The 57,671-nt window shown below is 62.3% G+C and carries 43 protein-coding genes, 3 tRNA genes and 1 riboswitch (1 of these 47 running past the window's edge); of the genes, 34 read left to right on the forward strand and 12 right to left on the reverse strand.

Features of this window, described 5'->3' with window-relative positions; all coding sequences use genetic code 11:
- On the forward strand, window positions 1-556 hold a 556-nt coding region (locus tag BUB29_RS10055), incomplete at its 5' end, for a hypothetical protein (RefSeq protein ID WP_234945677.1).
- A gap of 556 nt (window positions 557-1,112) precedes the next feature.
- Here BUB29_RS10055 and BUB29_RS02590 read toward each other — a convergent pair.
- The 3 genes from BUB29_RS02590 to BUB29_RS02600 form a co-directional block, all read right to left on the reverse strand.
- Window positions 1,113-1,188 (reverse strand) — tRNA-Gly (locus BUB29_RS02590).
- Window positions 1,189-1,221: 33 nt separating this feature from the next.
- A tRNA-Val gene (locus tag BUB29_RS02595) sits at window positions 1,222-1,294 on the reverse strand.
- 45 nt (window positions 1,295-1,339) lie between these two features.
- Window positions 1,340-1,411 (reverse strand) — tRNA-Val (locus tag BUB29_RS02600).
- 500 nt (window positions 1,412-1,911) lie between these two features.
- Here BUB29_RS02600 and BUB29_RS02605 point away from each other — a divergent pair.
- The 11 genes from BUB29_RS02605 (at window position 1,912) to fmt (ending at window position 17,355) form a co-directional block, all read left to right on the forward strand.
- The gene (locus BUB29_RS02605; RefSeq protein ID WP_033522154.1) at window positions 1,912-3,435 is read left to right on the forward strand and encodes a DUF3375 domain-containing protein; all 1,524 of its coding nucleotides are present in this window, start codon (window positions 1,912-1,914) and stop codon (window positions 3,433-3,435) included.
- Between the two features lie 137 nt (window positions 3,436-3,572).
- Window positions 3,573-4,610, forward strand: coding sequence for a DUF4194 domain-containing protein (locus BUB29_RS02610; RefSeq protein ID WP_073117573.1), 1,038 nt, complete (start codon window positions 3,573-3,575; stop codon window positions 4,608-4,610).
- Complete coding sequence (locus BUB29_RS02615; protein ID WP_033522152.1) at window positions 4,610-8,092, forward strand: ATP-binding protein; 3,483 nt, start codon at window positions 4,610-4,612, stop codon at window positions 8,090-8,092. Before BUB29_RS02610 ends, BUB29_RS02615 begins: the two co-directional genes overlap by 1 nt.
- Window positions 8,089-8,310, forward strand: coding sequence for a hypothetical protein (locus BUB29_RS02620; protein ID WP_033522150.1), 222 nt, complete (start codon window positions 8,089-8,091; stop codon window positions 8,308-8,310). The genes BUB29_RS02615 and BUB29_RS02620 overlap by 4 nt, the downstream gene beginning before the upstream one ends.
- A gap of 267 nt (window positions 8,311-8,577) precedes the next feature.
- Window positions 8,578-9,786, forward strand: a complete 1,209-nt coding sequence (locus tag BUB29_RS02625) for a DUF3322 and DUF2220 domain-containing protein (protein WP_051914822.1) — start codon at window positions 8,578-8,580, stop codon at window positions 9,784-9,786.
- Window positions 9,787-10,251: 465 nt separating this feature from the next.
- Complete coding sequence (locus BUB29_RS02630; RefSeq protein ID WP_033522021.1) at window positions 10,252-10,485, forward strand: hypothetical protein; 234 nt, start codon at window positions 10,252-10,254, stop codon at window positions 10,483-10,485.
- Window positions 10,486-10,621: 136 nt separating this feature from the next.
- On the forward strand, window positions 10,622-10,906 hold the full coding sequence (gene rpoZ, locus BUB29_RS02635; RefSeq protein WP_003825734.1) for a DNA-directed RNA polymerase subunit omega: 285 nt from the start codon (window positions 10,622-10,624) through the stop codon (window positions 10,904-10,906).
- Window positions 10,907-11,077: 171 nt separating this feature from the next.
- Window positions 11,078-11,136, forward strand: a riboswitch (SAM riboswitch).
- A complete protein-coding gene (gene metK, locus BUB29_RS02640) occupies window positions 11,132-12,349 on the forward strand; it encodes a methionine adenosyltransferase (protein WP_033522019.1) in 1,218 nt (405 codons plus the stop codon). Its footprint overlaps the riboswitch before it by 5 nt.
- Window positions 12,350-12,591: 242 nt before the next feature.
- Complete coding sequence (locus BUB29_RS02645; protein WP_033522017.1) at window positions 12,592-15,078, forward strand: primosomal protein N' family DNA-binding protein; 2,487 nt, start codon at window positions 12,592-12,594, stop codon at window positions 15,076-15,078.
- A gap of 133 nt (window positions 15,079-15,211) precedes the next feature.
- The gene (locus BUB29_RS02650; protein ID WP_033522015.1) at window positions 15,212-15,916 is read left to right on the forward strand and encodes an HAD family hydrolase; all 705 of its coding nucleotides are present in this window, start codon (window positions 15,212-15,214) and stop codon (window positions 15,914-15,916) included.
- Window positions 15,917-16,386: 470 nt separating this feature from the next.
- Window positions 16,387-17,355: a methionyl-tRNA formyltransferase gene (gene fmt, locus BUB29_RS02655; RefSeq protein ID WP_033522013.1), complete on the forward strand. Its 969-nt coding sequence runs from the start codon at window positions 16,387-16,389 to the stop codon at window positions 17,353-17,355.
- Between the two features lie 45 nt (window positions 17,356-17,400).
- On the opposite strand, the gene serB is transcribed toward fmt, so the two are convergent.
- On the reverse strand, window positions 17,401-18,081 hold the full coding sequence (serB, locus tag BUB29_RS02660; RefSeq protein ID WP_033522011.1) for a phosphoserine phosphatase SerB: 681 nt from the start codon (window positions 18,079-18,081) through the stop codon (window positions 17,401-17,403).
- A 159-nt stretch (window positions 18,082-18,240) separates the two neighbouring features.
- Between serB and arc the strand changes: the two genes are divergently transcribed.
- The 5 genes from arc to pafA all read left to right on the forward strand — a co-directional run bounded on the left by arc (window position 18,241) and on the right by pafA (window position 24,138).
- A complete protein-coding gene (gene arc / locus BUB29_RS02665) occupies window positions 18,241-19,827 on the forward strand; it encodes a proteasome ATPase (protein ID WP_033522009.1) in 1,587 nt (528 codons plus the stop codon).
- Window positions 19,828-19,863: 36 nt separating this feature from the next.
- The gene (gene dop, locus BUB29_RS02670; RefSeq protein ID WP_033522007.1) at window positions 19,864-21,507 is read left to right on the forward strand and encodes a depupylase/deamidase Dop; all 1,644 of its coding nucleotides are present in this window, start codon (window positions 19,864-19,866) and stop codon (window positions 21,505-21,507) included.
- Between the two features lie 10 nt (window positions 21,508-21,517).
- Window positions 21,518-22,363 carry an inositol monophosphatase family protein gene (locus BUB29_RS02675; protein WP_033522005.1) on the forward strand — a complete coding sequence of 282 codons (846 nt, stop codon included), beginning with the start codon at window positions 21,518-21,520 and terminating at the stop codon, window positions 22,361-22,363.
- 93 nt (window positions 22,364-22,456) lie between these two features.
- Window positions 22,457-22,651: a ubiquitin-like protein Pup gene (locus tag BUB29_RS02680; RefSeq protein ID WP_033522003.1), complete on the forward strand. Its 195-nt coding sequence runs from the start codon at window positions 22,457-22,459 to the stop codon at window positions 22,649-22,651.
- Window positions 22,651-24,138 (forward strand): Pup--protein ligase, encoded by a 1,488-nt coding sequence (gene pafA, locus BUB29_RS02685; protein ID WP_033522001.1) that lies wholly within the window; start codon window positions 22,651-22,653, stop codon window positions 24,136-24,138. Before BUB29_RS02680 ends, pafA begins: the two co-directional genes overlap by 1 nt.
- Before the next feature lie 78 nt (window positions 24,139-24,216).
- Here the strand turns inward: pafA and BUB29_RS02690 are convergent, their stop codons facing one another.
- From BUB29_RS02690 to purB, 3 genes are all read right to left on the reverse strand, one after another.
- Window positions 24,217-24,501: an HU family DNA-binding protein gene (locus BUB29_RS02690; RefSeq protein WP_003825746.1), complete on the reverse strand. Its 285-nt coding sequence runs from the start codon at window positions 24,499-24,501 to the stop codon at window positions 24,217-24,219.
- A 180-nt stretch (window positions 24,502-24,681) separates the two neighbouring features.
- Complete coding sequence (locus BUB29_RS02695) at window positions 24,682-27,084, reverse strand: lysylphosphatidylglycerol synthase transmembrane domain-containing protein (RefSeq protein WP_033521999.1); 2,403 nt, start codon at window positions 27,082-27,084, stop codon at window positions 24,682-24,684.
- Window positions 27,085-27,226: 142 nt separating this feature from the next.
- Window positions 27,227-28,663 (reverse strand): adenylosuccinate lyase, encoded by a 1,437-nt coding sequence (purB, locus tag BUB29_RS02700; protein WP_033521997.1) that lies wholly within the window; start codon window positions 28,661-28,663, stop codon window positions 27,227-27,229.
- Between the two features lie 101 nt (window positions 28,664-28,764).
- Between purB and BUB29_RS02705 the strand changes: the two genes are divergently transcribed.
- From BUB29_RS02705 to pepN, 7 genes are all read left to right on the forward strand, one after another.
- The gene (locus tag BUB29_RS02705; RefSeq protein WP_267895162.1) at window positions 28,765-29,322 is read left to right on the forward strand and encodes a very short patch repair endonuclease; all 558 of its coding nucleotides are present in this window, start codon (window positions 28,765-28,767) and stop codon (window positions 29,320-29,322) included.
- Between the two features lie 288 nt (window positions 29,323-29,610).
- A complete protein-coding gene (locus BUB29_RS02710) occupies window positions 29,611-30,315 on the forward strand; it encodes a GNAT family N-acetyltransferase (RefSeq protein WP_033521995.1) in 705 nt (234 codons plus the stop codon).
- A 137-nt stretch (window positions 30,316-30,452) separates the two neighbouring features.
- A complete protein-coding gene (locus BUB29_RS02715) occupies window positions 30,453-31,742 on the forward strand; it encodes an MFS transporter (protein ID WP_051914875.1) in 1,290 nt (429 codons plus the stop codon).
- 74 nt (window positions 31,743-31,816) lie between these two features.
- The gene (gene dapB / locus BUB29_RS02720; protein ID WP_033521993.1) at window positions 31,817-32,572 is read left to right on the forward strand and encodes a 4-hydroxy-tetrahydrodipicolinate reductase; all 756 of its coding nucleotides are present in this window, start codon (window positions 31,817-31,819) and stop codon (window positions 32,570-32,572) included.
- 371 nt (window positions 32,573-32,943) lie between these two features.
- A complete protein-coding gene (gene dapA / locus BUB29_RS02725) occupies window positions 32,944-33,849 on the forward strand; it encodes a 4-hydroxy-tetrahydrodipicolinate synthase (protein WP_033521991.1) in 906 nt (301 codons plus the stop codon).
- 100 nt (window positions 33,850-33,949) lie between these two features.
- Window positions 33,950-35,830: a ribonuclease J gene (locus BUB29_RS02730; RefSeq protein WP_033521989.1), complete on the forward strand. Its 1,881-nt coding sequence runs from the start codon at window positions 33,950-33,952 to the stop codon at window positions 35,828-35,830.
- 309 nt (window positions 35,831-36,139) lie between these two features.
- Window positions 36,140-38,749 (forward strand): aminopeptidase N, encoded by a 2,610-nt coding sequence (gene pepN / locus BUB29_RS02735; protein WP_033521987.1) that lies wholly within the window; start codon window positions 36,140-36,142, stop codon window positions 38,747-38,749.
- Window positions 38,750-39,232: 483 nt separating this feature from the next.
- Here pepN and BUB29_RS02740 read toward each other — a convergent pair whose 3' ends face one another.
- On the reverse strand, window positions 39,233-40,846 hold the full coding sequence (locus tag BUB29_RS02740; protein ID WP_033521985.1) for an alpha-amylase family glycosyl hydrolase: 1,614 nt from the start codon (window positions 40,844-40,846) through the stop codon (window positions 39,233-39,235).
- A 204-nt stretch (window positions 40,847-41,050) separates the two neighbouring features.
- On the opposite strand from BUB29_RS02740, the gene BUB29_RS02745 reads away from it, so the two are divergent.
- The 6 genes from BUB29_RS02745 (at window position 41,051) to BUB29_RS02770 (ending at window position 48,501) form a co-directional block, all read left to right on the forward strand.
- The gene (locus BUB29_RS02745; RefSeq protein ID WP_033521983.1) at window positions 41,051-42,301 is read left to right on the forward strand and encodes an extracellular solute-binding protein; all 1,251 of its coding nucleotides are present in this window, start codon (window positions 41,051-41,053) and stop codon (window positions 42,299-42,301) included.
- A gap of 291 nt (window positions 42,302-42,592) precedes the next feature.
- Complete coding sequence (locus tag BUB29_RS02750) at window positions 42,593-43,969, forward strand: carbohydrate ABC transporter permease (protein WP_107315062.1); 1,377 nt, start codon at window positions 42,593-42,595, stop codon at window positions 43,967-43,969.
- Complete coding sequence (locus BUB29_RS02755) at window positions 43,966-44,865, forward strand: sugar ABC transporter permease (RefSeq protein WP_033521981.1); 900 nt, start codon at window positions 43,966-43,968, stop codon at window positions 44,863-44,865. Before BUB29_RS02750 ends, BUB29_RS02755 begins: the two co-directional genes overlap by 4 nt.
- 6 nt (window positions 44,866-44,871) lie before the next feature.
- Window positions 44,872-46,914: a type I pullulanase gene (gene pulA / locus BUB29_RS02760; protein WP_073117574.1), complete on the forward strand. Its 2,043-nt coding sequence runs from the start codon at window positions 44,872-44,874 to the stop codon at window positions 46,912-46,914.
- A 2-nt stretch (window positions 46,915-46,916) separates the two neighbouring features.
- Complete coding sequence (locus BUB29_RS02765) at window positions 46,917-47,654, forward strand: HAD family hydrolase (RefSeq protein ID WP_033521977.1); 738 nt, start codon at window positions 46,917-46,919, stop codon at window positions 47,652-47,654.
- A 73-nt stretch (window positions 47,655-47,727) separates the two neighbouring features.
- Complete coding sequence (locus BUB29_RS02770; protein ID WP_033521970.1) at window positions 47,728-48,501, forward strand: TraX family protein; 774 nt, start codon at window positions 47,728-47,730, stop codon at window positions 48,499-48,501.
- A gap of 169 nt (window positions 48,502-48,670) precedes the next feature.
- Here BUB29_RS02770 and BUB29_RS02775 read toward each other — a convergent pair whose 3' ends face one another.
- The 3 genes from BUB29_RS02775 to BUB29_RS09640 form a co-directional block, all read right to left on the reverse strand.
- Window positions 48,671-50,098 carry a glutamate/gamma-aminobutyrate antiporter GadC gene (locus tag BUB29_RS02775; protein WP_033521968.1) on the reverse strand — a complete coding sequence of 476 codons (1,428 nt, stop codon included), beginning with the start codon at window positions 50,096-50,098 and terminating at the stop codon, window positions 48,671-48,673.
- A 331-nt stretch (window positions 50,099-50,429) separates the two neighbouring features.
- The gene (locus tag BUB29_RS02780; protein WP_033521966.1) at window positions 50,430-51,881 is read right to left on the reverse strand and encodes a glutamate decarboxylase; all 1,452 of its coding nucleotides are present in this window, start codon (window positions 51,879-51,881) and stop codon (window positions 50,430-50,432) included.
- A 137-nt stretch (window positions 51,882-52,018) separates the two neighbouring features.
- Window positions 52,019-52,204: a hypothetical protein gene (locus tag BUB29_RS09640; protein ID WP_143155131.1), complete on the reverse strand. Its 186-nt coding sequence runs from the start codon at window positions 52,202-52,204 to the stop codon at window positions 52,019-52,021.
- On the opposite strand from BUB29_RS09640, the gene glmM reads away from it, so the two are divergent.
- The 4 genes from glmM (at window position 52,203) to BUB29_RS02800 (ending at window position 57,186) form a co-directional block, all read left to right on the forward strand.
- Complete coding sequence (gene glmM / locus BUB29_RS02785) at window positions 52,203-53,585, forward strand: phosphoglucosamine mutase (RefSeq protein WP_033521964.1); 1,383 nt, start codon at window positions 52,203-52,205, stop codon at window positions 53,583-53,585. The two genes, BUB29_RS09640 and glmM, sit on opposite strands and share 2 nt — an antisense overlap.
- A 63-nt stretch (window positions 53,586-53,648) precedes the next feature.
- Complete coding sequence (locus BUB29_RS02790; RefSeq protein WP_033521962.1) at window positions 53,649-54,302, forward strand: peptide deformylase; 654 nt, start codon at window positions 53,649-53,651, stop codon at window positions 54,300-54,302.
- Window positions 54,303-54,318: 16 nt separating this feature from the next.
- Window positions 54,319-55,737, forward strand: a complete 1,419-nt coding sequence (locus tag BUB29_RS02795; RefSeq protein ID WP_033521960.1) for a DNA polymerase III subunit epsilon — start codon at window positions 54,319-54,321, stop codon at window positions 55,735-55,737.
- 195 nt (window positions 55,738-55,932) lie between these two features.
- Window positions 55,933-57,186 (forward strand): glycosyltransferase, encoded by a 1,254-nt coding sequence (locus BUB29_RS02800; RefSeq protein ID WP_033521957.1) that lies wholly within the window; start codon window positions 55,933-55,935, stop codon window positions 57,184-57,186.
- On the opposite strand, the gene BUB29_RS02805 is transcribed toward BUB29_RS02800, so the two are convergent.
- A protein-coding gene (locus BUB29_RS02805) for a threonine aldolase family protein (protein WP_033521955.1) crosses the window boundary here: on the reverse strand, window positions 57,170-57,671 show its end. The gene runs 524 nt beyond the window's last position; the window shows 502 of its 1,026 coding nt (coding positions 525-1,026); its start codon lies beyond the right edge, outside the window; its stop codon occupies window positions 57,170-57,172. The two genes, BUB29_RS02800 and BUB29_RS02805, sit on opposite strands and share 17 nt — an antisense overlap.

Below are 57,671 nucleotides of genomic sequence, written 5' to 3' on the forward strand. Positions count from 1 at the left end.
TGCGCGTTTCAGATGCCTGTCAGATCAAGGACTTACCACATGGGGGTGTGTTGGGGCCGTAGGGGATGTTGGTTTCAGAGGTGACAAAGAAGAGTCTTTTTTGAGCCGATTGTCGCTAGGAGCCGTTCTTCTCGTCTCGGGGGGCTATTGCAGTGTTTGCGACCTGTTGTCGAGTCTTTCCTTCTATATCACATCGTTTACTTATATCGGGCTGGTCATGGGAGCGGTGACAGGCGGAATTTTGGGGCTTATTTTCCTTCCTGTAGCTCTTGCGGAAGTGGTGCTCATGGTTGGAATCGCGTTTTGTCTTGGACCGATTGCTCAGACATTGCTCTCGTCAGTGTTTTTCGATGGAGGTCTCGGTCGGCAAATTGTATTGCTGCTAATGAAGACTGGTTCAGCGCTTCTTTCGATTTTGCTTTGCTGCACTATTGTCGACATGTATCCCAAGTGCTATGGATTTGTTTTTGGCGGAACAACAATTAGCCAATCGATTATCCTATTATGGCTTCGGTATACGATGCCTGCTCTGATTTTATACGCTCCATCGCTATAAGATAGATTTCATTCCAGACGGTTTGGTTATTTCCGAAGCATGAGTGTTCCCCGCGCATGCGGGGATAATTTCCTGAATTAACTTCACCATTCGTAAAAACATAGATGGCGCATGACGTGATACGCCCAACATCCTTTTCCGCTGCTCCCAACAATTTGTCCGGTTAAAGCAGTCGAAATCCAATGAGCTAAGAACGGAAACCATGACGGACATTACGGAAAGAAAAAGGGAACGAGCACGCGGAAGGAGAGAGCTGCTCGGGGGTCTCGAACGCGTCGAAGGCCGCTGCGGAAGCCGGGCAGGTCGTTGTAGAGCAGTGTCTCGAAGGCCGATCAAATCGAGTCGGAGGTTGCGGTGAGTGGGTGTGATACTCTGCAGGTCGTGCTGGAACTGTTCGTCGGGCCAAGCATGATGAAGGTGACGTTGACCGCTCCCGGGCCGCGAGTCTGAGAGTTCGGAAGCCAGAGAGCCGGGGAACGGGGAAGCCAAGAAAGCTCTGAGAAAAGAGCTGTCCGGAAATACAAGAAAGGCCCCCGTAAGGGAGCCTTTCTCAATTTGGAGCGGACAACGGGACTCGAACCCGCGGTCTCAACCTTGGCAAGGTTGCGCTTTACCAACTAAGCTATGTCCGCAAAGAATTCCTGCCGTGAGAAGCAAGAATTCAGTGGGTGATGTAGGAATCGAACCTACGACCCCTTCCGTGTGAAGGAAGTGCGCTAGCCGCTGCGCCAATCACCCGCAAGATGTTCCGCTCACTTTCGTGAGCTTCTCATCCGCTTCGCGTGGGCGATACAAGATTCGAACTTGTGACCCCTTCCGTGTCAGGGAAGTGCGCTACCTCTGCGCCAACCGCCCGAAGCGAGTGTCAGCCTACGCCACTTTCGTTGGTAACGCCAAATCGTCGGCGTGTCGCCCGCGGGAGATTGGTGCCGGAAAGTGCCGGACTCGTGTCGGAAAGTGCCGGACCTCCCGGTCGCCGATCCCAGCGGCGAATGCTCAGTGCGAAGCCTCGCGCAAAACAAAGAGTGGACCACCGGTTCGGAGGTCCACCCGTTGTCAGGAGATGCATCGGAGTACCGATGGTCGGAACGGAACAGCAGGTTCGCACCTGCGAAAGGAGAACGTTCCGACAGGCTGAATTATAGGATAGAAAACCTGAAGCGCAAGCAAGAAAAGACGTTTTTGCTGGGTTTTTAGCGTCTGGTAAACAAATGTGTACGTAAGGCGACGGAGGAGACGGATACCGGGGCCCGAGAGTATGCCACGCCCGTCATCGCCCAGACGCATAGTGAGGGGCGGAATGTACAATGGACAGCTGGGCTGAAAGCCGTTGGATATTGACGACAGGAGGGACGTTGGGCGACATTCGATCTGAGATGGAGCGTCTTCGTCCGGTGTATGAAACCGGTGTGCTGCGACTGCTGATGCGCAACAATTCGCAACTGTACGTGGCGCTGCTCCGTTCCTCATTCGAACCGTTGACCGGCGAACTGCCGAGGGAAGTACTCGAAGAGCATTTCACCCGCGCACTGTCCAAACTCGTGGAAACCGGCGAATACACGCTCAAAGACGATCAGACCCCGGCCGAAGCGGCCCGTCGCATCCTCGTAGAATTGTCGCGTGAAGGCGACGGCGACTATGCTTGGCTGGCGAACTCGCTCGACGTGGCATCCCACCGTTACCTGTACCGTCTCACCGCCCGCGCCCATCGCGCGATCGAAGCCTTGGCCCGTCTCGAAGACACCACGCAAACCCTGTCCGGCGCACAGGCCAACAGCATCATCATGGAAATCGAGCATGCGCGCATGCAGCTCACCGCCGACCCGCATGAACGCATCAAACTGCTCAACCGCGAGATCGAGGAGCGCCAGAAGGAAATCGAACGGCTCGAACACAGCGAAACCGTCGAACAACTGTCGTCCCAGCAGGTCGAAGACATTATCAACGTGGTGCACAACACCCTGCGTGGCGTCCCCATCGACCTGCGCGAGCTCGTGCTCGCCGAACGCGACAACGGCGACGCGCTGCGCCGTCGCATGCAAGCCGGCGCCATGTCCGTCGAACAGATCCTCACCGCCTACCACGAGGAATACCGCCGATCCTTCACCGAGTCGGACAGTGGCCGGCGTTTCGAAGACGCGTTCCAGATCATCGTCACCGAGGAAGGCCGTCAGGAAATCGACGAAGCCGTGCGCGACATCGCCCGAAACCCGTATCTTTCCGGCGAACCGGGGCTGCTGCTCAACCAGGTCCGTGCCGAACTCGAACGCATCTACGAAGGCATCGAGGACGTGCGCCGTCAGATGCGTGCCTCCGACGAAGCCGTGAGCCGACTGGTCCGCCAGCAGACCGACACGCGCTACCGCACCATGCTCGCCAAACTCAACCGCCTGTTCGCCAAAACCAGCGCCGAAGCGAAAGCGGTTCCGGGCAACTCCTCCCGGCCGTACCGTACCGACACGGGCACGGCGCAATTCGCGGTATTGCCCACCAGGCCTGCGAAACCGATGATCCATGCGGCCCCGCCGAGCCTTGACGAGCGGGAGAACATCCCTTCCGTGGAATCGCCGGATCTGAAAGCCATGATCGAGGTCGGCGGCCCGCGTCTGCGGCACATGATGGCATTGATCCGCCAATCGCCGTGCACGCTCGACGACGGGCGCGTGGATCTCGCGGCCAGCTTCAACCGTCTGCCCGAACGCGAGCGCCGCGAAAGCGAACTCGTCGGATTCCTCAGCGCCTTGCATGTGCAGAACGGCTCGCAATACGTGCAATGGAATTGCGTGACCTTGGATGGCAGGCCGCGCGTGTGGCGTACCAAGCCGATTGTGGCGAGCGCCGAAGCCCTTGACGAGATCGTGGGGGAGGAGCGTGTATGAGTGTCGTATCGGGTACGCGGGCCGCGGGCGCTTATGCCGGTGGGATTACCGGTGGGATTACCGGTGGGATTGCCGGCGGGGTCAATCGAAACGGCTGGAATATTCGGAACATCGTGATGGAACGGGACGGAGACGGTATGGGACAGGAAACGAGTGATGTGATGGCTGCTGCGGTTGCCGGCGCTGGGGCCGCCGAGGCCGTTGATGCGACGGGTGCCGCGGCGGATGACTTTGATGCTCCGGCCGAGGCGGTCGCCAATCCGTTCGCGCTGTTCAACGGCGATACCGGTGATATGACGGCCGAAGCGCGTATGGTCGCGATCGCGCTCAAACGTGACCGGTATATCAGCGATGACATGTATTGGCTGGTGCATGACGACAGCGCCATCCGTGACGCCGTCATGCGCTCGCTGAACAACGATCTGCTTGAACTCAAGGAGAACCGCAAGTACCGCATCATGTATGCGGCTCCTGTCAACGGCACGGAGACGGGCATCCGTTCCCTGAAGACGCGTGCGAGCCTGACGCGCGAGGAGGCGGCGATGCTCGCCTTCCTGCGCATCCGCGTGCTCGAATACGAGAACACGCGCACCGGTGCGGAAGGTTGGATCATCAGCCATGACGAGATTCGCGCGGCGCTCACCACGGGCGCGGGGTATTTGGCGTCCAGCAATGATGAGGAGACGGCCGCGAAGAAGATCCGTGCCACGATTTCGCGCATGATGACCTACGGGTATCTCGAGCAGGGCGATGCGGACGACATGTATCTCATCACGCCGTTGGTGCCGGTGGTGCTGGACGGTGACGTGGCCGATCAGTGGCTGGGCGTGTCGGCGGATGAGGTCGATGATTCGGATGGGGATGGGGCCGCCGTGACAGGGGAGCCGTCTGATTCCGTGGAAGGCGTGGATGCCGGTGATTTCGGTGATGCCGGCGATGCCAACGGTTCAGGCGATTCTGACGGTTCCGGCGATGCCAGTGAGCAGGATGCCTTGGATTTCGGTGAACAGGACATGCTGGACTTCGACGAACCCGAACCGCTCGTGAAGATCGCGGAACCCGCCGCCGAACCGAATGAACCGAATGAACCGAATAAGCCGACCGAGTCGACCGAGCCGGGCGAACCGACCGAAGAGACTGCGACGATCATCGACGAGAACGAGGAGGATCAGTGATGACTGACAACGATATGCACATCATCGCCGACCGGTGGATGCTGGAAAGCCGCCAGGTCATCAACTGGGGCTCCTACGAGGGCTACCGCGAGTTCAAGCCGTCCATGAGCGACAAACTGCCCGTCACCCTGCTCGCGGGCGCCAGCGAATCCGGCAAATCCACGCTGGTCGACGCGCAGATCTCCCTGCTCTACCCGACCGGCACGCCCTACAATAAAGCCTCCAATTCAGGCCGATCCGAACGCAACGATTACACGTATCTGCGCGGCATGGTCGGCTCCAGCGACGGCGAAAACGGCGAAACGCCGATCTACCTGCGCGGGCGCGACGCCAATGATGCGCCGCAAGCCGTGTGGGGCGCCATCGTCGACACCTACCTGAACCGCACCACCGGAGCCGTGCTCTCCTGCGGCAAATTCCTCTACCTCGCATCCGGCGACGGGCGTGGCGAAGTGCGCAGGCAGTACATCGCCTGGGATCGAAAAATCGACCCACGTGCAATGGACCGGTTCCGCGACACGCCCTTCACCGCCACCATGCTGAAGAAAGCGTACCCGGAGTGCGATTCCTTCCTCAACGCGGAAGCCTTCCACGCGTACATCTGGCGCGAAATGGGCCTGAGCCCCGAAGCGTGCCGTCTCCTGCACAAGATCCAATCCGCCGACGCGCCGTCCAAACTCGACGACATCTTCAAGCAGGGCGTGCTCGGCGTGCCCGAAGCGCTGGAACTCGCGCGCACCACCATCGACGACTATCTGCGCTACGACGAGAACTTCCGCAGCATGGAGGAGAAAGCCAAGCGCATCGCCAAACTGCAGGACATCCAGAACCTGTATGGCGAATACGCCGAAGCATTGCAGGCCCGGCGCGAATTCGACGCGGTGAACCCCGACGACGAACAGGGCGGCGCCGCACTCGAAGCATGGGCAAGGTCCCGCATGGCCGGCGAAGTGCGTGCCGGCCTGCCCGCGGCGCAACGCGAACGCGAGGAACAGGAACGCGCCTACACCGCGGCATGCCACGACAGTGAAACCATCCAAGCCGAACTCGACGAAGTCAAAGCGAAGATCAGCGGACTCGACGACGGCACGCTGCAACGTCTCGAAAGCGAACTCGACCGTGCCCGCCGCGACGCGGAAGAGACCCGCAAGCAGCGCACAAGCGTGCAAAACCGCTTCCGGCAGGCCGGCGACACCATGCCGACCGACGAGGAACAGTGGTACGCCAAGCGCGAAGCCATCAACAACGCCATCGAATCCTACGACATCGATAAGGCGCAGCGCGAAAACCAGCGCGACGAAATCTACGACGAGGTGCGCGACTGCCGCAAGGAACGCGAAAGCCTGCAAGCCGACCTGAACCGTCAGCGCAACCAGAAAACCCGCATTACCCAAGCCATGGACGAGGCGCGCAACATGCTCGCCGAAGCCGTGGGCCTCGACCCCAAGCACCTGCCGTACGTGGCCGAACTCATGGATGTGCGCGAGGATTCCGAAACCTGGCGCGTGGCGATGAACGTCACCTACGCGCCGATCGCGCAAACCATTCTGGTCGACAAGCGCTACGAGCAAGGCTTCGCCAAGAAAGTCAGCGCCATCGACCCGCGTCTCATGATCCGCCGCACCTGGCAGTTCGTGGACACCGGCACCTCCTACGACACGGCGAGCGAAAAAGGCTGGATGTCCAGCAAACTGCGGTTCAAAGCGGGCTCCCCGTTCACCGGATGGCTTAAGGAACAGGTCGCGTCCGAACGTTTCGACGCGAAATGCGTCACCACGATCGACGACGACAACCGCGACGAACGCCAAGTGCAGACGGACGGCCAGCTGAAGTCCGGTGCGCACGGCTTCCACGGCATCAAGAACACGCACATGATCATCGGCTTCGTCAACGAACGGTACCTGACCGAGTTGCAGCGCAAGCTCGAACAGGCCATCGAAAAGCTGGCCGAGGCGACGATTCGCCACGAGCGGGCGAAACGCCAAGTGGACCTGCTGCGCGATCAGAAGGAATTGGCGAACCTCGTCTCCGACATGGAATGGTCCAAGGTCGACGTGGTCGGCGCCGAACGTGCCGTCGAGGATCTCAAAGCGCGCATCGAGGAAATCCGCAGCAACCCCGAACTCGCCGAACTGACCGCCAAGCGTGAAGGCCTGTACGCCCAGCTCGGCCAGGCCAACAGGGCCAAAGCCATGGCGGAGCTCGCACGCGACGGCGCGGCGAAAACCGTGCGCGAGGAACGTGAATGGCTCGACTCGTACGGCAGCGGCGAATTCGACGATTCGCTCATCCCCGAACACCTGTCCAACCAGCTCGCCGACGTCTACGAGGCCGCGTACGGCGTGTCCTCCAGCGAAAACCGCGCGGCGCTCATCGTGTCCGGCGCGTTCGGCGGCGGCAACGAAACATATGCGGACCGTATTCTGCGCAGCGTCGGCAACGCGATCCGCAAACGCATCGTCTCGCTCGACGATCAGGCGGGCGTGATGCGCGCCAACGTCGAGACGCGCATGGCGGATTATCTGGAAACCTACGCGCCCGACGACAATACGGTCATCGCAAGCGTGGAGGAATACCGGTTCTTCGTCGAAGAGCTTCGGAGCCTCGACATGCTCAGCACGCGCAAAGCCACGGACGAGGAGTACGTGAACAGCCTCGACAAGCTGCGCATGAGCTTCATGCAGATCGCCCGCGCCGTCGACACCGACGCGAAACGCATCGACGAACAGCTCGACCGCATCAATGCGATGCTCGAAGGCCAGCAGTTCGGCCCGCGCCACGGCAGCCTGTCAATCGACGTGGACGTGCGCAGGCCGGACCACGAGTTCGTGGGGCTGATGAAGAACACCATCGGCGACCTGACCGACTGGAAGCAGAGCGATCAGAACGATCCTGCGGCCACGCGCAAAATGTTCGCCAAGTGCCGTCCGCTCATCGAACGGCTGCAGCAGGAGCTCGGCCAGGTGCGCGACACGAACGGCATCAAGAGCTACGGGGCGAAGAACCTCGACCCGCGCTGCCGCTGCTCGTTCTACGCGATCGTCAAGCATGAGGACGGGCCGGACGAGCGCATCACCTCGACCGGTGGGCGTTCCGGCGGCGCATTGCAGGAGCTGACCTCGTTCATCTACGGTGCGGCGTTGATCTACCTGCTGGGCGGCGACGTGACCGGACAGCCGACCTACACCACGCTGTTCCTCGACGAGGCGCTCATCAAGGCCGACGGCCGGTACACGCAGCGTGCGCTGAGCGTGCTGCCGAAGCTCGGCTTCCAGGTGATCGTGTCCGCGCCGGAAAGCAAAACCGCCGAGATCCTCGAAGTGGCGACCAAGGCGTACGTGGCGTACAAGGACGCGTCGGACGGGCACTCCTATCTGCAGGAGATCACCTCCGACGAGATCGACCGTCTCGAATCCGAAATCGCCGCCGATATGGATGCCGCGTCCGGTTCGGATGACGCGGGCGATACGAGTGGTGAGTGACGCTGCCGGTGCTGCCAGCGTTGCCAGCGGAAACGAAGCGGCGTGACGCGGGCGGCCTGAGCGGCGTTGACGATGTGACGGCCGATGGTGTCGGCGAGGCTGATGGCACGGTTGGAACGGTCGACGCGGCAGACCATGCGTCGGTTGTGCGTCAGTTGTGCGTCGGAAGGCGCTACTTCGCTTATGCATGGCAGATTCAGGCCTTCCATGGCGGCTAAGTGGCTTATGTATGGCACCGAAACCGGGATATGGCGAGTACGGGGCTTGGAATCGCAGCGCCCGTACTTGCGGTTTCGCCTATCTGGTGCCATATATAAGCCACCTAGTAATTTCCAAACCCCCGAATCTGCCATACATAAGCGAAATAACTGTTCCATCCGTTTCACAAGTGCCCCGGTGCCGGCACATCGCCGATATCCCCGGCGCATCGACACGAGGAACGGCCACAAGTAATCGTGCGAAGAGGCACGGGATCGGAGCGTGAAATGAAGTGGAACATCGGTGACTTGTCGGGAACCGACGCGCAGGTGAAGACGAACATCGGCAAACAGCTCAGGGCGTTCGTCGAACAGTATCTCGACAAGCAGCGTTTTGCGCTCTTTCAGGTCTGGCCCTACACGGTACGCGCCCCGCAACCCTCCAAAAGCGAATTCGAAAACGATTCGAACACATACATCACCATCACGAAAGTCTTACGGCAATGGGCGCAATCGCACGATTGCCAGTATACGGAGGTTTTCCGGCTGCAAGGGGCGAACTGCGGCAAAACAACCCTCGTGAAGGACATTGCCGTGCCGGATGAGCGCACGGCATTGCGTATTGCCGGCAGGGAATGCGCGAGCCGCTACCGAATCACGCGGCGGCGGTTGCGCTGCCTGCGGGAGGAGTTCAACGCTTCCGATGAGGCGGTCGTCAAAGTCATTCGGAAACTCGATGATGCAACAGATCTCGATTTCGATCTGGTGCGTCAGGCGGCGCACTATTTCGCGGAACATGATGCATCGGGCATGAGCCCACGCGCAGTGCCGATACCCGGATTCTCCACCAAATGGCTGGGTGGCAAAAGCTCCGAGCGGCGCAAGGCGATCTGCCTGTTGCTGGGGCGTGACGCACTTGACTTCAAGGAGCGGCCGGGGGAGATTCGATTGCGTTACCTCGATCCCGCCCACCGCGGATACCCGGATCTGTATGTCACCGAGCCGTGGTCCAACGCCGATTGCGCAGGATTCGACTATGCGGTGATTGTGGAGAACAAGGACACGTATCAGGAAATGCCGGAGATTGAGAACGGTCTATGCATATTCGGCAATGGTAGGGCGGCGAACCGTATCGCGGCGCTGCTGCCGTGGATCGCAGACATACCGCATGTCGTCTACTGGGGTGACATGGATGCGGACGGATTGGAGATTCTTTCGGAAGTGCGGGAATCGGGAATCGACTGCGAATCCCTGTTCATGGATGTTGAATCCTGTACGCGGTACGAACGGTTCGGCACCGCGTATACGCCGAAGGGTGAACGACTGAAACTGCGCAATCCCGCGGAGGTTCCGGGTTTGCGCGAGGATGAGCGGGCGTTGTATGAATCGTTATGTTCCGGGGAGGGAGTGAATTATCTGCGCATCGAACAGGAACGCATTCCCATCGTGGACGCCGTCGAGCGGCTACGGGCATTCGGCTTTCCCGTCGCCGGATGATTGCGCGACTACGTGATGGTGCCCGTGGCGATGGGGGGGGGGGGAGAGAGATGGCTGCGCTTCGGCGTGGACGTATGCCCATTACAGGGCGGAAGGGCGCTACTTCGCTTATGCATGGCAGATTTGGTGGTTCGGAAATTACTAGGTGGCTTATATATGGCACCAGATAGGCGAAACCGCGGGTACGGGCGCTGCGATTCCAAACCTCATACTCGCCATATCCCGGTTTCGGTGCCATACATAAGCCACTTAGCTGCCGAGGAAAGCCCGAATCTGCCATACATAAGCGAGATATCCCGTTTCGCTGCCGTTTTGCCACCGTTCCGCGGCGAACGCGCCGGCGATGGAACGGGCTGAGGTGCCCGGACTGCGTAAAACGGCGTAAAAGGGGAGATGCTGCCGGGGCTGGCGTGGGCTACGATGGCCAAGGATCGCCGAATCGTGACGAAATCGAAGGAGTAGGGCATGAAATTGGACAAGTACGCGGTGTTCTGCATGTTCGGCATGATGCTGGCGGTGTGTTCGCTGGTGTTCGGCATCATGGGCAAGGCGATCGTGGCCGGATCGTTCGGACTGGCGACCGGCGGCGTCTGCTTCGGCATGCTGCTGTTGAGCAAAATGCCTGACGAATCCGCCGTCTCCAACGGCAGCGACACCGATTCCGCAAGCAACGCCGACGCGGATGCGGACGAGCGCTGAGCCGCTCCGTTCGGTGCCACGCCATCCATGGGCAACGGAATCACCGGAAGCACCCGGAGCGCATCCCGTCATAGTCTTCGCCCAAGGCTATACTTGGCGCGGTTAAGATAGTTTTCCATGTTTGGAGATAACGCATATGGCATTCGGCACTGAGCCCACCCCCACCGGACTGGCGACTCCGTCTATCGACGATTTGATGAAGCACGCCGATTCCAAGTACGCACTGGCGATTTTCGCTGCGAAGCGCGCACGTCAGATCAACTCCTACTTCACCCAGCTCAACGAAGGACTGCTGCAGAACGTCGGCCCGCTGGTCGAGTACCAGAGCCAGGACAAGCCGCTGTCTATCGCCTTCCGTGAGATCGACGAAGGCCTGCTGGAGGAAACCCTCGGCGAGGATGATCTGACTGAAGGCAACTGATCGCTTTTTGTAAGAAACGTTAGGGTCTGCGCTGGTTCCCATGCCGGCGCAGACCCTTTGCTATAGTCGGCATGACGGTATGCCGAAGCCGGTGTTCCCCCATGTGCTCCGAACATGTTCCCATGAGAATGCTCCGGCCGATTCATGCCCGAAAAAAATAAGAAAACCAAACGTATCATTGTGCCTCGCCCAAGAGCGGGGCGATAAGTCCGAAAGAGGGATGATATGACTGAAAAGCGGCTTATTTCCGCCGAATCCGTAACCGAAGGCCACCCCGATAAGGTGTGCGACCAGATTTCCGACGCCATTCTCGACGACTTGCTGAGGCAGGATCCGTCGTCCCACGTCGCGGCCGAGGTGAGCGCCGCGACCGGCACGTTCATGGTGTTCGGCGAGGTGAGCTCCGAAGGCTATGTGGATGTTCAGGCGAAGGTGCGCGAAACGCTGCGCCGCATCGGCTACACCAGCTCCCAGGTCGGCCTTGACGCCGATTCCTGCGGCGTGCTGGTCGCGCTGGTCGAGCAGAGCTCCGAAATCAACCAGGGGGTGGCGCGTCTGAGCGCCGAACAGGAGTCCGCAGCCAGCCGTGAGGAACGCTACGAGGCGCAGGGTGCCGGCGATCAGGGTGTGATGTTCGGTTATGCGACCGACGAAACCGACGTGTACATGCCGCTGCCGATCTACTTGGCGCATCGTCTCGCCTATCGTCTGGCCCAGGTTCGCCACGAGGGCATCGTCCCGCATCTGCGCCCGGACGGCAAGACCCAGGTCACCATCGAATACGACGACGATGACAAGCCGGTGCGCGTGGATACCGTGCTGATTTCCACGCAGCATGACCCCGAGGTCACCCAGGCGTGGCTCGCCGACCAGCTCAAGCAGCATGTGATCGACCCGGTGCTCGCCGACGTGTTGGGCGATACGGTTCGTCACGACGATTACCGCGAACTGGTGAATCCGACCGGTTCCTTCGTGCTCGGCGGCCCCGCGGCCGATGCCGGTCTGACCGGTCGCAAGATCATCGTCGACACCTATGGTGGCGCGGCCCATCATGGCGGTGGCGCGTTCAGTGGCAAGGATCCGTCCAAGGTGGATCGTTCCGCCGCCTACGCGACCCGTTGGGTGGCGAAGAACATCGTGGCAGCCGGCTTGGCGCATCGTGTGGAGGTGCAGGTCGCGTACGCCATCGGCGTGGCCGACCCGGTGAGCGTGAACGTGGAGACCTTCGGTACCGAGATCGGTGTGACGCGCGATCAGATCGCCGCCGCAGTGCGCACGGTGTTCGATCTGCGCCCGGCAGCGATCATCGACGAACTCGACCTGAAGCGCCCGATTTACGAGAAGACCGCGGCATACGGCCATTTCGGCCGCATCGACGTCGAATTCCCGTGGGAGCGCCTCAACAAGATCGATGAGCTCAAGGCCGTCATCGCGCAGGCCTGAGTGCGGCTCCGGCTTGGATGTGAATTCGGCTTGGGACTGAACTCGGTCTGGGTTTGAGTCCGGCTTGAGAGTGAGTCCGTCTTGGGATTGAATCCGCCTTGAGCCCAGCCGCGAACCCAAGCCGACGCATCCGAACGAAACACGCCGCCACGCGACCCTAATCCGGTTGCGCGGCGGCGTTTCCATACCCACGCCCGCCCGCATGCCCGCCGCTTCGCAACCAGCGCACTTATAGTGGAACCATGAGTTACGAGGATGCGGAGCAGTTGGCGCTCGACGGGTTGGCCCCGCGCAAGCGCCGCTCTCGCGCGTCCAGACACACCAAGGCCAGCGTGGATCCGGTCGTGCGCGTGGTATTGGATATCCAGGCCGCGCATTTGGGGCAGACCTTCGACTATCTCATCGACGAGAAGGATTCCGAATATGCCTTGCCGGGCGCGATGGTGCGCGTGCGATTCGGCGGGCAGCGCGTCAATGGCATCATCTGGGAGCGCACGGCCACCAGCGAAGTGCCCGCTGCATCGCTGCGCTACGTGGAACGCGTGTTCGTCGGGGGAGTGCGCGTATCCGAAGCGTTGCGGCGCGACATCACCGCCATAGCCGAAGCCTACGGCGGCACCCGTGCCAACATCCTGCGCCTCGCGATCCCGCCCCGCGTGGCGAAAGTCGAACAGGAACAGCGGCTTACGGCCTCGTTCGGCCGCGCCGGCATCACGCCGCCACGGTTGAACGAGGCTGCGGGCCGGGCGTTCGAAACGATGATCGGTTCGTATGATGCCGGCGTGCGCGACCTGCGTTCGGCTTTGCACGGCAACGCGTTCCGGGCGTTCATCGTCGACCCGCTGCCGGGCATCGCCTCGGCCGCGCGGGCATTGGCTTGGATGGCCGTGGAATCGTTGGCCGCAGGGCATGCCGCGGTGACGGTGCTGCCGGACGCGCGTGAAACCGATCTCATGATGCGTGAACTGGAAGCGTTCGGACTGCGGCGGTTTGCGCGCAACGGTTCGGAAACCGGCGGATGGGCCGGCGACGTCGCCGTCCTCACTGCCGCACTGCCCCCAGCCGACCGCTACCGCGCATGGCTCGCCATCGCCACGGGCAGCGTGAAATGCGTGATCGGCACCCGCGCCGCCATGTACGCGCCGGTGGAAGGGCCGGCATTGTTCGCGATCATGGACGACGCCGCCTACCAGCAGGCCGACGGCATGGTCCCCTACGCCCAAGGGCGCGGCGTGATGCGCCTGCGTGCGCGACTGCACGGTGGCACGTTCGTGGCGCTCGCCAACGCGCGCAGTCCGCTGAGCCAATGGGAGCTGGAATGCGGTGGAGCTGGCAGAATAGGCGGAACCGGCTGGAATGCCGGTGGACGCGGCATCGACGTGAACAGCGCGGTGAGCGGCCCCAGCGTGGCGATCCGCCCGCTGCCCAGCGTGCTCAAAGACGCCACCCCCTGGGTGCGATGGCTGAACCGCGACGAGCTCGCACGTCTCGCCGACCCGTCGATCGGCGCACGCGTGCCGCACACCGCGGTCAACAACATCCGTCAGGCGCTGCGCTCCGGGCCGGTATTGTTCTCCATTCCCGCCGACGGCGTGGCTGAGGCGCTGAGCTGCGCGAACCCGAAATGCCTGCGTCAGGCCAGATGCGCACGGTGCACAGGCCCGTTGCAGCGGGTGCATACCACCGGCGCAGGTGCAGGCAGTGGTGCCGACGCGCCGCGATGCCGCTGGTGCGGTTTCGCCGCCGTGAATTGGCGATGCCGGTACTGCCATTGCGATCGCCTGCGCGTGGTGCATGTCGGCGCGGCCGGTACCGCCGACGAGCTGCGCGGCCTGTTCCGTGGCGTGCCGGTCCTGCTGTCCAGCCCGAGCCAGCCGAACGGTCCGATTGAGGTCATCGATAACAGGCCCGTCATCGTGATCGCGACTCCGGGCGCCGAACCGCGCATCCGCGTATCCGGAGGCGACACGAACGGCGTGAATGGCATGAAGGGCATGAAGGGCGTGAATGATGCAAATGGCGCGAATGGCGGCAGGAACGCCAACACGCCGTACGGCTCATACGCGTCCGTCGCCATCCTCGACGCATGGAACAGCCTGTACAAGCCGGGCCTCGACGCGCGTGTGGATACGCTCGCCTCATGGATGCGGGTGGCATCGCTGTGCGCACCGCGTACGCGCGGAGGACAGGTGCTGCTGCTCGGCGAAACATATCCGGCCATCGCCCAGTCGCTGATGCTCTGGGATTCCTCCATCCTCGCCAAGCAGGAGTTGGCGGAACGTCTCGGCACGGGCATGCCGCCCGCGGCGGCGGTCGCTTGCGTGTGGGGGCGTGCCGAATCGGTGCGTGTCGCCTTGGAGCGTATCGGCGTGATCGGCGGCGACATGGCGGTATGCCCGGCTCCACGCGCCGCACAAGCGGGTTTCGCCCAAGGGGAGATGATCGCCGCAACCGGTGGGGGAACGCCGTCCGGTCGCGGCGATGACGGCATGGTGAACTTCGACATGGAATGGCCGGGACTGCTTGGCCCGGTGCCGATTGCCCAGCCGCGCACGTTGAACGCGCGCGAGCTGGAAGCGACCGCCGATCGTGTCAAGGCCGTGGTGCGCGTGCCGTACGCGCGACGCGAGGAGCTGGCGAAACGGTTGAAACACGAGGTCGCACGCCATGTCGCCTCACGCGAGTTCGGCGAACTGCGATTCCAACTCGACCCGAAGGATCTCATCTGATGTTCCCGCCGCCGCATGTGATACGCGCCACAGCCGCGTCACGGCGCGTCATGCGGCATAATGAATGCGGAAAACGGACGGTGGCCAGCGGTACGTCCGGCCGGAAACGACAATGCGAGGCAAGGAGCGGACGATGAAGGGTTGGCCCGGAGAACCGGACATGGAATACGACGTGCTCATGGCACAGGGCGAAGCCGCCGTGAACGCGGGCAAGCCGATCACCGACGTGATCTTCGACTTCGGCAACGTGCTGCTGTACTGGGAACCTTCCGCGGTGCTCATCCCACGGTACAGTGCGGAAACCATCGAACAGTTCCTCGACAACGACATCTCCGGCTTCTACGACGCCAACGACCGCATGGATGCCGGCGCCACGCCCGAGGAGGGCATCGCGTGGATGCGCGAGACCCACGGCGACGAGTGGGCCGATATTCTCACGTATTACCTTGAGAACTTCGAGGATTCCCTCACCGGCGTGGTGCCGGGCGCCCGCGTGCTCATCAACGATCTCAAGGCGGCGGGCATCGGCGTGTGGGGCCTGTCGAACTGGGAGAAGGAGCTGTACCCGATCGCCGAACGTACCACGCCGATCCTGCGCCAGCTGGACGGCAAAGTGGTGTCCGGGTATGTGAGGCTGCGCAAGCCCGACCGCGCGATCTATGAGAAGGCGTTGGAAGAGTTCGGCATCGGTGCCGAAGGCGCGGTGTTCGTGGACGACAAGGCGATGAACATCGTCGGCGCGAACAACGCGGGTATTCGCGGCATCCGGTTCCGCGATCCGGTGAAGCTGCGTGAGCTGCTGATCGCCAACGGTGTGGCCATCCCTGACGTTCAGTGAGTTTTTCAGTGAGTTTTCCGGGGCGGCTTTTACGGCTTCCAGTCGCAATGCCGACCGTTAAGCCGCCAACAACTGCCCGGGCGCACGGGTCCGCTGCGCCATCTTGCTTATATATGGCGGATTCCGGGGTCCCGATTGCGCTAGGTGGCTTATATATGGCACCCAAAACGAGATATCCCAAGTATGGACGGTGGAATACCAAGGATGCTACTTGCGATTTCGCCGTTTACGTGCCATATATAAGCCACTTGGCTGTTTGAAGGCCACGGAATCCGCCATATATAAGCGAGATGATAAGCGAGACGGCACAACGCCCAGCGGAGAAGGGTCGATGCCGGGCCAATATACTCGTGCTTGGAGCGTAAACCGACGCGTCGCGTCGAAGGACCGCGCAAGGTAGGAACCTATAAGCGACAGTCGCGTGGCGGGAAATCCGCGGACACATGCGACAGCGGAACAAGGAGAATAACATGACGTTGAGATTGCTGTTTGCAGGCACACCCGAAGTGGCAGTGCCGTCGTTGCGTGCCTTCGCGGCCGATCCCCGGTTCGAGGTGGTTGGTGTACTCACCCGCCCGGATGCGCCGGTGGGGCGTGGACGCAAGCTCGCGCCGAGCCCGGTCAAGGCCGCGGCGACGGAACTCGGCATCCCCGTATTCACCGACAAGCCGCGCGATCCGGAGTTCCTTAACACTCTTGCCGAGCTCAACGCCGACATCGCCGCCGTCATCGCCTACGGTAACATCCTGCCCAAGGCCGTGCTCGATGCGGTGCCGCTGGGCTGGTACAACCTGCATTTCTCCAATCTGCCGAAATGGCGCGGCGCGGCTCCGGCGCAGCGTGCCATCTGGGCGGGCGACGCCACCACGGGCGCCGACGTGTTCAAAGTGGGTGAGGGGCTCGACGACGGTCCGGTGATCGCCTCCATGACCGTCGAACTGACCGGCCGCGAAACCTCCGGCGAACTGTTGGAACGACTGGCGGACGAGGGTGCGCCGATGTACGTGGACGCGCTGGCCCAAGTGGGCGACGGCACCGCGACATTCACGCCGCAAGCCCACGAGCAGGCCGAATACGCGCACAAGATCAGCGTGGAGGACGCGCATATCGTGGTCGGCGACACGGTCGAAGCCATCGATCGTCAGATCCGTGCGTGCACGCCGAATCCGGGAGCTTGGGCCGAACTGCACGCCACGGGTGACGCAGGGGAGTCGATCACCCTGCATGTGTTGGGCGCCATCCCGGCGAATATGGAACGTCCGAACGTGCCGGCCGATTTGAAGCCGGGCGAGTTGCGGGCTGGCAAGAAGAACGTGTGGATGGGCACCGGCAGCACGCCGTTGGAACTGCTGGAAGTCAAGGCGCAGGGCAAGAAGGCCATGCGTGCCGCGGATTGGGCGCGTGGCGCCCGCCTCGCCGAAACCGCGTATCTCGACTGAACCCGTAGAGGAGAAATGGCCCGAAACACCCGTTTCGGGCCAGCCTCAGTTCAGGAAATCGAGCACCAAGCGCAGGTCGCGCGTCGTGATCGCCGCGGGAGCGGCATCGCGCGTCTTCGGCTTCGCGCAGAACGCGATGCCGAGCCCCGCTTCAAGAATCATGGGGATATCGTTCGCCCCGTCACCCATAGCCACGGTCTGGCTCATCGGCAGTCCCAGTTCGCTCGCCCAGGCGTGCAGCGAATCCAGCTTCACCTGCTTGGTCACGATGTCGCCCAACACTTTGCCGGTGAGCACGCCGTCGCGCGTTTCCAAGCGGTTGGCCAAACGGTAGTCGATATGCGCATCATCCGCCAAACGGTCCACGACCTCATGGAATCCTCCCGACACCACGCCGACCTTCCAGCCGTGCGCGTGCAGCGTGTCGATCAGCTCATGCGCGCCGTTCGTGAAATGGATACGCCGGTACACCTCGTCGAACACGGAAACCGGCAGACCCTCCAACAGCGCCACGCGTGCACGCAGCGCCTCGCGGAAGTCCAGCTCGCCGCGCATCGCCTGCTCGGTCACGCGGGCGATCCTCTCGCCGCAACCGGCGGCATCGCCCAACTCGTCGATCACTTCCTCATCGATCAACGTGGAATCGACATCCATCACCAGAAGACCGGGACGGTCGAGGGACGGCTTGGCGGATGCGGTGCTGGCGGGCGAAACGGGTGAAGTCATGCTTTCGATTGTGGGAAAACGTTGGGACAAACACTGGGACAAATGCCGCCGAACGGGCCGCTGAAGCCGTACGGTAGTACGTACGACGGTGGTACGTACGGTAGCGGTATGCGCGACGAACGACGTCGGCGGGCGCAGGGACATGGAAAGGACGCACTCATGGATGATCGCAGGCAGGATGACTTCAACGCCGAGCAATCCGCTCAGGCGCTCGCGCAGGCGAACGACCAGCTGAAAGCCAAGAACCATGCGCTGGCCGAGGCCCTGACCCGCGCGGGCAAGGAACTGAACAAGGCCCGCGCCCAACTCGCGCAGCTGGCCCAACCGCCCATGACCTTCGCCACCATGGTGCGCGTCGAATCGTCCCGCACCGACGAATACGGCGTACAGCACGCTTCGGCCGAGGTGATCGCCGGCACGAGGCGCATGATCGTGCCGGTCGCTGCCAACTTCAACGTCGCCAGACTCGCCGCGGGCAACACGGTGCTGCTCAACGAATCGATGGTGCTGGTCGACCAGCGTGCCGCCGACGACGTGGGCGTGGTGCGCACCATCACGCAAGTGCTCGACGACGGGCGCCTGCTGGTGCGTGACGCCAGCGGAGCCCTCACCGCGGTACGCCGCTCGTCCGAACTGGCGCTCGCCAAACTGTCCAACGGGCAGCGCGTGCTCGTGGAACCGTCCGCCCGTCTGGCCATCGGCCTGCTGCCGCAGGAGGACGATCTCGATCTGGTGCTTGAGGAAATCCCCGACGTCACCTTCGACGACATCGGCGGCCTCGACGCCCAGATTGAACGCATCCGCGACGCCGTCCAACTGCCGTTCCTGCATCGTGGACTGTTCGAACGTTACAATCTGCGCGCCCCGAAGGGCGTGCTGCTGTACGGTCCTCCCGGCAACGGCAAAACGCTTATCGCCAAGGCCGTGGCGCATGCACTCGCCGCTGAATCCGGCGCGGGCGGCGGCGTGTTCCTCTCGGTGAAGGGCCCGGAACTGCTCAATAAATACGTGGGCGAGTCGGAGCGTCTCATCCGTCTGATTTTCGCCAGGGCACGCGAGCGCGCGGCGGATGGCCGGCCGGTGGTGGTGTTTATCGATGAGATGGATTCGCTGCTGCGCACGCGCGGTTCGGGCGTGTCCTCGGATGTGGAGACCACGATCGTGCCGCAGTTCCTCACCGAGCTTGACGGCGTGGAATCGTTGGATAATGTGATGGTGATCGGCGCGTCCAATCGTGTGGACATGATCGATCCGGCCGTGCTGCGTGCCGGTCGTCTCGATGTGAAGATCCGCGTCGACAGGCCGTCCGCCGAATCTGCGGTGGCGATTGTGCGGCATTATCTCACCGACGATCTGCCGTTGCGGCAGGGGATGGATGCTTCCGCGCTTGCGGCGGTGCTGGTGCGTGACATCATGGCCAGGTCCGCGCGGCGTGAGCTTGCGCAGGTGCGTGATACGAACGGGCGTTGGCGTGGGTTGTTCCTTGCGGATGTGGTGTCCGGCGCGAGCCTGAAGAACATTGTCGACCGTGCCAAGACGCGTGCGGTCAAGGCTTCGATTGAGACGGGCGGGCAGGTCGCGTTGGATGCGGATCTGCTGGCCGCGGCGGTGGATGACGAGTTCCGTGAGACGCGTGATGCGCTGCTTGACGCGGATCCCGAGCAGTGGAGCCGTGTCAACGGGTTCGAAACGGGCAGCATCACCGCCATCAGACAGGTTCCGGAAACGGAAGCGGAACGTGCGTAGGAGCCTGACTCGGCTGGAAAGGACAGGGGAACGATCATGAGCGTGTTGCGTGTGATGGGCACGGAGACGGAGTATGCCGTGTCGCAGGTTGGTGCGGCGCATTATCAGCCGGTGCGGCTGTCGTTCGATGTGGTGGGTGCGGCTGCGGATACGCGCACGAGGCATATTCGCTGGGATTACCGGCAGGAGGATCCGGTGAACGATGCGCGTGGCACGCGTCTGGATCGCGCCGCCGCCCGGCCGGAGATGCTCACCGACTCCCCGCAGCTTAACATCGTCAATGTCATCGCCCCCAACGGCGGGCGCATTTATGTCGATCACGCGCACCCCGAATATTCCGCGCCGGAGACCGTCGACCCGTTCCAGGCGGTCGCCTACGACCATGCGGGCGACCGTCTCATGTTGGCCGCCGTGTGTCAGGCCAGCCATGTCACCGGCCATGTCATCGCATTGCATCGTAACAACGTGGATGGCAAGGGTGCCAGCTGGGGTACGCATGAGAATTACATGATGCTGCGGCGTGTACCGTTCGACGACGTGGCGGGCCTGATGACCGCGCATTTCATTTCACGTCAGATTTGGGCGGGTTCGGGTCGCGTCGGTGTCGGCGAGCGCAGCGAGGAGCCGGGTTATCAGCTCAGTCAGCGTGCCGATTACATTCACGCCAAGATCGGTTTGCAGACCACATTCGACCGTCCGATCATCAATACGCGCGACGAATCCCATTCCACGGGCGAATACCGGCGTCTGCACGTGATCGTGGGCGACGCGAACCGCATGGATGTGCCTCAGGCGTTGAAACTCGGCGTGACCAGCATGCTGCTGTGGATGCTCGAACATGCGGATGAGGCCGGATTCGACGTGCACGGACTTATCGAGGGACTGCGCTTGGCAGATCCGGTCGAAGCCATGCATACCGTGTCGCATGATCTTGGGTTGGAAGCCGAGCTGCCGTTGGAGCATGGCGGAAGCATAACCGCCTGGCAGATGCAGGTGCGGTTGCGCGGCGCGGTGTATGCGGTCGCGTCAATGGTGCTCGGCACCGATACCAAGGGCGAACCGGCATGGGAGGACCGGCAGACGCGCAACATCATGGCCATGTGGGGGCAGGCGCTCGCCGACATCGCGGCGATCCGGCATGCCTCCGACGATGAGCGTCTTGCCATGCGTGCCGAGGCGGGGCGTGTGGAGTGGCTGTTCAAATGGCAGTTGCTGGAGCGGATGCGTCGCAGGCTCGGCGGTGCCGACTGGTCGGATCCGCGTCTGGCCGCCATCGATCTGCGGTGGGCGGCGCTCGACCCGGCGGAGTCCATTTATGCCAAGGTCGAATCGAAGACCGAGCGTGTGGTGGATGATCAGGGACTTGACCACGCCGCGTCCGCCGCGCCGGAGGAGACTCGCGCCTGGCTGCGTGCGGAGCTGGTTCGGCGGTTCCCTGATGAGATCGTGGCTGCCAGCTGGTCGCATATCACGGTGCGTAGGCCGGAAGCGTTGCGCGATACGCTCGACAACGTGTATGGCAACGCTTCCGCGGAACGGGTGCGGGCGGTCGGCCGGGATGGCCTCGTCGATCTCGACATGTCCGATCCGCTCGCTTTCGGCGCGGCTCGGACCCGTGACGCGCTGGAACATGCAGGCAGCGCGTCTCAGGCTCTCGGCGCAATCTCCGGGCGTAGTTAGAATGTGCACTATGACACAAGAGAATCTACGCGAACTGGCGATGAAGGTCGTCGAAACGGCCAAGGCGGCGGGCGTCCACGCTCTGCAGGATCAGTTGAACTCACATGGCAGCGTGATCACACACGGCGAGGGCGGTCAGCGTTTCGCCGGCGAAGTGGATAACAGGCTGCTGCGATACGTGTCGGGCCGTCTTGCGGATATCAATCATTTCGACGGTTTCTGGCAGACCCGCCCGGCGGAAAGCCATCCGGGGCAGCGCTACTGGTGCGTCGGCAAGCTTGACGGTTCCATCAACTACGTGCGCAACATGAGCGAATGGGCCGTCACCATCTCCCTGTTCGAATTCAATTGGGAGGGGTCGGCTCAGCCGATTCTCGGCGTCGTGCACGCCCCCGCATTGGGCGAGACGTATGTGGCGGTGCGCGGCGGCGGCGCGGTGCGCATCCGTAACACGCAGCTCGGCGAGAAACGCGAGAAGGTCGTACCGTCCGTCACCCCCAATCTTGAGGGATCCGTAGTGAGTTTCGGCATGTCGTACCTTCCCGGCGAATCCGATCGCGCTCTGGCCGCGGTGGCGGCGTTGGCCGGGCATCATCCCGCCGACGTCAAGCGTGTCGGTCCCGCGTCGCTCGACCTGTGCAAGGTCGCGGATGGCACGTATGACGCGTATTTCGAGCCCGCACTGCACGATTGGGATGTGCCGGCGATTTCCGCGGCAGCCGTGGTGGTCTGGGAGGCGCAGGGTGCGTTGCACCGTTGGGACGGCAGTGACATCCACTGGCGTCAGAACAACGACATCGTATGTACCAACGGGCTGATCGACCGCGAGCTCAAGCCGATCCTCACCCAGCACTGACCCACCAGCACTGATCCATCGGACACCATTGGGTTCCATCGGACTCCATCGGGACGTCAGAACTTCATCAGAACATCAAGGAAGTGACCAATCATGCCACAGCAGTTCCAGCAGACGCAGCATGAGGAGCAGCAGTCGGGCGGCGAGGATCAGGTTCTTGCCTCCGGCGCCGCACAGCAGCAGGAGGACTTCGATGTCCTCGATTCCGTGCTCGACGATATCGAATCGACGTTGGAGACCAGCGCCGAGGATTACGTGTCGAGCTTCGTGCAAAAAGGCGGCGAGTGATGCCTCAGCTGCGTGACAGCAGCACCCGCGCCATGCATGAGCGTACCGGTATGCGCGACGGATTCGAACGTATCTTCGGCATCGAAACTGAATACGGCGTATCCGTCACGGGTGCCGATAAAGCCGTGGACGCCGGTCAGGTGGCCATGACGATGTTCCAGCCGGTCGTGTCGCGGGCGAGATCCACCAACACGTATCTGGACAACGGTTCACGCCTGTACTTGGACGTCGGCTCGCACCCGGAGTATGCCACCGCCGAGGCGGCCGACCCCATGGACGCGCTCGAACAGGATCTCGCTGGTGAACATATCATGCGGCGTCTCGCCTTGGATGCGCAGCACCGTCTGCGTGCCGGTCATGGCGACCATGCCACGATCCACGTGTTCAAGAACAACGTCGATTCCGCCGGGCATGCGTTCGGCTGCCATGAGAATTATCTCGTGCGCCGTTTCGTGAATCTTGAACTCATCGAGGAGCAGCTGTTGCCGTTCCTCATCACCCGTCAGCTGTATACGGGTGCGGGGCGGTTCGCCGAGTCGGGTTTCCAGATCACGCAGCGTGCCGACTTCCTTGACGAGGCCGTCTCATCCGCCACCACGCGGGCGCGCCCCATGATCAACACCCGTGACGAGGCGCATGCCGATCCTGAATCCTACCGGCGTCTGCATGTGATCATCGGTGATTCCAACCGTTCGCAGTGGGCTACGTGGCTGAAGCTCGCCACCACGCATCTGGTGCTGTGCGTGATCGAGGATGCCGTGCGGCGTGGTGTTCCCTCCGGGTTCGAGGGGCTTGCTTTGGCCGACCCCACCGAGGCGAATCGCACCGTGAGTCGTTTCCTGGATGACCCGGAAGCCGGATTGGCTGTCAAGGGTGCGGATGGTGAAGCAAACGGTCGCACGTTGACGGCCATGCGGATCCAGCGCCGGTATTTCGACGTGGTCGAAGCGTTCGTGCATGAACATGGCGACGCAATCGCCGCTGGATTGCCGCGTACTTCGCCCGAAGCGATTCTCGACGCATGGCGTTGGGCGTTGGATGCGTTGGAGCGTGGGGATATGGCCGCGCTCGCGCAGCGTGTGGATTGGGCGGTGAAATACCGGTTGGCGGAGGCGGTGCGCCGCCGTAAACCGCAGGTTTCCCGCACCGCGTTGGAGCGTCTGGAATTGGAGTACCATGATGTGGCCAACGGTCGCCTGTACGGTTCGCTGGTCGCACACGGCCAGTTGAGGCGGATCGCCGACCGGGATGCCGGCGACAAGGCGGTCGATACGCCGCCGCAGGGCACCCGTGCCGCGCTGCGTGGGCGGTTCGTGCGTGTCGCCCGCGAGGCGAACGCGCAATTCTCCTGCGATTGGACCACGTGCACGCTGGCCAGTCCGGTCCGGCGCGAGGCGGTGCTGCTCGACCCGTTCGACGCGCACTCCACTGCGGAGTTCACCGCGCTGATGGATGCGCTGCGCGGCGAGGCTGGCGGAGTCCGGTGAGACTAGCGAGACATGTGAGGCATAAGCAAACCCCCCGTCCGACATCGGGCGGGGGGTTTGCTTATCTATGGCGCGAGATCACTTCTCGGTGACAGCCTTCTTCAGCAGGGAGCCAGCGGAGATGCGCACGCCGTAGGTGGCGGGGATCTCGATGGTTTCGCCGGTACGCGGGTTGCGACCGGTGCGGGCGGCGCGCTTGACGCGCTCAGCGGAGAACAGACCGGTCAGCTTCAGGCCTTCGCCGGACTTCATAGCCTCGACGAACACATCCTGGAAAGCGTTGACGGCAGCTTCAGCCTGAGCCTTGGTCAGGTTGGACTTCTGAGCAATCTTCGAGACGAGATCAGACTTGTTGTATGCCATAAGTGTCCTTCTTTATCCGGGGATGACTCCGCCAGGAGTGCATCCGTTTGTGACATGTAAGATATTAGCGCACGAACCCGCCAAATACCGCATTATGACAACGTTTTTCCGTGTTTTTCTCCCGTTTTGGGCAAAAATGTGAGGCTTATGTGGCAAGTTCGCATGATTGGACGGGTTTCCTCAGATGAGATCATGGCGATCCAGCCATTTCATGGCCAGAGCACCCAGCGGGATGCGCAGCCAGTAGAACACCACGCGATGCAGCAGCGTGGCGGACAACGCGACGCCCTGCGGAACACCGACCGCCACGAACGCGAAGGTGAGCGCCGCTTCCACGCCGCCCAAGCCGCCCGGCGTGGGGACCGCGGAACCGAGCGCGTAGGCGAGCATGAACACGAAAATCGTTTCGATGGGGTTCATATGCACGCCGAACGCGAGCAGTGCCGCCCAGAACGCCAGACCGGTGGCGATGTTCTGCAACGCGCCGCCGCCGATGCTGACCGTCAATTCGGTCGGCTGATTGAGCACGTTGACCAGCTGCGTGAAATATCGTTTCGCCATGGGCGCAAAACGTTGCGTCACCACATGCCGCAGTGGCGGAATCATCATGGCGATGGCCAATACCGCGCCGACCGCGCCGAGCGCGATCACCAGGGTGTTCGTGGGAATGCTGCCGGACAGCGTGTGCTTGCCGGTGAACAGGCCGATGAGAATCAGCAACGCGAAATACGTCAGGTAATAGACGGCCATCACTGCGCTCATGATCGCGGTGGCGACGGTGTTGCGGTAGCCGGTTTTGCGCAGGAACTGCAGGTTCACGAAGGCAGGGCCCACGCCCGCGGGCATCGACACGGTCGCGAAACCGCCGGCCACCTGGCTCATGAATATGCCGAGCGGGCGACGTTTGTTTTTCTCGATCAGCGCGCCGAGCGATAGGGAGGAACCCATCCAGCTGAGCACGCCGAACGTGAGACATATCGCGGCCATGGCGGGATTCGCGTTGCGCAGCGCAGCGATGATCTCCTCGGGCTTGAGCTGGGTGAACACCACGACCACGGCGACGATGACCAACAGCATGGCCAGCATGGACCGCCAGGAGAAGCGGGCGAGCGTCACCGGTTCCGGGGCGTCGTTCTGCTCGTCGTCGGCCATGGCGTTGATACGGGTCTGCAGGGTTTTCAACATCTGCTTATCCCAGGATTCCAGCGCGCGTGTGGGGAAGGGGATGGCGACCTTCTGCAGGAACGGCGCGATGTCGAGCAGCGTCTCCTCACCCCAGACCTCGCGTGCGGCGGCGAGCGCGTCGTCCACGCCGATGAGTGCCGCGAACAGGGCGAGGAGTTGCACTTTGTCGAGTGCGATGTTGGTGCCTGCCGATCCGCTGTCGCCGTTGTGCCAGCCTGCGATGACGGGGATGCCGCCGTCCATTCGGGCGAGGGTGTCGGGGGTGATGCAGCGGTGCGTGTAGCCGCGGCGGTTCGCCACGTCGAGGAATCGCATGTATTCGATGGCGTCGTCGTAGGTGAGCAGGTTCAGGTTCGTGGGGCGTTCGCCGGTGTGCGCGTCGAGGACGAGAATCGCGGATTCCTCGGTGTCGGCCACGCCGTATGGTGCCATGGCGGGCAGTCCGGCGGAGCGTAGTCCCAGCAGCATGGCGAAGTGGTGTTGTACGGCGTCGCGGACGTTGCGGTCGCGACGGATGGAGATGCCGGTGAATCGCAGCCAGCTCCACAGCTGCTTGAGGTATCCGGCGGTGTGCATCTGCGCGTCGAGTACGGAGATCACGTACCGTTTGCCGGCTGCGGTGCGCATGTCGTAGATGCGCGAGCCTTCGACCAGGTCGTCGTCGAGGGAGACATTGAGGGCGCGGACGCGTGAATGGGGTTCCTGCTGGCGTGTGAGGGTTTCGACGTCGAGGCCGATGTTGCGTAGTACGTTCGCCAGGTCCTTGCCCCATGCGCCGGTGTTGCGCGTGCCTACGATGAATCGGATGATCATGCCGAGCGCCCTGCCTATGACGAACGAGACGAGCATGCCCGTCACGGAATGCCAGGAGAGGATGACCATGAGCGCGGCGGTGGCGTAGAGGATGTTCCATCCCCATTTGACCGACGAGCGTATGCGTCTTGGGCCTGCGGTGGTCAGGAAGGCCGCCATGGCCGCGTAGATGCCAGGCAATAGGCCGGAATCCAGCATGGTGGTGGCGGAAATCAATGCCAGCGCCAGGATTCTGTCGCCCAGTCCGCATAGCAGGGTGGAAACGGCCCATGAGGCGAGATAGCCGATGAGCATGCTGGCTATGGCGGTCACCGTGGTGAGCCATTCGCGGGCGAAGAGCAGTTGCAGGCTCACCATCACGACGATAAGGACCGTGGCGAGTTGCTGCAGTACGGATGCGGGGATGTCCGCGAGCCAGTTGATGGCTTGCGCCGCGGTGTGGGCGTCGGATTCGACGCCGCTGGTGATACCGCCCATGTATACGGCGAACACCATCACTATGATCGCGCCCACGAGTGAAAGCGCCGCGCGGGTGAGGTCCCCGAAGTCTCGTGTGCGCCGTGGGGCGACGTCGTCAATATGCATATCCGTCCTATCCGTTATGCGTTGCGGGCTGTGCCGGCTGTCGGGTCACGTGCCGGTGCGGCCCGTGACGCCCATGAATGTGGATTGCCGATGCCGGCGGCGCCTTGGGGCGTCACCGGCATCGGCAATCGGAGTGTGCGGTTCAGCGGTCGAAGGCGACCAGCTTGCCGGCCCATCCGGTGTAGGTCGCGGGGGTCAACGCCTTGAGACGTGCCGCGGTCTCATCGTCGAAGGACTGTTCGTCGATGAAGTGTTCGACGGCTTCCTTGCTGATCTCGTGGCCGCGCATCAGCTCCTTGACCTTCTCATACGGCTTCTCCATGCCGGGCAGGCCCTTGAGCTCGCAGGCGCGCATCGCGGTCTGGATCGGCTCGCCGAGCACCTCCCAGTTGGTGTCGAGCTCATGCTCGATGGCGTAATCGTTCGGGTGGATGGACTTCAGGCCGCCCATCAGGTTGTACAGGGCCAGCTGGCTGTAGCCGAGCGCGGAACCGATGTTGCGCTGCGTGGTGGAATCGGTCAGATCGCGCTGCCAGCGGGATTCCACCAGCGTGGCGGACAGGGTGTCGAGCAGGGAGCAGGAGATCTCGAAGTTCGCTTCGGCGTTCTCGAAACGGATCGGGTTCACCTTGTGCGGCATGGTGGAGGATCCGGTCGCGCCCTTCACCGGGATCTGCGCGAACACGCCACGGGAGATGTACATCCACACATCCACGCACAGGTTGTGCATGATGCGGTTCGCGTGGGAGACGGTGGAATACAGTTCGGCCTGCCAATCATGGCTTTCGATCTGCGTGGTCAGCGGGTTCCAGGTCAGTCCCATGCGGTTCTCGACGAACTCACGGGAGACGGCGATCCAATCGACGTCCGGGCAGGCGGCCAGATGGGCGCCGAACGTGCCGGTCGCGCCGTTGATCTTGCCCAGGTACTCCTGTTGTTCGATGTGCTTGAGCTGACGGTTCAGACGGTACACGTATACGGCGAGTTCCTTGCCGAGCGTGGTCGGGGTGGCGGGCTGGCCGTGGGTCAGGGAGAGCAGCGCCTTGTCCTTATACTCTTCGGCCTTGCCGGCGAGATGGTCGATGATCTCCTTGAACGCGGGGGTCCACACGTGTTCCATGGCGTTCTTCACGCAACGGGCGGTGGAGAGGTTGTTGATGTCTTCGGAGGTGCAGGCGAAATGCACCAGCGTCTTGAGACGGTCGTTGATGTTGGTCAGTTCGGCGGGGGCTTCGTCGATGAAGTCGTCGATGTAGTATTCCACGGCCTTCACATCATGGTGGGTGATCGCCTCATGCGCGGCGTGGCGGGCGATGCCTTCGGCGCCGAAGTTCTCGGGGATGGCGCGCAGATACGCCTGTTCGGCTTCGGTGAACGGGGTGACGCCGTCGACGACGGGGCGGTTGCCGTTGCCTTCGAAACCGTTGGCCAGGAGGATCATCCATTCCACTTCCACGCGCATACGTTCGCGGTTCAGTGCGGGTTCGCTCAGGTATTCAACCAGAGGGGCGGTGGCGTTGCGATAACGGCCGTCGAGAGGGGTGAGTGCGACTGCGGGAGAGATATCAGTAAGATTCATGCCTTTCAGGGTACTTGGTGGCGTGGAGCTGTGCGGCGTATGGCGTTACACTCGTGTGCGTGGCAAGCGAGAACGAAGAGAATGCGAAGAAGCGCAAACCGGTGAAACGGGCGAAACGGGGGAAGAACACGAAACGCGCGACAACCGGCGAAACCGGTAAATACGAGCGCGGCACGCGCAGCTACACCATGTCGCGCATCCGCGGCAAAGACACCAAAATCGAAGTGCTCGTACGCAGCTACCTGTTCCGCCGCGGCCTGCGATTCCGCAAAAACGACAAACGCTACCCAGGGCATCCGGACATCGTGCTGCCCAAATACCACGTCATCGTATTCGTCAACGGCTGCTTCTGGCATATGCATGAGCACTGCGGCAACCATTCGATGCCCAAATCCAACGTGGAATTCTGGAATGCGAAACTGCTGCGCAACCGCGAGCGCGACCGTGACCAGCATCATCGTCTGCTCGACGACGGCTGGCGTGTCATCGACGTATGGGAATGTGAACTCGCCAAACCGGTGCGTGAGGAACGGCTCGAACGGCTGTATACGCAGATCGTCGACTCAGAAGAGTCGCATATCGATGAGACCGGCGACAGTCGGTGGGTGTGGGACGATGAGGGGAACGGCGGGAAGAATAGCGGGAAAACCGTCGAATGAGCCGAATGGATTACGCCGTCGGCATGGTATCGGCACGTGCCGCTAGTATCGGTTAGGCCTATTCGAGCCGAATCGTGAGCTCAAAGGCCTGACAAGACAAGATCCTTGCCGAGTAGAGCTACGGGATTCCTCAATGTTTTTGCAGCGATGCCGTCGCGCCGAAACGGGCGGCGGGCCGGCTTCAGGGAGTAAACGCACCGAAGGCCACGTTGCGAGGAAACCGCTACCCTCGCGCAGCGTGTGTGGGCGGGCGCACGTGCCGGATGCGACACGACTAAGGAGCAGATCATGGCTGCGAAGAACGCAACCAACCCCGCCGGCGGGAATGCTGGCATCAACCCGAATTCCATCATCTACCGCCCCATCACCTGGGACGATCTGGATGCCGTGACCGAACTGTTCGACCGCACCTGGCCGCAGGACGGGGCGCTCGCGGGCACCGAGTATTCGACGCTAATATCCAGATATTTCGTGCTGCACTACCTGCAGCCGGCCACGTTCGCGAATGCCGCGTTCACCGCGGATGGCGTGCTCGCGGGCGTCACATTCATCCGTGTAGCGGGGGAGAGTCCCCAGCTCGACGAGATCGACGTTGCCGGGGAAATGACCGAAACTGAGCGTCTGATCCGCGCCGACGTCGAGGCGTCGAAACGGCTTGACCGACTCAACAACGCCTTCGCCCTGGAGCTGGAGCTGGAACGCGAAGGCCATGCCAACGAAACCACGCTGGGCGAACTGGAACTGTTCGTCGTCAACCCGGATGTGCGCGGGTGCGGCGTCGGCGGAGGATTGTGGAACCGTATGCAGCGGTATCTGGCGGCATGGGACGTGGACGCGTTCTATCTGCATACTGATTCCGACTGCGACGTGAGCTTCTACGATCACAAGGGGCTGGAACGCATCGCGGAACGCCCCGCCGGCACTCCGGTGGCCGAGGGGGACGAACCGTTGTTCGATGACATGTTCATCTACCGTGGACAGGTGCAGATCTGATGATGCGCAACAAAACCTCACGGCAATTCGATGTCGAGATCGAAGGCACCGCGGGCGTCATCGAAACCGTCGAAACCGATCACACCCCCGAAACCACCGCAGAAACCACCATCGAGCCCAAGCGTTCGCCGTACGCGATGCTGTTCTCCATCTCCGGCACGAAAGCGTTCTGCGCGTCCGGTGCGCTCGCGCGTTTTCCCATGTCGATGATGGGCCTGGGCATCATCCTCGCTCTCAACCACCTGTACGACAATTGGACGATCGCCGGCACCATGAGCGCCGCTTATGTGCTCGCCACCGCGGTGGTTACCCCGCTGTACGCGCGTCTGTTCGACCGGTTCGGGCAGCGTCGCATCGGCAGGATGGTGCTCGCCGTGCAGATCGTCGCCATGCTCGCCTTCGCCTTCGCGGCGCTTGTGCGCGTACCGATTCCACTGCTGTTCCTGCTGGCCGTCGTGATGGGCCTGACCCAGTTCGCGTTCGGCGCGCTCGTGCGCACCCGCTGGGCGTATGTGCTCGAACGCACCGGCAACAACGGGCTGCTCAACACCGCGTATGCGTTGGAATCCGCCATCGATGAGATCGTGTTCATCTTCGGCCCGATCCTGGCCGCGTTCCTCGCGGCATCCGTGCACCCGGTCTCGCAGCTGTTCGTACCCACGTGCGCGGCGGCGATCGGTGGCACGATCTTCTTCGCCCTGCGCGACACGCAGCCGCCGGTCATGCGACCCGTCGAGGTCGTCGCCGCCGATGCGAGCGACGAGTCGGTGCGCTCCGCGAACGCGACCGGTTCCGCCAGCAGGAACGCCGTGCGGTTCGGACTCAGCCAACTGAAAGGCGGGCGTGGGAACAGCAAACGCAGCGTGCTCACCTATGCCGGCGTGATCCCGCTGCTGCTCGTCTTCATCATCTTCAACATGAGCTTCACCGCGTTCGACACCTCCATGACGGCCGTGATGAAATCGTTGCACCTCGATTCCGTGCTGGGCGTGCAGCTCGCCATGCTCGCGCTCGGCTCATGCATCGGCGCGCTCGTTTTCGGCTCGCGTGAGCTCAAAGGCTCCCGTTGGCGTCACATGGTGATGTTCCTTGCGATCATGACCGTGGGATTCGTGGTCATCCACGCCTGCATGGGCAATCTGATCATCATGGGATTGGTGGAGATCCTCACCGGTCTGACCATTTCGCCGGTGTTCGCCTCCGGCAACCTGGTGATGAAGGAGACCGTGCCCGAGGAATCCCTCACCGAGGGATTGTCTTGGGTGAGTACGGCCGGAACGGTGGGCGCGTCCTTCGGCTCCATGATCACCGGCATCGTGCTCGACCATGCCACGCCGAGCACCAGTCTGATGATGCCGTGGATCTTCGTGCTGTGCTCGATTCCGTTCGCGCTGCTTGGATGGGCCCTCGTCCGCAAACGCGGCTAGGCTCGGGCGTATGGATTGCGGCGGGGTTTTCCGTTCGGAAGGCCCCGCCCTCGTATATGCGAAGGAGGATACGCATGGTCAAGGTTTCGGTTGTCGGCGCCAAGGGGCGTATGGGATCCCATGTGGTCGCGGCGGTGAACGGCGCGGATGACATGGAGCTTGCGCTCACGCTCGACGCGGGCGACGACCTCACCCGCATCGACCGGTCCAACACCGATGTGGTCGTGGAATTCACCGTCCCGTCCGTCAGCCTGGGCAATGTGCTTACCCTGATCGCGCAGGGCGTGGACGTCGTGGTCGGCACCACCGGCTGGACCGACGAGAAGCTCGCCCAGGTGCGTGAGGCCATCGCGAACGGTCCGCGCCCCAGCGATCAGAAGGTGTTCATCGCGCCGAACTTCGCCATCTCCGCGGTCCTCGCCGACTATTTCGCCACCAAGGCCGCCCGCTACTTCGAATCCGCCGAAGTCATCGAACTGCACCACCCGAACAAGGTGGACGCCCCCTCCGGCACCGCCATCCACACCGCGCACGGTATCGCGCAGGCCCGTAAGGATGCCGGTCTCGGCGAGGTCCCGGACAACACCGAAACCGACGGCGGTTCCCGCGGTCAGGTGGTCGACGGCATTCACGTGCACGCCGTCCGTCTGCGCGGTCTGAACGCCCACGAGGAGGTGCTGTTCGGCAATGCCGGTGAACAGTTGACGATTCGCGCCGACAGCTTCGATCGCGGTTCGTTCATGCCGGGCGTCCTGCTGGCAGTGCGCAAGCTCGCCGGCGACGCTCCCACGGGTCTGACCGTCGGCCTCGATAACTTCCTCGACCTGTAATCCGCAAGGAATCCCAGCCTCCCGCGGCCAAGACGGCCCGGGAGGCTTTTTCATGCCCGGAAACGAACCCATCCTGCCGCATCCCCTTCGGCGCATCTCCCCTCCTCAAAATCAGACAAATTTGGCTTGGTTTTGTCGGAAAACGGGGATGGGGTTCCGCCGGCTTGTGCCTCCCCTCCTCAAAATCAGACAGATTCGGCTTGGTTTTGTCGGGAAGTGGGGATGGGGCCTGTCGGGTTGTGATTCCCTCCCCCGAATCGGACGGATTCGGGCGTACGAGGCGAGGGGCGAATACGGGAAAGGGATTGAAATGTGAAACGGACAGTGGAATGAGCGTTGTAGCGTCCGTGGCGGGAAGTACCGTGGCAGATATGAGTGAGAGTGACATGCACCTGTTGAACCCGGCCCCGTTCGGACGTATCCTTCCGGCGATGATTACCCCGATGAAGCCCAATGGCGACGTCGATTTCGAAGCGGCCCAGAAACTCGCCAAGCAGCTTGTGGCCGACGGTGCCGACGGTCTGGTGGTCAACGGTACCACCGGCGAATCGCCTGTCACTCACATGGATGAAAAGGTGGATCTCGTCCGCGCGGTCAAGGAAGTCGTGGATGTGCCGGTGATTTCCGGCGCAGGCTCCAACGACACCGCGCACACCGTTCGCATGGTCGAACAAACCCAGGAGGCGGGCGCCGACGCGGTGCTCGTGGTCATGCCGTACTACTCCCGTCCGAGCCAGGACGGCGTCGTCGGCCATTACAAGGCCGTCGACGAAAGCACCGATAAGCCGATCATCGTCTACGATGTTCCCTCCCGTACCGGTCTGAAAGTCAAGGTCGAAACGTACGACCGTCTCGCCGAGTTGGATCATGTTGTGGCGGTCAAGGACGCCACCGGCGATCTGGCCGCGGCCGTCGAGAAGCAGCAGCGTACCGGGCTCGCCTGGTATTCCGGCGATGACGGCCTGTTCCTGCCGTTCCTCTCCATCGGTGCGGTGGGCATTATCTCCGTGATCGCACATGTGGCCGCTGGCCCGATGGCCGATTTGGTCGATGCGTTCGATCGCGGCGATATTCATGAGGCGCAGCGTCTGGCCAATCGACTTGCGCCGCTTGTCCATTCCATGAACGGTGATGGCTATCAGGCCGTTATGGCCAAGGCCGCGTTGAAGGTGCGCGGCGTACTGGACAGCACCACCATGCGTCTGCCGAATATCGGTCCGGATGCTGCACAGCTCGAGAAAGCGAAGGCGGGCATGCTAGCCGCCGGATTGCTGTGAGGCAACCCCTCGAGTTTCGCCGTGCACAGCCGGACGATTCCAACTGTCGCTCCCGTAAGAGTACGGGAGCACTTCAATAAATAAGGAATAGTCCCTCAGTATGGCACAAGAAAAGAAAGCAACGAAAAGCACGCGTCGCCGCGGTTCGGCGTCGCGCAAGAGCAACGACACGCAGTCCCAGAAGAGCACCTCTCGCCGTGGTGCTGCGTCGAGAACCCGTGGTCGCAACACGAAGAGCGCACCGCAGGCCACCGCGCCCCAGCAGGACGCGGTGCTGATCGCCCCGCCGAAGTATCGCAAGGGCTCGATGCGCATCACGCCACTCGGCGGTCTGGGCGAGATCGGGCGCAACATGAATGTGGTCGAATACAACGGCCACCTGCTGCTCATCGACTGCGGTGTGCTCTTCCCGGAGGAGGAGCAGCCCGGCGTCGATCTGATTCTTCCCGATTTCAGCTATATCAAGGATCGTCTCGACAAGGTCGAGGCGCTGGTGCTTACGCATGGTCATGAGGATCATATCGGCGGCGTGCCGTACCTGCTTAGGCTTCGCCCGGATATCCCGCTGATCGGCTCCAAGCTCACCCTTGCCTTTGCGGAGGCAAAGTGCAAGGAGCATCACATCAACCCGACGAAGGTCGAGGTCACCGGGCGTGACAAGCTCAAGGCCGGCCCGTTCGACCTTGAATTCATCAACGTCACGCATTCCATTCCGGATGCGTTGGCCGTATACGTCAAGACGCCGGCCGGCTCCCTGATCGATACCGGCGACATCAAGCTCGACCAGCTGCCGCTCGATCACCGCATCACCGATCTGGTCGAATTCGGCAAGATCGGCGAAAAGGGCGTGGACCTGCTGATGATGGATTCCACCAACGCCGAGGTGCCCGGCTTCGTCAAGCCCGAAACCTCCATCGGCCCGGCGCTCGATCAGGCATTCGCCCAGGCCACCCGCAAGATCATCGTCGCCAGCTTCTCCAGCCACGTGCACCGCGTGCAGCAGGTTGTGGACGCCGCCCACAAGTACGGTCGCAAGGTCGTGTTCGTCGGCCGTTCGATGGTCCGCAACATGTCCATCGCCGCCGATCTGGGCTACCTGCACATCCCCGAAGACACCGTGGTGGATCTCAAGCAGGCCAACGACATCCAGGATGACAAGCTCGTCTACATGTGCACCGGTTCGCAGGGCGAGCCGATGGCAGCCCTTGGCCGCATCGCCGACGGCAACCACCGTGACATCCATATCAACGAGTTCGACACCGTCATCCTCGCCAGCTCCCTGATCCCGGGCAACGAGCACGGCGTGTACAAGGTCATCAACAAGCTCGTGCAGCTCGGCGCGAAGGTCGTCAACCGCGACAACGCCGCAGTGCACGTGTCCGGCCACTGCAATGAGGGCGAGCTGCTGTACATGTACAACATCGTCAAGCCCAAGTGCGCCATGCCGATCCACGGCGAGAACCGCCATCTGGTCGCCAACGGCCTGATCGCCGTCAAGACCGGCGTCGACCCGCAGAACGTGGTGCTCGCGGAGGACGGCGACGTGGTCGACCTCTACCATGGCAAGGCCGCGGTCGTCGGCTCCGTGCCGTGCGGCTACGTGTATGTCGACGGCGATTCGGTCGGCGAGCTGACTGACGAAGAGCTGGAGAAGCGCCGTATTCTCGGCACTGAAGGTTTCGTCTCGTCGTTCGTCGTGGTCGACACCGACAACCGCGAGGTCGTTTCCGGCCCGAAGATCTATCTGAACGCCGTGGCCGAGGATGAAAGCGAATTCGACAAGGTCCGCCACCAGATCGTCCAGCAGCTGAACGACGCGATGATGACGGGCACGAAGGACACGCACAAGCTGCAGCAGATCATGCGCCGCACGCTGGGCAGCTGGGTTGCACGCCAGCTGCATCGCAAGCCGATGATCGTGCCCGTTGTGGCCGACATCGCCACCGATGTGGACGAGAACATGCTGGTCGGACGCAACTGATTTCGATTCCCGCCACGCGGGTGATCGTCCGTGTGGCGGCAGACCCCGTATCGATGACGTCCCGGTGGTCGGATCCAAGGAAAGGATCCGATCACCGGGACGTCATTCGTTTGACGTGATATCGCGGCGTTTCCCCCGAAGCGGGCGATGCCGGTAGGGGGTCGCGCAAGACTTGGGGTCTTCGTAAGCTATAGACCGGAACGGCAATGAGGACGGCATGACCGACGACATCGGTCATGCCGTCTCGCATTGCCTGATGGACGAATAACAGGAACCACCGCGGATACCGCAAGATATCGAAGGAGTCGTATGCCCGGATCAAATCTCACCCGCATCGAGGCCGAAGAACGCAAAGCCGTTGTAGAGGCCCCCATCCACTATCACGTCGATCTCGACCTCACCGTCGGCGGCAAGACCTTCGGCAGCACGTCCCGCATCAGCTTCGGCGCAAGAAGCGGCGCATCCACCTTCCTCGACCTCATCGCGGATGACGTCGAATCCGTGGAACTCAACGGCGTCGTGCTCGATCCGAGCAAGGTGTTCGTCGACAACCGCATCGAACTGACCGACCTTAAGGAGAACAACGAGGTCACGGTCAAGGCGCTGTGCCGCTATTCCAACACCGGCGAGGGCCTGCACCGCTCCGTCGACCCCTCTGACGGCAACATCTACCTGTACTCCCAGTTCGAAGTGCCGGACGCCCGCCGCGTGTACGCGGTGTTCGACCAGCCCGATCTGAAGGCCATCTTCGACTTCGAGGTGCTCGCGCCGGAATCCTGGATCGTCGCCTCCAACATGCCGGTGCATCAGGTCGAAGCGACCGACCGCGTCACGCTCGACGGCACCATGGGCGATCATGCGAACGAGGGCACGAAGCGCTGGGTCTTCGAAAGCACCCCGGTCATGAGCTCCTACCTGACCGCCATCTGCGCCGGCCCGTACGCCGAATGGCACACCGAATACAGCAACGAGGACGGCCGTGTCGTGCCGATGGCCATGTACTGCCGTCAGGCGCTGGCCAAGGCCTTCGAGAAGGACGTCGATTACCTGTTCGACATCACCAAGAAGGGCTTCGCCTTCTACGCCAAGACCTGGGGCGTGCCGTACCCGTACGCCAAGTACGACCAGATCTACGTGCCGGAATACAATGCGGGCGCCATGGAGAACATCGGCATGGTCACCATCCGTGACCAGTACGTGTTCGAATCCAAGGTGACCGACGCGTATGCGGAACGCCGCGTGGTCACCGTGCTGCACGAGCTCGCCCACATGTGGTTCGGCGACTACGTGACCATGAAGTGGTGGAACGACCTGTGGCTCAACGAATCCTTCGCCGAGTTCACGTCCACGCTCGCCACCGCCGAAGCCACCGAATGGAAGGATGCCTGGGCCACCTTCAGCTCCGGCGAGAAGAGCTGGGCGCTGCGTCAGGATCAGCTGAGCACCACGCATCCGATCGTCGCCCCGATCAACGACCTCAACGACACCTACGTCAACTTCGACGGCATCACCTACGCAAAGGGCGCTTCCGTGCTCAAGCAGCTCGTCTTCTACGTGGGCCGTGAGCGTTTCTTCGAGGGCATCAACAGCTATCTCAACAAGCACGCGTATTCCAACGCCACGCTCAGCGACCTGCTCGACGAACTGGAGATCACCTCCGGCCGCGACCTGAAGGCGTGGAGCGCGCAGTGGCTCGAACAGTCCGGCATCAACACCATCACCACCGAGGTCGAGGAGAACGAGGACGGCACCATCAAGCGTCTCGCGCTCCGTCAGACCGCTCCTGCCGAGCATCCGGTGCTGCGTGCGCACCGTCTGGCAGTCGGCTTCTACAACGAGGATCCGCAGACCGGCAGGATCGTGCGCACGGATCGTTTCGAACTCGATGTGGACGGCGAGCTCACGATCGTCGAGGAGGCCGCAGGCAAGACCCGTCCGGCACTGATTCTGGTGAATGACGACGATCTGACCTACACGAAGCTGCGTTTCGACGATAAGAGCCTGAAGTTCGCCGCCGACAACCTGTACCGTTTCGATGATGCGCTGGCACGTTCCGTGATTTGGCTGGCCTTCTGGGATATGACCCGCGACGGCGAGCTGCCGGCGAAGCAGTTCATCGAGACTTCGCTGGCCGCCCTTGCCACCGAGCGCGAATCCACCACGTTCCGTTACGCGCTGGCCCAGATCAGCACCACGGCATGGCATTACACCGCCGAAGCCGACCGTGCCGACGTGGTCAGGCATGTCGCGGCCGAACTGTTCAAGCTGGCCAACGCCGCCCAGGCCGGTTCCGACGAGCAGTTCCAGCTCATCACCGCGTACCTCGGCTACGGTGAGCCGGGTGACGAGGCGTTCGCCGCCAACGCGAAGGGACTGCTTGACGGTTCCGTATCGCTCGAAGGCCTTGAGATCGACAACAACTTCCGTTGGACGGTCATCAATGCGCTGAGCACGGTCAACGAGATCGATCAGGCGGGCATCGACGCCGAACTCGCCAAGCGCGAAACCACCGAGAATCGCGAGTTCGCGTTCGGCGCACGCGCCGTGGCCGGTACCGCCGAGGCGAAGGCTTGGGCGTGGGATGAGGCGCTGCACAACGATGCGCTGACCAACATGCAGCTGGAGGCCGTGGCTCGCGGCTTCGCATCCACGCCGCGTGCCGATCTGGCCGAGCCGTATGCCGAAAAGTACTTCGAGACCGTGGATTGGATCTGGGGCAACAAGACGTTCCACATGGCTGAAGCGCTGCTGGAAGGCCTGTACCCGGCGTACGCCGATCCTGCCAAGCTGGTGGAATTGGGTGACGCATGGCTCGCCTCCCACGAGGATGCGGACAATGCGTTGAAGCGCATCATCCGCGGCAACGTCGAATCCTCGCACCGCACCCTCAAGGTGCGCAGGTACAACGAAAGCCTGTGATCGCCGATAGCACCGGGATGATACCCGGTCGATACGGGAGGACGCGGTAAGGGGCGTCGTCCGATTCCTCGAAAGGGGATTGGGCGACGTCCTTTTCATTGCCCTATGCAGGGCCATACGCAGGTGGGGAAGCCCGATTGTCTGTTTTAAATTGTATTCCTTATATTCCTTATATATAAGCTGTCTTTTGTCGGAAAGTGGGGATGGGGTCCGTCGGCTTGCATCCCCCTTCCTCAAAATCGGACGGATTTGGCCTGTTTTTGTCGGGAAGTGGGGATGGAGGGGCGTCGGCTTGTGTCTCCCCTCCCTGGAATCGGACGGATTTGGCTTGTTTCCCATGATGATTGGTTCCCGATCGGTCATTAGCCGTTGTGCCGAAGGCGTGGCGGAATTCGATCGATAGCCTGGGCCGTAACGACAATCGCCCCGTTCCCACTGAGGGAAACGGGGCGAATGTTTACCGGATGATTTGCGCGGCAGGGCTCACCTTGCGATGACGAAGGATTGCGGCGGCAGCATGATGCCGCCTTCCTCGAACGCGGGGGAGTCGATGGCGAACAGTGCGTCGCCGTCCAGTCCGTCGACGGCCACGTGCTCGACGTTCCGGCCGGGGTTGACCGCGATCACCAGACGCTCGTCGCCGGTGGTCCTGGCGAACGCGAACGCCCTGCCTTCGCCTTGGATCACATCGAAACCGGCCGTCGTATGCAGCGCCGCTTCGGACTTGTGCAGCGCGAGCACCGACTGGATGACATGCCACAGGGAATCGTCGTTAGCCATGGCGTCCTCGACGGTCGGCGCGTCCGCGGCCGGGTCCACCGGCAGATACAAGTCGTCGGCACGGCCCTGGGAGAATCCCAGATTCGCGCCGTGGTCCCATTGCATAGGCGTGCGGCTGCCGGTGCGATTGTAGCCGCCCTCCTTGGAACGCATCGGCAGGTAGCGCATGCCGATCTCGTCGCCGTAGTAGATGAACGGTGCGCCGGGCAGGGTGAGCAGCGTGGCGTAGGCGAGCTTGCGTTCGCGGTCGGTCAGGCGTTGCGCGGTGCGAAGCGTGTCGTGGTTGCAGGTGATGAGGTTGAACAGACCGTGATAACGTTCCGCATCACGCAGCTGGGGTACGTACTGGCCGAGGAACGCATCGACAGGCGTGCCGCTGTCGGCGTTGAAATAGCTGGCATCGTTATCATGCGAAAGCGGCGTATCGGTGTTGCGCAGCAGCATGTTGTAGCCGTTCGGATTGCCGTCCCAACGCCAATCGAGATAGAAGTCCATATCGAAACCGGCCTTGAGCGACTCGTAAGGTCGACCCCATTCGGAGACGAACGCCGCCTCGGGGAATTCGGGGCGGATCTTGGAGAAGATGTACTGCCAGGTCCTGATGGTGAACGGCTTGCCTTCGTCGTCCTGCTTGACCAGGCTGTCGGCCATGTCCACGCGGAAGCCGTCGGCTCCGCGCGAGAGCCAGAAGCGCATCACGTCGACCATCGCGTCGCAGGTGGCGATGGCCTCCGGGCCGAGCGCGGGCTTCTGCCATGCGCGGCGCGGATGCGCGAATCCGTAGTTCAGCGCGGGCTGGCACTTGAAGAAGTTGAGGATATAGGTGCCGTCGCGTTCCGCCTCGCCGCCGATGAACGGCAGGCCGTCGCCGTTGGAGATCCACGTATCGGTCCATATATACCGTTCGGAAACGTTGTCATCGCCGACGACGCGATCGCGTTCCTCCGGCTGCGCGCTGGCCTTGAACCAGGGGTGTTCCTCGCTGGTGTGGCCCGGTACGAGGTCGAGCAGTACGTGCATGCCGCGACGGTGCGCCTCGTCGAAAAGCCTGACGAGGTCGTCGTTGGTGCCGTAGCGGGGGGCAACCAGGGTGTAGTTGCGTACGTCGTAGCCCGCGTCCTTGAAGGGGGAATCGAAGCAGGGGTTGATCCACAGGGCGGTGCATCCCAGATTGTGGATATAGTCAAGCCGCTGAATGATGCCGTTGATGTCACCGATGCCATCGGCGTTGCTGTCTTGGAAGCTTTGGGGGTAGATTTCGTAGAATGCCGCGGTTTCAAGCCATTCCGGGCGGTTCGTGCATACGTTCTCTTGCATTTGTTTCCTCATAAAACCTAGTTAACGAATGGTGATTTGCGACACATTTTACTGTTGGCGTGGCATCGTTTGCAAAACAGTGGTATATTGCTGACTGATGATGCAAAGCAAAGTTTCTGCAAGCGTTTTGCGTGGGTGACGGCGCCAAGCATCAACACAGGTGATTGCATCCCCGAAGGGGGGTGCATAAAGAAAGGAAGATCGATGAAGATCAATTGGACCAAGGCAATCGGTTTGACCGCGGCTGCTGCCATGCTGCTGCCTCTCGCTGCTTGCGGTTCCAGCAACGACAGCGCTGCGAAGTCCAGCGGCTCCACCGAGGAAGTCGCCCTGAGCGTGTGGGCACCGCAGGAGGATCAGGCCAAGGACAACAACTGGCTGGACAAGACCGAGAAGGCGTTCGAGAAGGCTCACCCCGAGTACAAGATCACGTGGAAGAACGACGTCGTTTCCGAAGCTGACGCCGCCGATACCGTGGAGAAGGATCCGTCCGCCGCAGCCGATGTCTACATGTTCGCCAACGATCAGCTCGGCCGCCTGGTCGACGCCGGCGCCATCGGCGAAGTCGGCACCAACGAGCTCAAGCAGGTGAAGGAACAGAACACCCAGTCCCTGATCGACTCCGTCTCCAACGGTGGCAAGGTCTACGGCGTGCCGTACACCACCAACACCTGGTTCATGTACTACGACAAGTCCGCGTTCTCCGCCGACGACATCAAGAGCCTCGACTCCATGCTGGCCAAGGCCAAGGTCGCCTTCCCGATGACCAACGGCTGGTACCTGCAGGCCCTGCTGACCAAGTCCGCCGACCTGACCTTCTTCGGTGACGGCACCGACGCCTCCAAGGGCATCACCGTCGACAAGGACAAGCTGACCGCCGCCACCAAGTACCTGGTGAGCGTCGCCAACAACCCGAACTTCGTGCTCGACAACGAGAACTCCGGCCTCTCCGATCTGCAGGCTGGCAATATCAAGGCCTACTTCTCCGGCTCCTGGGATGCCGCGAACGTGAAGAAGGCTCTGGGCGACAACTATGGCGCCGCTCCGCTGCCGACCTACACCGTGGACGGCAAGTCCTACCAGATGCAGGCCTTCGCCGGCTCCAAGGCCGCCGCCTACAACCCGAACGCCAAGAACCAGAAGGCCGCCGCCCAGTTCGCCGCGTACCTCGGCTCCTCCGAGTCCCAGAAGACCCACTACGACATGCGTGAGGTCATCCCGTCCGACAAGACCCTGACCTCCTCCGATGAGTTCAAGGGCAACGAGCTGGTCAACGCCCAGTCCACCGTCGCCGACGAGCAGTCCCTCATCCAGCCGACCATCTCCGCGATGAACAGCTGGTGGGATTCCGCTAAGGCCTACGGCGAGTCCATCACCAACAAGGTAACCACCGCCGACAACGCTGCCGAGAAGGCTTCCGCTTGGGCTGATCAGCTTGCTGTGATGAACAAGTGATTCGGTTCCATACCAACAAATAACTGAACATACGGATTCCCCCCAAGAATCCAACCCGTGCGGCCACGGCGCTACTCGTGCCGTCGCCGCACGGACACACAAATCTCATAGACCCGTTCCCGCACGCCGCTTCGAAACGATGCGGCGGACTCCTTACGCTGCGGTGGGCGGGTTTATTACTGAGTACGCCCGGGGCATGGCTGCCCATGGGCACGGGGATCAATCCCCAGAATCATTCGTACATTGAGAGAGGCGATTTGAATGACAGCAGCGACTCTTTCCCCCAGAGAGATGAAGCGCCGCCGCAAAATGGGCGCGGACTACGTTCCGCCGTCGCCCTACACGGTGAAGGCCGCGCTCACTGAGGGCGACATTTTCACCAAACTGTCCGCCGTGATCTTCGGCCTGGGCAATATCGTGCGCAAGCAGTACGTCAAGGGCATCGCGTTCCTGGTAGCTGAGATCGCGTTCTTCGTATTCCTGTTCACCAACGGCATCGGCTATCTGGCCAAGCTGCCGACGCTGGGCACCCAGAAGCAAGGCAAGGTGCTCGTCGACGGCTACTGGGTCTACACCGAAGGCGACCGTTCCGTCGTCATCCTGCTGTACGGCGTGTGCACCATCGTCCTAATCCTCCTGTTCCTGCTCCTGTGGCGTCTGTCCATCAAGACCGCGTACAAGGCCGAATGCCTGGCGAAGGAAAACGGCAGCGCCCCGACCATCAAGGACGACTGGAAGACCCTGCTCGACGCCAAGGCGCACCAGCTGCTGATGTTCCTGCCGACCCTCGGCATCCTCGTCTTCACCGTGCTGCCGCTGATCTTCATGATCTCCATGGCGTTCACCAGCTACGACCACCGCAACCTTGTGCTGTTCCACTGGGTCGGCCTTGAAAACTTCAAGCAGCTGTTCTCCAGCGACGTGAGCAACACCGTCAGCGCCTCCATGTTCCTGCAGGTGCTGGTCTGGACCCTGGTCTGGGCGTTCTTCGCCACCTTCCTGAACTTCTTCCTCGGCCTGTTCCTGGCCATGGTCATCAACCGCAAGACCACCAAGTTCAAGAACTTCTGGCGCAGCATCTTCTCCATGTCCATCGCAGTGCCGCAGTTCGTGTCCCTGCTGGTCATGCGCTCCATGCTCCAGCCGAACGGTGCCATCAACCAGCTACTCATGCAGTGGGGTTGGATCGACAGCCCGCTGCCGTTCCTGACCAACGCCACTTGGGCACGTATCACCGTGATCATCGTGAACCTGTGGGTCGGCATTCCGTACACCATCATGCAGGTCACTGGCATTTTGCAGAACATCCCGGTCGATCAGTACGAGGCCGCCAAGCTCGACGGCGCGAACTGGTGGCAGATCTTCACCAAGATCACCATGCCGTACATCATCTTCGTGCTCACCCCGTACCTGATCACCACCTTCACCGGTAACGTGAACAACTTCAACGTGATCTACCTGCTGACCGGTGGCGCCCCGACGCCTGTCGGCGCATCCGCAGGTAAGACCGATCTGCTGATTACCTGGCTGTATAAGCTTACGGTCGACAAGTCGGATTACAACCTCGGTGCGGTGATCGGCATCATGACCTTCATCGTGTTGGCCGTGGTCTCTCTGATCACCTACCGTAACTCCGGCTCCTACAAGAATGAGGAGGCATTCCGATGAGTTCCAAGCACGCAGTAGCTGAACCCGAACGTCGTGGCCTGTTGCACGACCAGAAGAAGCGTCGCATTCTCGGCGACGTCCTGTCCTACGTCCTGCTTTCCGTCCTCGCGATCATCTGGCTGATCCCGGTGGTCTGGGTGTTCCTGGAAAGCTTCAACAAGAACACCAAGCCGTACCCGAAGACCTTCTTCCCGACGGAGTTCACCTTCGACAACTACGTCAAGCTGTTCACGGACACCACCGTGCTCAACTTCCCGAAGATGTTCACCACCACCTTCATCGTGGCCTGCTTCACCTGCGCGATCTCCGTGGTGTTCGTGCTCTCCGTGGCGTTCTGCATGAGCCGTATGCGCTTCCGCACCCGCCGCACCTTCATGAACATCGTCCTGATCCTCGGCATGTTCCCGAGCATCATGGCCGTCACCGCCATCTACTTCATCCTGAAGGCGATGAACCTGACCAACGGCAACGTGACGATCATCGCCTTGATCCTCGTCTACTCCGCCGGCACCGGCGCGGGCTTCTACGTGATGAAGGGCTTCATGGACACCATTCCGACCTCGCTCGACGAAGCCGCTATGATTGATGGTTGTACGCGATTCCAGGTGTTCTACAAGATCATCATCCCGATCTGCAAGCCTATGATCGTCTACCAGGCAATCACCGGCTTCCTGATCCCGTGGCTCGACTTCGTGATGGCCAAGGTCATCTGCCGCACCCAGTCGAACTACACCGTCGCCTTGGGTCTGTGGCTCATGCTGCAGAAGGAATACGTACAGAACTTCTACGCACGATTCGCTGCCGCGGCTGTGGTGATCTCCATCCCGATCGCCATCATGTTCATCGTGATGCAGCGCTTCTACCAGGAGTCGATGTCCGGTTCCGTGAAGGGATAACATACCATGTCGCTCGCTAACGCAACAGAGCCTTATCCGTTGTGTTTGGAGCGTCGATTGGGCGCCACCGTTTCCGACGATGGCGCCCAATTTGCGCTCTGGGCACCTACCGCAAGCCATGTGACGCTCAGACTGTTCGCGCACGGCACCGATACCGAGCATGGCAGCCGCGCACTGGGCGAATACCCCATGCACTTCGAGCAGGACGGTGCATGGACGGCGAACGTCCCGGGAACTAAGCATGGCGTCTACTACGATTACCTCATCGAATTCGCCGACGGCAGCGTGACCCGCAGCGCCGATCCCTGGGCCCGTGCCGCGGGAGCCAACGGTCGGCGCAGCATGGTCGTCGACCTGCGGCGCACCGATCCGGAAGGATGGGAGCATGATGCCCGGCCCATGACCCCGATGAGCGGGGATGTGATCTGGGAGACGCATATCGGCGACTTCAGCAACGATCCGAACAGCGGCGTGCCGGCGGAGCACCGGGGCAAGTATCTTGCCTTCACCGATGGCGGCACCACGCTGGAGGGCGAAGGCGGGTTCCCCACTTGCGTCGCATACTTGAAGGCGCTCGGCATCACCGTCGTGCAGCTGCTGCCGTTCTACGACTACGGTTCCGTCGACGAGACTCGCGCGGGCGGCTACAACTGGGGCTATGATCCGGTCAACTACAACGTTCCCGAAGGATCGTATGCCACCGATCCGTATGACGGCGAGGTGCGCATCCGCGAATGCAAGGCCATGATTCAGGCGCTGCACGCCGCGGGCATCAAGGTCGTGATGGACGTGGTGTACAACCACATGTACACGACGGACAACTGGTTCGAGCGCGTGGTGCCCGGCTACTATTGCCGTCGCACCGAGGATGGTGCGTTCGCGAACGGCTCCGGCTGCGGCTGCGACATGGCCAGCGAGCATGCGATGTTCCGCAGGTTCATGGTCGAATCGGTGACCTATTGGGCGAGCGAATACCATCTCGATGGTTTCCGCTTCGACCTCATGGGACTGATCGACGTGGAAACCATGCGGCAGATCCGCGAATCGCTCGACGCACTGCCCGACGGGCAGTCGATCCTCATGTACGGCGAGCCTTGGGCGGCGGGGGAGAGCGCGCCTCTTGACGGCACGGTGCTCGCCGACAAGTCCGCGCTGGGTGCGCTCGACCATCGCATCGGCCATTTCTGCGACACCACGCGCGACGCGATCAAAGGCCACGTGTTCTACCGTGACCAGCCGGGCTACGTGAACGGCGCGGCACAGCAGAACAGGCAGGCCGTATTGGACGCTGTGAACGCCCATCGCACCGCGGCCGTGCGTGAGGGCGAGGCGGGGCAGATCATCCAGTACGTCTCCGCGCACGACGATCTGACCCTGTGGGACAAGCTCAGCATCAGCATGCGCGGCAACGGCGCGAACCATCTTGACAGCAACGCCATGTACGACGACATCCTCGACGGCGAACAGGTCGCGAAGGACGTGCTGAGCGCCAACATGCTGTCGGCCGGCCTCATCGCTACCGCCGCGGGCCTGCCGTTCATGCTGTCCGGTGAGGAGTTCGCGCGCACCAAGTACGGCAACGACAACTCCTTCGAATCCGGCAGCAGGATCAACCTACTCGATTGGACCCGTGCCTTGGCCATGCGGGGCTTGGTCCGCTACTATGCCGATCTCATCGCCCTGCGCGCCGCGTCACCCGCATGGTTCGACGCCGAACGCGCGATCGTGCCCACGGAAAGCTCCATGGTGGCCTTCCTTGTCGGCGATCATGCGGTGCTCGTCAACCCCGATGTGCGCGAGCACACGATGCCGTTGACCGTGATGAACCGGGCCGTGGCGGAACGTGATGGGAACGCGAATGGCTTGAGGCGTCCCGTGTGGCGTTGCGTGCTGGACTCCACCAGTGCTCGTTACGCCATCGGCGGACATGACGACGGTGGTTCGGATGCCTTCGCCTCCCACGTGGATGCCGGTGACGGCGAGTGCGTGTTGGACGGCGCGGGATTCCACTTGGCGTCGCGTTCGTTGTCGATTTGGACGAAGGAGTGAACATGGCACGGTATGATGCGGTGTTCTTCGACCTGTATGGCACGCTCATCGATATCCGGACCGACGAATGGTCACAAGCGGCATGGGAGGCGTTGCGTGTCGCACTGAACGACGCTGGTGCCGGCTATGCGGACGGGGACGAGGCCAAGCGTCGCTTCGACGAGGAACTGGCCCGCGAGATGTCCGGGCATGAGGATGATCGCTGGTATGAGCCGGAATACATTCCCGTGTACCAGCGTATGCTCGCCGCCCATGGCGTGGATGCCGACGAATCCACGGCCCGCGCGATCGGCTGGGTGTTCCGTCACTCCACGACGAGCCTGTTCCGCTTGTACCCTGGTGTGCTCGAACTGCTCGAGGCTCTTGGGAAAGCGGGCATCCGCACCGTGCTGGTCAGTAATGCGCAATCGTCCTTCACCCGCCCGGAACTGGCGTTGCTCGGCCTTGACAAGGCGCTCGACCGCATCCTCATCTCCAGTGAGGAGGGGACGCGCAAGCCGGGTCCCAAGCTGTTCGAGCTGGCGTTGCGCCGCGAAGGCATCGACGCGAAGCGGGCGGTGATGGTCGGCAACGACACCACCTGCGATATCGCAGGTGCGGCCTCGGCGGGCATCGACGGCATCTACCTGCACACCGAGATCTCACCGGAGTCCGATCCGGATGAGTGCCCGCAGGCGCTGTTGTCCTGCAAGGGTGCCGATTACGGTGCGGTGCTGGATTTCGTCCTTGGACGCGACTAGCCAAGTTACCGTAGGCCAGTACAGTAAGCCATAGCCGAACCGGCCCGCATGGGGCCGCCAACGAGAGGAACACATGAAGCAGCAAGACACGAAAACCGACAGCACCGAGCTCATCGGCCGTCGCAAGCGCAGACGGCACGGCCTGACGGTCTTCAACCTCAAAGTGATCGGCGCCGTTTTCATGTTCCTCTCCGTGGCGAGCGTCACGCTGGTTCCCGCGATGTTCGGAGGCAACATCACCAAGGACATGACCGCGCTGAGCGTCGCCGTCCTGTGTGAGGTCGTCTCATGGTGCGCCATTCCGATTTACGCATGGCTGCTGTTCGACGGCTACCGTCATACGCATAACCGTTGGATGTACCTGCTGCAACTGCTGGTGCTCGCCGTCGTCTGCGAGGTGCCATACGATTGCGTGACCACCGGCAAGACCTTCGATTTGAGCTCGCAGAACCCGGTGTTCGGCTTGCTCATCGCGCTGATCGTGATCGCCGCGCTCGACTGGATCTCGAAGCATTACGAGGGTGCCGTGCGCTACGTGTTCATGGTCGTTCTGGTGATTGTGGGCCTACTGTGGAACCTGATGCTGCGCGTGGGATTGAGGCAGGGCGTCATGAACGTCGGTGCGATCACCTTGGCGTTCGTGATGGTCTTCTACCTGTTGAACAAGCGTGAGAACACCATGATGATCACGGCCGGTCTGATGGGTGCGGTGTCGCTCATCGCCCCAGCGGTGGGTGTGGCGTTCCTGCATTACCGCCGCGACGAGCTTGGCTACAAGCATGCGTGGACCAAGTGGGTGTTCTATCTGCTGTACCCGGCGATGCTGCTGGTGGGCATGGCGGTGTGACCGTGCGGCCGTATGGCCGGAACCATACGGAATCCGTGAAGGACCGGTGATTAGGGAATTACGGATATGCGAAAACGTGCGTCGGGAATCCGGCGCACGTTTTCGTGTAACAGGAGAAAGAAAGAAGAAGGTTGTCGCGTGTCAATGACGCGCGATGATGATCACAGGCTCACCTCGCTTCCTTGGCCTGACGGGGCGGGTTGACCAGAATGCCGGTGGCGTTGCGCTTCTCCTGATCGGAACGCATATCCCAATCGGGGCGGCGCAGCGCGTACATGATCAGCGGCGGCACGCCGAGCACCACCACGACCACGGCGACCAGCAGCGCGTATCCCAGCGACGACATGCCGGTGAATCCGGCAGGGCGTACGAAGGTGAGCACGAAGGCCGCCGCCGCGGCCACGAAACCGACGCCCGCGATCCACTTCAGCGCGGGCACACGGTAGGTGCGTACCACTTCGGGGTGGGAGATGCGCAGACGGATCGCTGCGACGAACATCATCATGTACATGATCAGGTACAGTGCGGTGGCCATATCCACCAGCGTGGCGAACGCGGTGTTGCCGTTCGGAATGAGCACGAACAGCAGTGCGAGCACGGTGACGATGGCTCCCTGCGCCAGCAGGATGCCCTCCTGGACGCCGGCGGCGTTGCGCTTCTGCAGCACGGGCGGCATAAGACCGGTCCTGGCCGCGGCGAGCAGACCGCGCGAGGGGCCTGCGATCCAGGTGATCACCGAGGAGAACGCGCCCAACGCGATGAGCAGGGAGATGACCGGTACGCCCCAGCTCATGCCGAAGTGGTCGAAGAACTCCTTGAAGGCCAGGTTGATGCCGTCGATCAGGCCAAGCTCCCTATGCGGCACGGCGAAGGCGATGGCGAGCGTCGGCAGTACGAGCACGAGCAGGATGAGCACGGTGGACAGCGCGGTGGCGCGCGGGAATTCACGGCCCGAGTCCTTCATGTCGTTGGCGTGCACGGCGTTGACCTCCATGCCCGCGTAGGCGAGCACGTTCGAGACGATCAGCACGATGGACGCGATGCCGGTCCACGGGGGCAGCAGCGCGGAGGCTTGCAGGGAAGTATGCATCGGTTCGCCGGCGAACAACCAGATAGCGCCGAGGATGATGAGCAGTGCGGCCGGGAACAGCGTGCCGATCAGGCCGGAGATGGAACCGACCTTGGCGAACAGGTTGCCGCCGCGCAGGGCGACGAGCGTGGACACCCAATACAGCACGATGATCACGGTGGCGACGTATACGCCGTTGTTGCCCAAACGGCCGGAACCGAACACGTAGGAGAGGCTCACCGCGATGAACGAGATCTGGATTGGGTACCACACCACGTTCTGGATCCACTGCAGCCAGATGGCCACGAATCCGGCGCGGTTGCCGAAGGCCTCGCGTACCCACACGTACACGCCGCCCTTCCAGCCGGTCGCCAGTTCGGCGGCGACAAGCGCGGTGGGCACGAGGAAGAGCACCGCCGGAATCAGGTACAGCAGCACCGAGGCCAAGCCGTAATCGGCCATGGCCGGCAGGGATCGCAGCGAGGCGACCGCCACCACGGTGAGGATGGCGAGCTGGCCGACCGACATCAGCGGTTCCCTTAGCCTTCGATCCGGTCTGTGTCGAAGCGTCGGGGTGTGCCGCAGCGGTTCCGGAAGGCGAGCGTGGAATCGTCGTGGTCCGATTTGCCCCAGACCCCGGGTGCCCCGCCGCGCTTGTATTGTGCGCAACGATGGCAAGTGGCTTCCTTGTATGTATGCTCATTGCAGCCAGCTTTCATGAACTGTGTTGTTTTCGAAAAAAATGATTGGTTAAACATGTGGAAAACGTCTAATTAATGAAACGAAAAAGGCGCCCCGGACGGGTTCCCGCACGAAGAGAGAAAGAGACGTGGCAACCCGCCCGGGGCGTGGGCCCGGGTCAGTGATGGAACCCGGAGACGTGCGCCTCGGAAGGCATCGGAGCCTCAAGCGAATCGAGGTACTTTACGCAGGCCCTGAGATCCCTCAGGAACGACTCGGCCAGATCATGGCTGAACCCATTGCGCACCACGATGCGCTGCACGGTCACGTCGGTCAGATCGACGGGCATCGGATAGGCCGGAACCAGCCAGCCCTTCATACGCAGACGATCCTGCAGATCGTACAGGTTCCATTTGCGGTTCGGCTTGTCCTTGAGCATCCATGCGAACACCGGGATGTCGGAACCGTCGTTCCACAGGGTGAAGTCGTCCATCTTGGCGATCTCGCCGGACAGGTACTTCGCCACGTCATGCGAAGCCTGCTGCACGCGGCAGTAGCCCTCGAAACCGAGACGCAGGAACATGTAGTACTGCAGCAGCACCTGGGCGCCGGGGCGGGAGAAGTTCAGCGCGAAGGTCGGCATCTCGCCGCCGAGGTAGCTGACCTTGAACACCAGACTCTCCGGCAGATCCGCGGTGGAACGCCACACAACCCAGCCGAGTCCGGGGTAGACCAGGCCGTACTTGTGGCCGGACGTGCTGATGGACACCACGCGCTTGACGCGGAAGTCCCAGGCGAGGTCGGGCTGGATGAACGGCGCGACCATGCCGCCGGACGCCGCATCCACATGGATGTGGACGTCGAGCCCGGTCTTCTCCTGGATGCGGTCGAGCGCATTGGAGATCTGCTGCACCGGCTCGTACATGCCCGTGTAGGTCACGCCCATGATGGCGACCACGCCGATGGTGTTCTCGTCGACGTAACGCTCCAGATCATGGCCGTCCAGCACCTTGTGGTCCTCACAGATCGGCACGAACCGCGGCTCGACGTCGAAGTAGTTGCAGAACTTCTCCCAGCAGACCTGCACGGCGCTGCTCATGACCAGATCCGGCTTGTCGGTGGGCAGACCGGCGGCCTTACGCGCATTGACCCAGCGGCGCTTGAGCGCGAGGCCACCCAGCATGCACGCCTCGGAGGAGCCGATGGTGGACGTGCCGATCGCATGGTCGGGATCGGGATTGTTCCACAGGTCGGCCAGCATGCGCCAGCAGCGGTTCTCGATCTCCGCGGTCTTCGGATACTCGTCCTTGTCGATCATGTTCTTGTCGGCCGCCTCCATGTAGATGCGGTTGGCGTAGTCGTCCATCCAGGTGCTGACGAAGGTGGCCAGGTTCAGGCGGGCGTTGCCGTCGAGCATGGCATCGTCGTGGACCACCTGGTAGGCGGTCTCAGGCAGGCTGCCCTCATGGGGGATGCGGTTCTTCGGGAACGCCTTGACTTCCTTCGGGCGCGAGAAGATCGGATTGATCTCGATGCCATCGAAGGGAGCTACGCCGTCGATGCTGTTGTCTTCGCCACCGCAGCAGCCGCAAGTCGAATCGTTCATGGTGGTGGAATGCATATCTGACATCGCAACTTCCTTTTCATTGGGCCGAACGTAATCTGCGTTCGCGCCTAACAAGATAGACACGGGCGGCTTCGGGCCGCACGCGCAAAGCCGCCGAGTTCGCTACGTGGGGACGGGTTTTGCGCTTCGCGCCGTCCGTGCTATTCGCGCGCGTATACAGCTAAGGAGTCGTCGGTGCGGATGACCGGCGCGGCGACCCGATGCGCGTCCATAATGTGATTGTGAAAATGAACCTGAAATGCGCCGGGCATGGCAAGGCGGTGAACACCGTTGAGTACGATAGAGCGCGGAAAGAAAATTTCAGATAGCAAGGACTGAATACTCATGCCGAACATGTTTGGAACCGATGGCGTTCGAGGATTGGCGAATAGGGACTTGACCGCGCAGCTGGCGTTGGATCTGGGCGATGCCGCCGTGCGTGTGCTGGGGGATAGCGACAGAGGGGATCAGCCGGAAGGCCGTCGCCGTGCGTTGGTCGGCAGGGATACCCGTGTTTCCGGTGATTTCCTCGCATCCGCACTGTCCGCGGGCATGAGCGCCGGCGGCTTTGACGTGATCGACGCGGGCATCATCCCGACCCCAGGGGTCGCGTTCCTGACCTCCGTGCTCAACGTCGAGATGGGTGCGGTGATCTCCGCCTCCCATAATCCCATGCCCGACAACGGCATCAAGTTCTTCGCCCGCGGCGGCTTCAAGCTGCCCGACAGCAAGGAGGATGAGATCGAAGCCGTGCTCGGCAAGGACTGGGAGCGCCCGACCGGTGCCGGCGTGGGCCGTGTCAGCCACGACACCGTGACCGCCACCAACCTGTACATCGACCATCTCGTCTCGTCGATCGCCCCGGTCCAGCCCGACAAGTCGCAGCCCACCCCGCTGAAGGGGCTCAAGGTCGTGGCGGACTGCGCCAACGGCGCCACTTCCGTCGTCGCCCCCGAAGCCCTGCGCCGCGCCGGTGCCGACGTCATCGTGATCAACGCGTCCCCGGACGGCTACAACATCAACAAGAACGCCGGTTCCACGCACCCCGAACAGCTGCAGGCCATCGTCAAGGCATCCGACGCCAACCTGGGCGTGGCGTTCGATGGCGACGCCGACCGCTGCCTGGCCGTGGACGAGGACGGCAATATGGTCAACGGCGACCAGATCATGGGCATTCTGGCCCGCGCCAAGAAGCGCGAAGGCAAGCTCGCCCACGATACGCTGGTCGTCACCGTGATGAGCAACCTCGGCCTGAAGCTCGCGCTGAAGGACATGGGCATCGCCACCGTGCAGACCAATGTGGGCGACCGCTACGTGCTCGAGGAGATGCTCAAGGGCGGTTACACGCTGGGCGGCGAACAGTCCGGCCATGTCATCAACCGTGAATTCGCCACCACCGGCGACGGCACGCTCACCGCGCTCACGCTGTGCAACGAGGTGGTGAAGTCCGGCAAGAGCCTCAAGGAACTCGCCGCCGACTTCCCGCAACTGCCCCAGACCCTCGTCAACGTGCCCAACGTCGACAAGCTCGCGTCGAAGACCAACCCCGTGGTGCTGGAAGCCGTGCGCAAGGAGGAGGCCATGCTCGGCGAAACCGGCCGCGTGCTGCTGCGTCCCTCCGGCACCGAACCGCTGGTGCGCGTGATGGCCGAGGCCGCCACCCAGCAGCAGGCCGACGAGGTGTGCGCGCGCCTCGCGAAGGTCGTCGCCGACGAGCTCGCCCTGTAGCAAAACCGGTCGAACCGGCAGAACAGTCTGAACGTCTGAACGTCAAACGCCCAAAGGAGATCCATGTTCGGTAAGAACAGCAAAGTCGACCTCGAACTCAACCGCGACGTCGAACAGCTCATCAAAACCGGAGGCAAGGAGCATATCCTGCCCATCGTCCAGGCCGGCGAGCCGGTGCTGAGACAACAGACCGCCGCCTACACCGGGCAGTTGTCCAAGCACACGCTGGCCAAGCTCATCGAGGCGATGCGTATCACCATGCTCGAAGCGCCCGGCGTGGGACTGGCCGCCACGCAGATCGGCCTCGGCCTCGCCCTGGCCGTGCTCGAGGACCATGTGCGCGACGATGAGGACGATCCGCGTGAGATCGGCGAACTGCCGTTCCATGTGATCATCAACCCCTCCTACACGCCGGTCGGCACCGAAACGCGCAGCTTCTACGAAGGCTGCCTGAGCTTCGACGGCTATCAGGCGGTGCGTAAGCGCTGGCTCGACATCGACGCCGAATGGGACGACGAGAACGGCGAACATCATAAGGCGCGTATGCACGGCTGGCCGGCACGCATCTTCCAGCATGAGACCGACCATCTCAGCGGCGAACTGTACATCGACAAGGCCGAGATCCGTTCGCTGACCACCTACGAGAACCTGGAGGATTTCTGGTGTGAGGATCCCGTCCCCACCGAAGCCGCCAAGGAACTCGGTTTCGACCTGTGAGACGGCGGAGCGCGGTATGAGCTGGCAGAACGAGGCCAAGGGCGATATCGGGCAGTGGAGGCTCGCCATGCCCAAGGATGCGGACGGCAACGCCGTCGATTGGGAATGGATCGATTCGCTCGACCTCGCCGCGGGCATCGGTTGCCTTGGCGAGGAGGATGCCGATCATGCCGATCCGCAACGGATCCATGACGCACTGAAGGCCGACTATGCCGTGCGTGACCGGCTCGAACCGGTCATCGCGCAATGCAACACCGCGTTCATGACCGATTTCGACCGCATCATCACGTCCTACCGGCTTCCCCGCGCCCTCGCCTACGCCAACCGGCGGTTGAACGACGAGATCGACACGCTGCTGAAGGCCGGCGAATCCCAAGGATTGTGGAAGGTCTCGCGCAAAAGGCAAGGGCGCGGCACGGCGGTGGTGCTTGGCGCTCCCGAGCCCGGCGCCCATATTCCGCCCGTCATCGACGTCACCGACATCCGCGACCGCACCGCCGACATCCTCAACGCGCGCGCGGAACGACGTAAGGCCGAACGCTTCCAGCGTGAGGCGTCGTCGTCGCTGATGGCGCAGGCGAGCCTGTCCGGCATCACGGATGGCGGTTCCGCGACCGGTGTCGCGAAGGAGACGGCTCCACGCAAATCCGCGAGTGATTGGCGTAACGTGTACCTACCTGGGCGCGACATCGACACGGTGATGGGCATCGACATCGAAACCACCGGCACCGATCCCGCCCGCACGTACATCATCGACGTGGGCTTCGAATACATGAACCTGGCATCGCCGCGCCCCGAAGACGGGAACAATGGGAATGGCGGAAATAACGGGAACAACGCGAATGGCGACTATGCGTACGAGCAACCGGACTACGTCGCCGGGGACGCCTACGGCCAGTCGAGGTTGAGCTTCGGCGTCACGGCCAGGTGCGCACGGGTCGGCAACCCCTTCATCGCCAAACTCACCGGCATCGACATCCGCGACCGTGGACCGGCCAGCGGCCATCGGCTGTTCGACGAATGGCAGGCCGCGCAATCCGGGTTGCTGCAACGGTTGATGCAACAGCCGTATGTGGCGCATAACGCCACTTTCGAACATGGGTTCTTCATGCTGAACGTGGCCGGATACGCCGAAGCCTACCGTGCCGGCGACATCGTGATCGTCGACACCATGCCGATGAGCCGGCAATGGGATCCGGGTTCCGAGGCGACACCCGACCATCCGTACGGCGACAACACGCTGGACGCCTACGCCAAACGGCAGGGCGCGCTGGCCCCGGACCGCAGCGAGCGCCATCTCGGGCTCGAGGACGCGCACATCATGCTCGTGGCGATGAAACACCATCTCGACTGGCTGCGCGAACAGGGAAAAGGCCCGTGGGGTGCGGATGGCCGGCCCGGCGTGGGCGGCAAGCAGTGCGGCAGGCGCAGCTGACCCGCAGATTGGCGGTTGCGGGCTGCTTGGATGCGGGCTGTCGTGGTATGAGTTGCTTGGGCATAAAGTTGTCCGGGCATAAGCCGATGGGCGCCAGCTGGCGTACGTCGCCGGATGGCAACCGTTCGGATAATGGAGACAAGGGATGATATGGGACGCCGATGATGGCGTCCCATCGTGTATGGAGGTGCGGCAATGGAATCCAACGGGAGGCGTGAAGACCCGGGCGAAAGACCGCTCACCATCGCCATGGTGGTGGATTCGGTCGGCAATCAGGGCAACGGTACATCGAATTCCGCGCTACAGTGGGCGCGGGAACTTGAACGGCAGGGGCATACCGTGCGCTTGGTGGGCGTGGGTGCCCCCGTATACGCCGCGAAAATCCACCATGTTCCGCTGGTCTCATGGGTGGCCGCGAAACAGCAGATGCAGTTCGCCGAACCGGACGATGCATTGTTCCGAGCCGCTTTCGACGGCGTCGACGTGGTGCATATCTACATGCCCTTCGCCTTCGGCCGTCGCGCCGCGGCCGTCGCACGCCGCATGGGCATTCCGGTGACGGCCGGCTATCACGTCCAGCCGGAGAACGTGCTGTATTCCGCCGGTCTGTTGCGGTTCATCCCCGGACTGCCGCATCTGATCTATCGCCTGTTCCACCATTGGCTGTACCAAGGCATCCGCCACATCCATGTGCCCACCGACATGACCGCGCGGTTGCTGCGCGAGAACGGCTACCGTGCGAAACTGCATGTGATCTCGAACGGGTATTCGCCCCAATTCACGCCGAGGAACGTGGATGCCGAAAGCGGTTTCGAGGCAGGTGCCGAAACGGGTGAAGGACATGCAGGAGGATGTGCAGGAGCGCGTACAGAAGCGCATGCGGATAGTGCGCGGGACGCGGGCGGCGAGCCGTTCCGCATCATCGCATCAGGCAGACTGACGCATGAAAAGGATCACATCACCCTGATCAAGGCGATCGGGCTCAGCAGGCACGCCAACGAAATCGAATTGGTCATCGCCGGCGCCGGACCGCTGAAACGGTATCTGCGCATCCAATCGGACCGCAGGCTGAAGCGTCCCGCGAGCATCGGATTCCGCCGCAACGCCGACATGCCGGAACTCCTTCGTTCCGGCGACCTGTTCGTGCACTGCTCCATCGCGGATATCGAATCCATCAGCGTCATCGAAGCGATGGCGTGCGGGCTGGCTCCGGTGATCGCGGTATCCGACCTGTCCGCAGCCAGTCATTTCGCGCTACTTCCGCAATCCACGTTCCCCGTGCGCGACCCGGCCGCGCTCGCGCAACGCATCGACTGGTGGATCGAACACCCGGAGGAGCGTGCCGTGTGGAGTCAGCGTTACGCGCGGCACACCAAGGAACGGTATTCCGTGGAATCGAGCGTCAGGGCCTTCGTGGCCATGGAACGCGAGGCTATAGCAGATCGATGAGCCGGTCGGTCTCCTCGCGCGTGGTGGCCCAGCTTGTGCAGATGCGCATCACGGTATGCGTGTCGTCCGCCTTCTCCATGAAGCCGAGCAGCACATGCTCCTCCAAACGTGCGTGGGTCGGCTCGTCGAGCGTGACGAAGATCTGATTGGTCGGAGCGTCGAGGGTCAGCGTGTAACCCTTGTCGCGCAGCGCTTCGCGGATACGGTCCGCGGCCTCGTTGGCGTTGCGGGCGATACGGAAGTACAGGTCGTCGGTGAACAGCGCGTCGAACTGCACGCCAAGCAGGAACCCTTTCGCCAACAGTGCGCCATGCTGCTTGATCACAGTCAGGAAATGCTTCGGCGCCTTGCGGTTCGTGAACACCACGGCCTCGCCGAACATGGCCCCCACCTTGGTGCCGCCGATGTAGAACACGTCCGCGATCTCGGCCAGGTCGCGCAGCGTCATGTCGCAGGCGGAAGAGGTGAGCGCGTAGCCGAGGCGC

Origin of the sequence: Bifidobacterium merycicum DSM 6492, from assembly GCF_900129045.1 — a bacterium.
Lineage (GTDB): Bacteria > Actinomycetota > Actinomycetes > Actinomycetales > Bifidobacteriaceae > Bifidobacterium > Bifidobacterium merycicum.

Excerpts from the sequence above, each read along its gene's own strand:
- BUB29_RS02790 (WP_033521962.1), top strand. The coding sequence starts at position 53,649 with ATGTTCGGTAAGAACAGCAAAGTCGACCTCGAACTCAACCGCGACGTC.
- BUB29_RS02680 (WP_033522003.1), top strand. The coding sequence starts at position 22,457 with ATGCCACAGCAGTTCCAGCAGACGCAGCATGAGGAGCAGCAGTCGGGC.
- dapA (WP_033521991.1), top strand. The coding sequence starts at position 32,944 with ATGAGTGAGAGTGACATGCACCTGTTGAACCCGGCCCCGTTCGGACGT.
- serB (WP_033522011.1), bottom strand. The coding sequence starts at position 18,081 with ATGACTTCACCCGTTTCGCCCGCCAGCACCGCATCCGCCAAGCCGTCC.
- BUB29_RS02730 (WP_033521989.1), top strand. The coding sequence starts at position 33,950 with ATGGCACAAGAAAAGAAAGCAACGAAAAGCACGCGTCGCCGCGGTTCG.
- fmt (WP_033522013.1), top strand. The coding sequence starts at position 16,387 with ATGACGTTGAGATTGCTGTTTGCAGGCACACCCGAAGTGGCAGTGCCG.
- BUB29_RS09640 (WP_143155131.1), bottom strand. The coding sequence starts at position 52,204 with ATGAGTATTCAGTCCTTGCTATCTGAAATTTTCTTTCCGCGCTCTATC.
- metK (WP_033522019.1), top strand. The coding sequence starts at position 11,132 with ATGACTGAAAAGCGGCTTATTTCCGCCGAATCCGTAACCGAAGGCCAC.
- BUB29_RS02715 (WP_051914875.1), top strand. The coding sequence starts at position 30,453 with ATGCTGTTCTCCATCTCCGGCACGAAAGCGTTCTGCGCGTCCGGTGCG.
- BUB29_RS02755 (WP_033521981.1), top strand. The coding sequence starts at position 43,966 with ATGAGTTCCAAGCACGCAGTAGCTGAACCCGAACGTCGTGGCCTGTTG.
- BUB29_RS02645 (WP_033522017.1), top strand. The coding sequence starts at position 12,592 with ATGAGTTACGAGGATGCGGAGCAGTTGGCGCTCGACGGGTTGGCCCCG.
- BUB29_RS02770 (WP_033521970.1), top strand. The coding sequence starts at position 47,728 with ATGAAGCAGCAAGACACGAAAACCGACAGCACCGAGCTCATCGGCCGT.
- BUB29_RS02800 (WP_033521957.1), top strand. The coding sequence starts at position 55,933 with ATGGAATCCAACGGGAGGCGTGAAGACCCGGGCGAAAGACCGCTCACC.
- BUB29_RS02625 (WP_051914822.1), top strand. The coding sequence starts at position 8,578 with ATGAAGTGGAACATCGGTGACTTGTCGGGAACCGACGCGCAGGTGAAG.
- BUB29_RS02750 (WP_107315062.1), top strand. The coding sequence starts at position 42,593 with ATGAAGCGCCGCCGCAAAATGGGCGCGGACTACGTTCCGCCGTCGCCC.
- BUB29_RS02630 (WP_033522021.1), top strand. The coding sequence starts at position 10,252 with ATGAAATTGGACAAGTACGCGGTGTTCTGCATGTTCGGCATGATGCTG.
- BUB29_RS02610 (WP_073117573.1), top strand. The coding sequence starts at position 3,573 with ATGGGACAGGAAACGAGTGATGTGATGGCTGCTGCGGTTGCCGGCGCT.
- purB (WP_033521997.1), bottom strand. The coding sequence starts at position 28,663 with ATGAATCTTACTGATATCTCTCCCGCAGTCGCACTCACCCCTCTCGAC.
- BUB29_RS02710 (WP_033521995.1), top strand. The coding sequence starts at position 29,611 with ATGGCTGCGAAGAACGCAACCAACCCCGCCGGCGGGAATGCTGGCATC.
- BUB29_RS02765 (WP_033521977.1), top strand. The coding sequence starts at position 46,917 with ATGGCACGGTATGATGCGGTGTTCTTCGACCTGTATGGCACGCTCATC.
- rpoZ (WP_003825734.1), top strand. The coding sequence starts at position 10,622 with ATGGCATTCGGCACTGAGCCCACCCCCACCGGACTGGCGACTCCGTCT.
- pafA (WP_033522001.1), top strand. The coding sequence starts at position 22,651 with ATGCCTCAGCTGCGTGACAGCAGCACCCGCGCCATGCATGAGCGTACC.
- dapB (WP_033521993.1), top strand. The coding sequence starts at position 31,817 with ATGGTCAAGGTTTCGGTTGTCGGCGCCAAGGGGCGTATGGGATCCCAT.
- BUB29_RS02780 (WP_033521966.1), bottom strand. The coding sequence starts at position 51,881 with ATGTCAGATATGCATTCCACCACCATGAACGATTCGACTTGCGGCTGC.
- BUB29_RS02775 (WP_033521968.1), bottom strand. The coding sequence starts at position 50,098 with ATGTCGGTCGGCCAGCTCGCCATCCTCACCGTGGTGGCGGTCGCCTCG.
- BUB29_RS02615 (WP_033522152.1), top strand. The coding sequence starts at position 4,610 with ATGACTGACAACGATATGCACATCATCGCCGACCGGTGGATGCTGGAA.
- BUB29_RS02695 (WP_033521999.1), bottom strand. The coding sequence starts at position 27,084 with ATGCATATTGACGACGTCGCCCCACGGCGCACACGAGACTTCGGGGAC.
- BUB29_RS02745 (WP_033521983.1), top strand. The coding sequence starts at position 41,051 with ATGAAGATCAATTGGACCAAGGCAATCGGTTTGACCGCGGCTGCTGCC.
- pulA (WP_073117574.1), top strand. The coding sequence starts at position 44,872 with ATGTCGCTCGCTAACGCAACAGAGCCTTATCCGTTGTGTTTGGAGCGT.
- BUB29_RS02690 (WP_003825746.1), bottom strand. The coding sequence starts at position 24,501 with ATGGCATACAACAAGTCTGATCTCGTCTCGAAGATTGCTCAGAAGTCC.
- dop (WP_033522007.1), top strand. The coding sequence starts at position 19,864 with ATGAGCGTGTTGCGTGTGATGGGCACGGAGACGGAGTATGCCGTGTCG.
- BUB29_RS02740 (WP_033521985.1), bottom strand. The coding sequence starts at position 40,846 with ATGCAAGAGAACGTATGCACGAACCGCCCGGAATGGCTTGAAACCGCG.
- BUB29_RS02795 (WP_033521960.1), top strand. The coding sequence starts at position 54,319 with ATGAGCTGGCAGAACGAGGCCAAGGGCGATATCGGGCAGTGGAGGCTC.
- pepN (WP_033521987.1), top strand. The coding sequence starts at position 36,140 with ATGCCCGGATCAAATCTCACCCGCATCGAGGCCGAAGAACGCAAAGCC.
- BUB29_RS02650 (WP_033522015.1), top strand. The coding sequence starts at position 15,212 with ATGAAGGGTTGGCCCGGAGAACCGGACATGGAATACGACGTGCTCATG.
- arc (WP_033522009.1), top strand. The coding sequence starts at position 18,241 with ATGGATGATCGCAGGCAGGATGACTTCAACGCCGAGCAATCCGCTCAG.
- glmM (WP_033521964.1), top strand. The coding sequence starts at position 52,203 with ATGCCGAACATGTTTGGAACCGATGGCGTTCGAGGATTGGCGAATAGG.
- BUB29_RS02675 (WP_033522005.1), top strand. The coding sequence starts at position 21,518 with ATGACACAAGAGAATCTACGCGAACTGGCGATGAAGGTCGTCGAAACG.